Source organism: Streptomyces sp. NPDC091280, from assembly GCF_044768565.1.
In the GTDB taxonomy this organism is placed as follows: domain Bacteria; phylum Actinomycetota; class Actinomycetes; order Streptomycetales; family Streptomycetaceae; genus Streptomyces.
Genome location: NZ_JBIVUZ010000002.1, coordinates 342,252 through 399,922 on the forward strand (window position 1 = coordinate 342,252; position 57,671 = coordinate 399,922).

46 protein-coding genes and 1 tRNA gene (2 of these 47 cut by a window edge) are annotated in these 57,671 nt (G+C 72.2%); 36 read left to right on the forward strand and 11 right to left on the reverse strand.

The genetic code is table 11. The features are described from left to right. Window positions 1–128: the beginning of a hypothetical protein gene (locus ACIQPR_RS08125; protein WP_403643740.1), read on the reverse strand. Its footprint begins 259 nt before the window's first position; the window shows 128 of its 387 coding nt (coding positions 1–128); the start codon lies at window positions 126–128; the stop codon falls past the left edge of the window. 549 nt (window positions 129–677) lie between these two features. On the opposite strand from ACIQPR_RS08125, the gene ACIQPR_RS08130 reads away from it, so the two are divergent. The 6 genes from ACIQPR_RS08130 (at window position 678) to ACIQPR_RS08155 (ending at window position 5,456) form a co-directional block, all read left to right on the forward strand. After that, a complete protein-coding gene (locus tag ACIQPR_RS08130) occupies window positions 678–2,774 on the forward strand; it encodes a sensor histidine kinase (protein WP_403643743.1) in 2,097 nt (698 codons plus the stop codon). Window positions 2,775–2,839: 65 nt separating this feature from the next. Continuing rightward, window positions 2,840–3,274 (forward strand): roadblock/LC7 domain-containing protein, encoded by a 435-nt coding sequence (locus ACIQPR_RS08135; RefSeq protein ID WP_356059620.1) that lies wholly within the window; start codon window positions 2,840–2,842, stop codon window positions 3,272–3,274. Between the two features lie 2 nt (window positions 3,275–3,276). Beyond that, complete coding sequence (locus ACIQPR_RS08140) at window positions 3,277–3,648, forward strand: DUF742 domain-containing protein (RefSeq protein WP_200708959.1); 372 nt, start codon at window positions 3,277–3,279, stop codon at window positions 3,646–3,648. After that, window positions 3,626–4,243 (forward strand): GTP-binding protein, encoded by a 618-nt coding sequence (locus ACIQPR_RS08145; protein ID WP_403643746.1) that lies wholly within the window; start codon window positions 3,626–3,628, stop codon window positions 4,241–4,243. The genes ACIQPR_RS08140 and ACIQPR_RS08145 overlap by 23 nt, the downstream gene beginning before the upstream one ends. Next, window positions 4,240–4,815: a GAF domain-containing protein gene (locus ACIQPR_RS08150; protein ID WP_403643749.1), complete on the forward strand. Its 576-nt coding sequence runs from the start codon at window positions 4,240–4,242 to the stop codon at window positions 4,813–4,815. The genes ACIQPR_RS08145 and ACIQPR_RS08150 overlap by 4 nt, the downstream gene beginning before the upstream one ends. Window positions 4,816–4,838: 23 nt before the next feature. Next, on the forward strand, window positions 4,839–5,456 hold the full coding sequence (locus tag ACIQPR_RS08155) for a TetR/AcrR family transcriptional regulator (RefSeq protein ID WP_403643752.1): 618 nt from the start codon (window positions 4,839–4,841) through the stop codon (window positions 5,454–5,456). Here the strand turns inward: ACIQPR_RS08155 and ACIQPR_RS08160 are convergent, their stop codons facing one another. After that, a complete protein-coding gene (locus ACIQPR_RS08160; protein WP_403643755.1) occupies window positions 5,457–6,707 on the reverse strand; it encodes a YbfB/YjiJ family MFS transporter in 1,251 nt (416 codons plus the stop codon). 30 nt (window positions 6,708–6,737) lie between these two features. Further along, window positions 6,738–7,040: a muconolactone Delta-isomerase family protein gene (locus tag ACIQPR_RS08165; protein ID WP_403643758.1), complete on the reverse strand. Its 303-nt coding sequence runs from the start codon at window positions 7,038–7,040 to the stop codon at window positions 6,738–6,740. A gap of 137 nt (window positions 7,041–7,177) precedes the next feature. On the opposite strand from ACIQPR_RS08165, the gene ACIQPR_RS08170 reads away from it, so the two are divergent. The 9 genes from ACIQPR_RS08170 to ACIQPR_RS08210 all read left to right on the forward strand — a co-directional run bounded on the left by ACIQPR_RS08170 (window position 7,178) and on the right by ACIQPR_RS08210 (window position 14,332). After that, window positions 7,178–8,098: a LysR family transcriptional regulator gene (locus ACIQPR_RS08170; protein ID WP_403643761.1), complete on the forward strand. Its 921-nt coding sequence runs from the start codon at window positions 7,178–7,180 to the stop codon at window positions 8,096–8,098. 176 nt (window positions 8,099–8,274) lie between these two features. After that, the gene (locus tag ACIQPR_RS08175) at window positions 8,275–8,988 is read left to right on the forward strand and encodes an SDR family NAD(P)-dependent oxidoreductase (RefSeq protein ID WP_403643764.1); all 714 of its coding nucleotides are present in this window, start codon (window positions 8,275–8,277) and stop codon (window positions 8,986–8,988) included. A 15-nt stretch (window positions 8,989–9,003) separates the two neighbouring features. Further along, window positions 9,004–9,381, forward strand: coding sequence for an SgcJ/EcaC family oxidoreductase (locus tag ACIQPR_RS08180; RefSeq protein WP_403643767.1), 378 nt, complete (start codon window positions 9,004–9,006; stop codon window positions 9,379–9,381). Between the two features lie 152 nt (window positions 9,382–9,533). Further along, on the forward strand, window positions 9,534–10,562 hold the full coding sequence (gene tdh, locus ACIQPR_RS08185; RefSeq protein WP_403643770.1) for an L-threonine 3-dehydrogenase: 1,029 nt from the start codon (window positions 9,534–9,536) through the stop codon (window positions 10,560–10,562). A 66-nt stretch (window positions 10,563–10,628) separates the two neighbouring features. Continuing rightward, window positions 10,629–11,831, forward strand: coding sequence for a glycine C-acetyltransferase (locus ACIQPR_RS08190; protein WP_403643772.1), 1,203 nt, complete (start codon window positions 10,629–10,631; stop codon window positions 11,829–11,831). Between the two features lie 58 nt (window positions 11,832–11,889). Further along, window positions 11,890–12,792: a LysR substrate-binding domain-containing protein gene (locus tag ACIQPR_RS08195; protein ID WP_403643775.1), complete on the forward strand. Its 903-nt coding sequence runs from the start codon at window positions 11,890–11,892 to the stop codon at window positions 12,790–12,792. 35 nt (window positions 12,793–12,827) lie between these two features. Then, window positions 12,828–13,406 (forward strand): helix-turn-helix domain-containing protein, encoded by a 579-nt coding sequence (locus ACIQPR_RS08200; protein WP_403643778.1) that lies wholly within the window; start codon window positions 12,828–12,830, stop codon window positions 13,404–13,406. Beyond that, window positions 13,403–13,942, forward strand: a complete 540-nt coding sequence (locus ACIQPR_RS08205; protein ID WP_403643781.1) for a GNAT family N-acetyltransferase — start codon at window positions 13,403–13,405, stop codon at window positions 13,940–13,942. The genes ACIQPR_RS08200 and ACIQPR_RS08205 overlap by 4 nt, the downstream gene beginning before the upstream one ends. Before the next feature lie 30 nt (window positions 13,943–13,972). Beyond that, a complete protein-coding gene (locus tag ACIQPR_RS08210; RefSeq protein ID WP_403643783.1) occupies window positions 13,973–14,332 on the forward strand; it encodes an MmcQ/YjbR family DNA-binding protein in 360 nt (119 codons plus the stop codon). Between the two features lie 24 nt (window positions 14,333–14,356). Here ACIQPR_RS08210 and ACIQPR_RS08215 read toward each other — a convergent pair whose 3' ends face one another. Both ACIQPR_RS08215 and ACIQPR_RS08220 read right to left on the reverse strand, forming a co-directional pair. Next, window positions 14,357–15,277, reverse strand: coding sequence for a transketolase family protein (locus ACIQPR_RS08215; RefSeq protein ID WP_403643785.1), 921 nt, complete (start codon window positions 15,275–15,277; stop codon window positions 14,357–14,359). A gap of 81 nt (window positions 15,278–15,358) precedes the next feature. Further along, window positions 15,359–16,066: a transketolase gene (locus tag ACIQPR_RS08220; protein WP_403643788.1), complete on the reverse strand. Its 708-nt coding sequence runs from the start codon at window positions 16,064–16,066 to the stop codon at window positions 15,359–15,361. A gap of 160 nt (window positions 16,067–16,226) precedes the next feature. Here ACIQPR_RS08220 and ACIQPR_RS08225 point away from each other — a divergent pair. Beyond that, window positions 16,227–16,300: transfer RNA gene (locus ACIQPR_RS08225), tRNA-Pro, on the forward strand. 259 nt (window positions 16,301–16,559) lie between these two features. On the opposite strand, the gene ACIQPR_RS08230 is transcribed toward ACIQPR_RS08225, so the two are convergent. Then, window positions 16,560–18,092 carry a hypothetical protein gene (locus ACIQPR_RS08230; protein ID WP_403643790.1) on the reverse strand — a complete coding sequence of 511 codons (1,533 nt, stop codon included), beginning with the start codon at window positions 18,090–18,092 and terminating at the stop codon, window positions 16,560–16,562. Between the two features lie 158 nt (window positions 18,093–18,250). Between ACIQPR_RS08230 and ACIQPR_RS08235 the strand changes: the two genes are divergently transcribed. The 3 genes from ACIQPR_RS08235 (at window position 18,251) to ACIQPR_RS08245 (ending at window position 28,489) form a co-directional block, all read left to right on the forward strand. After that, on the forward strand, window positions 18,251–23,629 hold the full coding sequence (locus ACIQPR_RS08235) for a beta strand repeat-containing protein (protein WP_403643793.1): 5,379 nt from the start codon (window positions 18,251–18,253) through the stop codon (window positions 23,627–23,629). 80 nt (window positions 23,630–23,709) lie between these two features. Beyond that, window positions 23,710–24,006 (forward strand): WXG100 family type VII secretion target, encoded by a 297-nt coding sequence (locus tag ACIQPR_RS08240; protein WP_393661911.1) that lies wholly within the window; start codon window positions 23,710–23,712, stop codon window positions 24,004–24,006. 106 nt (window positions 24,007–24,112) lie between these two features. Next, window positions 24,113–28,489, forward strand: a complete 4,377-nt coding sequence (locus ACIQPR_RS08245; protein WP_403643796.1) for an FtsK/SpoIIIE domain-containing protein — start codon at window positions 24,113–24,115, stop codon at window positions 28,487–28,489. A gap of 144 nt (window positions 28,490–28,633) precedes the next feature. On the opposite strand, the gene ACIQPR_RS08250 is transcribed toward ACIQPR_RS08245, so the two are convergent. The 3 genes from ACIQPR_RS08250 to ACIQPR_RS08260 all read right to left on the reverse strand — a co-directional run bounded on the left by ACIQPR_RS08250 (window position 28,634) and on the right by ACIQPR_RS08260 (window position 30,225). Continuing rightward, window positions 28,634–29,251, reverse strand: a complete 618-nt coding sequence (locus ACIQPR_RS08250) for a hypothetical protein (RefSeq protein WP_403643799.1) — start codon at window positions 29,249–29,251, stop codon at window positions 28,634–28,636. A gap of 37 nt (window positions 29,252–29,288) precedes the next feature. After that, window positions 29,289–29,579, reverse strand: a complete 291-nt coding sequence (locus ACIQPR_RS08255; RefSeq protein ID WP_403643802.1) for a hypothetical protein — start codon at window positions 29,577–29,579, stop codon at window positions 29,289–29,291. Window positions 29,580–29,766: 187 nt separating this feature from the next. Next, entirely contained in the window at window positions 29,767–30,225 is a 459-nt protein-coding gene (locus ACIQPR_RS08260; protein ID WP_403643805.1) for a hypothetical protein, read from the reverse strand. Window positions 30,226–30,395: 170 nt separating this feature from the next. Here ACIQPR_RS08260 and ACIQPR_RS08265 point away from each other — a divergent pair, with 170 nt between their 5' ends. The 8 genes from ACIQPR_RS08265 (at window position 30,396) to ACIQPR_RS08300 (ending at window position 38,633) form a co-directional block, all read left to right on the forward strand. Then, the gene (locus ACIQPR_RS08265) at window positions 30,396–31,325 is read left to right on the forward strand and encodes a CHRD domain-containing protein (RefSeq protein ID WP_403643808.1); all 930 of its coding nucleotides are present in this window, start codon (window positions 30,396–30,398) and stop codon (window positions 31,323–31,325) included. 105 nt (window positions 31,326–31,430) lie between these two features. Next, complete coding sequence (locus ACIQPR_RS08270; RefSeq protein WP_403643811.1) at window positions 31,431–32,432, forward strand: DUF1996 domain-containing protein; 1,002 nt, start codon at window positions 31,431–31,433, stop codon at window positions 32,430–32,432. A 127-nt stretch (window positions 32,433–32,559) separates the two neighbouring features. Continuing rightward, the gene (locus ACIQPR_RS08275) at window positions 32,560–33,132 is read left to right on the forward strand and encodes a sigma-70 family RNA polymerase sigma factor (protein ID WP_403643814.1); all 573 of its coding nucleotides are present in this window, start codon (window positions 32,560–32,562) and stop codon (window positions 33,130–33,132) included. Then, window positions 33,129–33,845, forward strand: a complete 717-nt coding sequence (locus ACIQPR_RS08280; protein WP_403643817.1) for a zf-HC2 domain-containing protein — start codon at window positions 33,129–33,131, stop codon at window positions 33,843–33,845. The genes ACIQPR_RS08275 and ACIQPR_RS08280 overlap by 4 nt, the downstream gene beginning before the upstream one ends. A 119-nt stretch (window positions 33,846–33,964) precedes the next feature. Continuing rightward, a complete protein-coding gene (locus ACIQPR_RS08285) occupies window positions 33,965–35,101 on the forward strand; it encodes a Gfo/Idh/MocA family protein (RefSeq protein WP_403643820.1) in 1,137 nt (378 codons plus the stop codon). 8 nt (window positions 35,102–35,109) lie between these two features. Beyond that, on the forward strand, window positions 35,110–36,117 hold the full coding sequence (locus ACIQPR_RS08290) for an ATP-binding cassette domain-containing protein (RefSeq protein ID WP_403643823.1): 1,008 nt from the start codon (window positions 35,110–35,112) through the stop codon (window positions 36,115–36,117). Further along, window positions 36,114–36,887: an ABC transporter permease gene (locus tag ACIQPR_RS08295; RefSeq protein ID WP_403643826.1), complete on the forward strand. Its 774-nt coding sequence runs from the start codon at window positions 36,114–36,116 to the stop codon at window positions 36,885–36,887. Before ACIQPR_RS08290 ends, ACIQPR_RS08295 begins: the two co-directional genes overlap by 4 nt. A gap of 42 nt (window positions 36,888–36,929) precedes the next feature. Beyond that, the gene (locus ACIQPR_RS08300) at window positions 36,930–38,633 is read left to right on the forward strand and encodes a glycosyltransferase (RefSeq protein WP_403643828.1); all 1,704 of its coding nucleotides are present in this window, start codon (window positions 36,930–36,932) and stop codon (window positions 38,631–38,633) included. Between the two features lie 35 nt (window positions 38,634–38,668). Here the strand turns inward: ACIQPR_RS08300 and ACIQPR_RS08305 are convergent, their stop codons facing one another. After that, the gene (locus tag ACIQPR_RS08305; RefSeq protein ID WP_403643830.1) at window positions 38,669–39,997 is read right to left on the reverse strand and encodes a glycosyltransferase; all 1,329 of its coding nucleotides are present in this window, start codon (window positions 39,995–39,997) and stop codon (window positions 38,669–38,671) included. Window positions 39,998–40,509: 512 nt separating this feature from the next. Between ACIQPR_RS08305 and ACIQPR_RS08310 the strand changes: the two genes are divergently transcribed. From ACIQPR_RS08310 to ACIQPR_RS08320, 3 genes are read left to right on the forward strand one after another with little or no spacing between them, the layout of a single operon-like run. Then, on the forward strand, window positions 40,510–42,375 hold the full coding sequence (locus ACIQPR_RS08310) for a fatty acyl-AMP ligase (protein WP_403643833.1): 1,866 nt from the start codon (window positions 40,510–40,512) through the stop codon (window positions 42,373–42,375). Further along, on the forward strand, window positions 42,372–45,869 hold the full coding sequence (locus tag ACIQPR_RS08315) for an alpha/beta fold hydrolase (RefSeq protein WP_403643835.1): 3,498 nt from the start codon (window positions 42,372–42,374) through the stop codon (window positions 45,867–45,869). The genes ACIQPR_RS08310 and ACIQPR_RS08315 overlap by 4 nt, the downstream gene beginning before the upstream one ends. Further along, a complete protein-coding gene (locus tag ACIQPR_RS08320; RefSeq protein WP_403643838.1) occupies window positions 45,866–47,113 on the forward strand; it encodes a cytochrome P450 in 1,248 nt (415 codons plus the stop codon). Before ACIQPR_RS08315 ends, ACIQPR_RS08320 begins: the two co-directional genes overlap by 4 nt. A 39-nt stretch (window positions 47,114–47,152) precedes the next feature. Here the strand turns inward: ACIQPR_RS08320 and ACIQPR_RS08325 are convergent, their stop codons facing one another. After that, window positions 47,153–47,950, reverse strand: a complete 798-nt coding sequence (locus ACIQPR_RS08325; RefSeq protein WP_403643841.1) for a terpene synthase family protein — start codon at window positions 47,948–47,950, stop codon at window positions 47,153–47,155. A gap of 1,300 nt (window positions 47,951–49,250) precedes the next feature. Between ACIQPR_RS08325 and ACIQPR_RS08330 the strand changes: the two genes are divergently transcribed. From ACIQPR_RS08330 to asnB, 6 genes are all read left to right on the forward strand, one after another. Continuing rightward, window positions 49,251–50,750 (forward strand): sugar transferase, encoded by a 1,500-nt coding sequence (locus ACIQPR_RS08330; RefSeq protein ID WP_403643844.1) that lies wholly within the window; start codon window positions 49,251–49,253, stop codon window positions 50,748–50,750. A gap of 70 nt (window positions 50,751–50,820) precedes the next feature. Further along, the gene (locus tag ACIQPR_RS08335) at window positions 50,821–52,137 is read left to right on the forward strand and encodes a nucleotide sugar dehydrogenase (protein WP_403643847.1); all 1,317 of its coding nucleotides are present in this window, start codon (window positions 50,821–50,823) and stop codon (window positions 52,135–52,137) included. Then, on the forward strand, window positions 52,127–53,392 hold the full coding sequence (locus tag ACIQPR_RS08340) for a glycosyltransferase family 4 protein (RefSeq protein ID WP_403643850.1): 1,266 nt from the start codon (window positions 52,127–52,129) through the stop codon (window positions 53,390–53,392). The genes ACIQPR_RS08335 and ACIQPR_RS08340 overlap by 11 nt, the downstream gene beginning before the upstream one ends. After that, a complete protein-coding gene (locus tag ACIQPR_RS08345) occupies window positions 53,389–54,759 on the forward strand; it encodes a Wzz/FepE/Etk N-terminal domain-containing protein (protein ID WP_403643852.1) in 1,371 nt (456 codons plus the stop codon). The genes ACIQPR_RS08340 and ACIQPR_RS08345 overlap by 4 nt, the downstream gene beginning before the upstream one ends. Beyond that, on the forward strand, window positions 54,756–56,309 hold the full coding sequence (locus ACIQPR_RS08350) for a Wzz/FepE/Etk N-terminal domain-containing protein (protein ID WP_403643855.1): 1,554 nt from the start codon (window positions 54,756–54,758) through the stop codon (window positions 56,307–56,309). The genes ACIQPR_RS08345 and ACIQPR_RS08350 overlap by 4 nt, the downstream gene beginning before the upstream one ends. Window positions 56,310–56,312: 3 nt before the next feature. Further along, on the forward strand, window positions 56,313–57,671 hold the 5' portion of the coding sequence (gene asnB / locus ACIQPR_RS08355) for an asparagine synthase (glutamine-hydrolyzing) (protein ID WP_403643858.1). It continues 576 nt past the right edge of the window; the window shows 1,359 of its 1,935 coding nt (coding positions 1–1,359); the start codon lies at window positions 56,313–56,315; its stop codon lies beyond the right edge, outside the window.

Sequence of the window (57,671 nt, forward strand, 5' to 3'; positions counted from 1 at the left end):
GCGCCGAGCACGGCCGAGCCGGTCAGCGCCGCCACCAGCCCGCAGGTCCCGGGGCTCGGCAGCCGCCACCATCCGTCGACCGGCCGCCGGTGCCAGGCCCGCCAGGCGAGCGCCACGGCGGTGGCCACGCACGCGAACGGTGTCACGAACGGCGAGAGCACCAATATCAGAAACAGAAGAGACGCCACTCCTGTCCGGACAGCACCCGGACAGGATCGGTTCCGCACGCTCGGCGCAGACCCTCCGGCGGACACTGCCCGTGACGTACCGGCAGCGTGACGGAGGAGGGAGCGGATCGGTCGAAATCGCCCGGTCGGACCGAGTCCCGGGTCCCGAGGCGGGCGGGCGGCGGAGCCGGGCGGCAGTGAACTCCCCGCGCCCCGACGCCCGTTCGTGACCGCTTCCGATCAGGGGCGATCGATTCTTTGTCCTTCTTCGGCATCCGGTCGCGCGGGTTATCGGTCTGCCGTGCGAGGCCTCATACCAGAGCGGGACGCTCCCCGTGGGACTTTGTCAACTGCCCACCGCACCTGACGCGTTGACGACTACTGTGAGTGTCCGCCGGGCGACGCGGGGCCGATTTTTTCGGCTCTCCCGACCGGCACCGCGATGGCGTATGCCCGAATCGCGCACCCCGCGCGAGCCAACAGGTCCGACGCACCAGTACGAGGACGCCGATGTCTCAACTCCGTGCACCGGCCGCACGCGCAGACCGCCGTGAGGGCGGCCGGCACGGGCGACCGGCCGCCCGCCCCGTGCCCGCGCTGCCCGAGACGCACATACGATCCCACCTCCTGCGCCTCGCCGTGCTGCCGGCCGTCGCGGTCGCGCTGAGCGCCAGCGCGGCCGTCCTGTTCACCGTCCGCTCCACCGGAGCGCACACCAGCCTCACCTTCTGGGGCGTCCTCGCCGGAGCCACCACGGTCACCTGCGCCGGCATCCTGATCGCCGCCGTGGCCGCCGGCCGCGCGGCCGGTTCCATCAGCGACCGCATCGGCACGCTGCGCCGCGACAGCGCGCGCGGGGAGGCCGAGCTGCGCGACCTGGTCGAGGCGCTGCGCCGCGGTGAGGGCCCGCCCCAGCGCAAGCCGCGCCGCCGGCCGCCGGGCGACGCCGACGACTTCGACCTGCTCGCCGCCGACCTGGCACGCGCCCACGACGGCGCCGTCACCGCCGTCGTGTCCGCCTCCCAGCTCTCCAGCCAGGCCGGCAGCGAACAGAAGGTCGAGGTCTTCGTCAACCTCGCCCGGCGCCTCCAGTCCCTGGTGCACCGGGAGATCTCCATCCTCGACGAGCTGGAGAACGAGATCGAGGACCCCGACCTGCTCAAGGGCCTCTTCCACGTCGACCACCTCGCCACCCGCATCCGCCGGCACGCCGAGAACCTCGCCGTCCTCGGCGGCGCCGTCTCCCGCAGACAGTGGAGCAACCCGGTCTCCATGACCGAGGTGCTGCGCTCCGCCATCGCCGAGGTCGAGCAGTACTCGCGCGTCAAACTCGTGCCGCCCATCGACGGCACCCTGCGCGGCCACGCCGTCGCCGACGTGATCCACCTGCTGGCCGAACTCGTCGAGAACGCCACGGTGTTCTCCGCCCCGCACACCCAAGTCCTGCTCCGCGCCAACCTCGTGACCTCGGGACTCGCCATCGAGGTCGAGGACCGCGGCCTCGGCATGCCCGTCGGCGAACAGAGCCGGATGAACACCCTGCTCACCGACCCCGACCAGGTCAACGTCGCCAGCCTGCTGGCCGACGGCCGCATCGGCCTGTTCGTGGTCTCCCAACTCGCCCGCCGCCACGGCATCCACGTCCGCCTCCAGACCAACATCTACGGCGGCGTACAGGCCGTACTCGTCGTGCCGCAGGCCTTGTTGGGCACGGCACCGGGCGCCGCCGGAGTCATGGGACAGGCGGAGGACACGATGGGCGGGGGCCGCCCGCTCGCGCCTCCGCAGCAGCCCCCACTGGACGGGACGCAGGCCGGGACCGGTATCGCGCGTGAGGCCGAGAGCGGTCGGCCGACGGCCGGTCGCCGGGGCGCGCCCGAGACGACGCCCGCCGGGCCGGGGCGGCACCAGCGCGAGTCCGGGACACCGGGACGGCACCAACGACGGGCCCCCGCGCAGCCCGCCGCGCCGGTACCGAACGGCAGCGGACCGGTGCCGTTGCCGATGCGCGGCGCCCACACCGAGCGAGCCAATCCGGCGGAGGCCGTCCCCGGCATCCGGCCCGACGACCGGCACACCGTGGCGACCAACACCGCCACACCGCCGGTCCCGCGAGGCGGCGCGGTGCGCGGCACCATGGGCAAGCCGCCCCAACTGCCCCGCCGCCGCGCCCAGGAACACATCGCCCCGCAACTGCGCGACGGCCCGGCCCCCCGCCCGGACTCCGAACACCCCGCCGGCCACGACCCGGACCTGATGGCCGCCTTCCAACGCGGCATCGGCCTCGCGGAGGCCCAACAGCACATGGAGGCGGGGGAGTCGACGGAAGGGGGCGACGTGGCTTCGCCGAACACGGGTGTCCCGCATGCCGAGGTGCCACATCACATGGACCGGGCGCCCATGGAGTCGACCCGCACGGAGTTCCCGCACACGAACGGCGTGCACACAGGCACCGGCACCGACCACTTCCTCCTCGCCGAGCACCCCCAGATGCCGCCCCTCACCCTCGCGCCCCACCTGGACGCGGCACCCATAGCCGAGGCGCACGCGCACGCGCCCGGTCACGATCTCACCGCCCGGCACGACGGGAGCGCATCAGCCGGATGACCTCGTACGCCCCCACCCCCACCCGCGCTCCCGCAGAACTTCGTAACCCAAGGAGTCGATCCACCATGGCGAGCGACGCGCCGACCGGCCATGTATCCGATCTCGACTGGCTGATGAGCGGCCTCGTGCAGCGCGTACCGCACACCACCAGCGCGGTCCTGCTCTCCTGCGACGGCCTCGTGAAGTCGGTCCACGGCCTCGACCCCGACAGCGCCGACCACATGGCGGCCCTGGCCTCCGGCCTGTACTCCCTCGGCCGCAGCGCCGGTGTGCGCTTCGGCGAGGGCGGGGACGTCCGGCAGGTCGTCGTCGAACTCGACTCGACCCTGCTGTTCGTGACCACCGCGGGCTCCGGCACCTGTCTCGCCGTGCTGGCCGGCCGCGAGGCCGACGCGGCCGTCCTCGGCTACGAGATGGCGATGCTGGTCAAGAGCGTCCGCCCCTACCTCGTGACCGCGCCCCGCCAACACGCCGTCGAATCCCCTGCGATGAGGCCTTGAGCGTGGCGACGGCCGGCGACGGGCCCTGGTTGGACGACGCGGCCGGACGTCTTGTGCGCCCCTTCACGGTCAGCAACGGCCGTACCCGGCCGTCCATCGCGCTCGACCTCCTGTCGCAGGTGATGGCCACCGGATCCACCCCCCTCGGCTACCTCGGCCCCGAGCACGCGCAGGCGCTCGACCTGTGCCGCGCGCCCGTCTCGGTCGCCGAGGTCGCCGCCCACCTGAAGCTGCCGGCGGTGGTCACCAAGGTGCTGCTGTCGGACCTGGTCGACTGCGGGGCGCTGACCACCAAGCCGCCCGAGTTCCACCACAACCCCACTGACCGGTCTCTTCTGGAGGCAGTGCTCGATGGACTACGACGACAGCTCTGACTACGAGAGCGGCCACGATCCCTTCCCCACCGCGCTGAAGATCCTGGTGGCGGGTGGTTTCGGCGTCGGCAAGACGACCTTCGTCGGCGCGGTGAGCGAGATCGCGCCGCTCAGCACGGAGGAGCTGCTCACCACGGTCAGTGCCGCGACCGACGATCTCGAAGGCATCGAGAACAAGGTCGAGACGACCGTGGCGATGGACTTCGGCCGGATCACCCTCGACCCGCAGCACACGCTCTATCTGTTCGGCACCCCCGGGCAGGAGCGGTTCTGGTTCATGTGGGACGAGCTGTCCGAGGGCGCGCTCGGCGCGGTCATCCTCGCCGACACCCGCCGCCTTGAGGAGTGCTTCGCCGCCGTCGACTTCTTCGAGCAGCGCGGCCTCGGATTCATCGTCGCCATCAACGAGTTCGACGGTTCCTACCGCTACGACCCCGAGGAGGTGCGGGCCGCCATAGACCTCGACCCCGGGATCCCGGTCGTGCGCTGCGACGCGCGGATCTCCAGCTCCGGCGTGCAGACCCTGCTGACCCTCGTACGCCACCTCATCGAACACACCCCGGCGCACGCGCCGAGTCACGGTGCCCACACATGAGCTACGACCCACCGCGTCCGGCCGGTCGGCTGCTGCTCACGCCCGAGGACAAGGAGGCACCCCAACGGACGCGGCGGCTAAGGGGGTTGGGCCTGGGCAAGCACCCGGACCCGGCGCTCGACGCCTTCGCGGACCGGCTCGCCGAGCTCACCGGGGCGCCGTACGCCATGGTCAACTTCATGGACGAGAACCGGCAGTTCTTCGCCGGTCTGCACACGCCGGGCGGTACGGAGCCGCCCCGGGCCGCGAAGGGACGGGAGCACGCCAAGCCCGAGGTGGGCCGGCAGTTGGCGCGCGACTACGGGTTCTGCCCCCATGTGGTGGTCCGGCGCAAGGCGTTGGTGCTGGAGGACGTCTGCGACTATCCGCGGTTCGCGGGCAATCCGGTCGTCGACGAGTTCGGCATCCGCTCCTATCTGGGGGCGCCGCTCATCGACTCCACGGGGATGGTGCTGGGCACCGTGTGCGTCGTGGACACGGAGCCCCGGCCCTGGGGGAGGCCGGGGCTGGAGACGATCAAGTCGACGGCGGCGGAGCTGGTGGCCCGGCTGGAGCGGCTCGGCGGCTTCTAGCCGACCGGTCGTACAGTTGCCGTATGGGTAGGACGAGTGACGCCGGGGAGAAGATCCTCGCCGCCGGACGGTCGCTCTTCGAGGCGCGCGGGTACTCGGCGCTCGGGGTGGCCGAGATCTGTAGGACGGCGGGAGTGCCGAAGGGCAGCTTCTACTACTTCTACGAGTCGAAGGAGGCCCTCGCGCTGGCCGTCGTGGACGAGCACTGGGCCGAGCAGCGGCGGGAGTGGACGCGCGTCCTGAGCGCGGCGGGCGGGGACACCGAACCGCTGGAGCGGCTGCGGCGGCTGTGCGAGGAGACCGAGGCGGGGCTGCGCGTCGGGCAGCAGGGCCGCGGGTCCGTGCTGGGCTGTCTGTTCGGCAATCTCAGCCTGGAGATGAGCCACCGGACCGACGCCGTGCGCGCCCGGCTCCAGGAGATCTTCGACGCCCAGGTCGAGATGGTCGAAGCGGTCGTGGTCGAGGCGCGTGAGCGCGGGGACGTCACCGTCACCGACACCCGGGAGGCGGCACGGTCCGTGGTCGCGCAGCTGGAGGGCCAGGTGATGTTCGCCAAGCTCTACAACAACACCGGTCGGCTGAGCCCGCTGTGGGCCAACTGCCTCGCCCTGCTCGGCGCCCGCCCCGCCCACCTGGCCTGATCAGCCGCCCGCGTCCGTGGGCGCGGCCCGCCGTCCCCGCTCCGGCACGGAGCGTCGTACCGCCACCGCGTGGTGCGGGAGAGCCGCGCGCAGGACGGCGGCGGCGACGGCCGCGGCGAGGACCACCAGGGCGGCGAGCAGCAGGGCCGGGCGGTAGCCGTGGCGCAGCAGCGGGGCGACGGCGAGCGGGCCGAGGATCTGGCCCACGGAGTATCCGGCGGTCAGCAGCGCCACCGAGCGCGGGAAGCGCAGGTCGGTCCCGGTGGCCAGGGCGAGGGTGCTGACGCCGATGAAGGTCGCGCCGAACAGCAGGGCCGAGACCAGGGCCGCGGCCACCCCGCCGGCCAGCGCGGGCAGTGCGATGCCGACCGCCTGGATCACCAGCGCCACCAGCAGCAGTCCGGGCCGTGACCAGCGGCGGCCGAGCCGGGCCCAGAGCGCGGACGACGGTACGGCGGCCAGTCCGACGAGCACCCACGCACCGCCCCCGATCCAGCCGGGCGAACCCTGCGCGATGGCGGCGACCAGGAAGGTCCCGGCGACGATGTAGCCGACGCCCTCCAGGCTGTAGCTGACGAACAGGGCGACGAAACGGCGGTCGAGCGTCGGTCGCGGGGCGCGGGCCGCCGGCGCCGAGGACACCGGGACGGTCGGCACCTCGGGCCGTAGATTCCAGGAGGCCGCCGCCAGCACCGTGGCGAGCGCCGCCGATGCCCACCACGCGGTCCGCCAGTCGGCGACCGGGCGTACGGCGAGGACCAGGAGTCCGGAGAGCGCGATGCCGGCGCCGACGCCGCCGAAGCCCCAGCCGGGCAGATGCGGCGGGTGCTCGCGCAGGTGGCCGAGGAGCGAGCCGACCGCGACGACGAAGATCAGCGCGCTGGCCGCGCCCGCCGACAGCCGCAGCACCAGCCACAGTGCGGTGCTGTGCGTGGCGGGCATCGCGGCGAGCGTGCCGATGAGCAGGACGAGCGCTCCGCGCAGGGTCGCGCGGGAGCGGACCAGTGCGGGGGAGAGGGTGCCGGCGAGCGCGCCGAAGAGGTAGCCGACGTAGTTGGCGGTGGCGAGATGGGCGCCGGCGCCGGTCGACAGGCCCGCCTGGGTGTGCATCAGCGGGAGGATCGGGGTGTAGACGAAGCGGCCGACCCCCATGCCCGCCGCGAGCGCGGCGGCCACCCGGGCGACATGCGCCCAGGGCGAGGGGAGGGGCCCCTCGGCCCTGGGCGAGGGTATCGGGCCGCTGCGGCTCATGGCAGTGAACTCCCTTGTGGGCGCCGGGAGTCAATGGGTCCGCTCTGCATGGCCGGGGTCGTTCGGGTGCGGCTCCAGCGGGGTGACGGCGAAGGTCATCCACGGGGCGAGGGGCAGTGTGCCGAGCACCTTCTCGTGGAGCTGGTCCTCGTCGTCGGCGAGCCAGACACCGATGCTGCGCCGTTCGCCGACCGGGCGCCACAGCCGTCCCAGGTGGCCGGTCGCGGCCAGCTCACGGGAGCGGACGGCCTCGGCGGCGCGCCGCCGGTCGACCTCCTCCGGCGCCGTGCCCTCGGGGACGGTGGTGGTGATCTCGACCAGGAACTCTCGCATGACCTCGCTCCGTTCGGGCCCGCCCGGCCGGTGACAGGGTGCCGGGTCTCCTTGCCCTCATCGTGGCCCGGGACCGGCGCGGGCGCCACGACGGGCTCGCTCCCTGCTGGGAGATACGGCCTATCAGCCCGCGTAGCATGACAGGCGTGGAGCTGCGCCAACTGAGGTACTTCGTCGCCGTGGCCGAGGAGCTGAACTTCGGCCGGGCCGCCGACCGCCTCCTGATCGCGGGCCCCTCCCTCTCCCAGCAGATCAAGGCCCTCGAACGCGATCTGGGCGTACGGCTCTTCGACCGCGACCGCCGCTCGGTCTCCCTCACCCCGGCCGGTGCCGCGCTGCTCCCGCACACCCGCGCCCTGCTGGAGCGCGCCGACGACCTGCGGCGCCGGGCCGGCCGGCTCGCGGGCTCGGAGGCGGTCCGGCTCGGCTACGTCAACTGGCTCCCCGCCGACCTGAGCGCCCGCACCGCCGGCGCGGCCCAGGTGCATGTGGACGCCTGGATCGCGCCCTCGCACACACAGGCCGCCCGGGTCGCGGACGGCAGCCTGGACCTCGCGGTGTGCTGGGTACGGGACGAGGACCTCGAGCGGCACGGGCTGCGGGCCCGGCTGCTCGGCGCGGACCGGCTGTACGCGGTGGCCACGGGCACCGACACCGGTGACGTACGGGCCCGCGACACAGCCGTCCTCGTCGACGACGACACCCGGTCCTGGTCGTCCTGGAACGTCTACGCCGAGCGGCTGGCCCACGACACCGGGGCGCACGTGGTGCCCGTCTCGGACGGCGGGATCACCGGCCCCGCGTTCTTCGACCACGTCCGCCGCAGCCGCCGCCCGGTCGTCAACTCGCCCAAGGGGCAGACCACTTCGCTGCCGCCCGACCTCGTACGCCGTGAGATCGCCGGGCCCTCGGTGCACTGGACCTGGTCGCTGGTGTGGCGCGAGGGCGAGACGCGTGCGGCCGTGTCGGCCGCCGTGGACGCGCTGTGCGCCGGCGTCGGAGACCTCGGGCTGCGCGCCCCGGACGCCTGGCTGCCCGAGGGCGACCCGCACCGCTGACGTGCACTGGGAGGCCGGACCTCCCAGCAGTGAGGATTCCGGTCCTGGGAAAAGCCCCTTCGACCTTTGCCTTCTCCCGTCCGGGAGGTCTACGTTCGCGGATAGGCGACCGGTCGTCTAGTAACAACGGCCGATCGGGAGCACCGCACCGCACCCACCACTCGAAGAAGGTCGTCATGAGCACTCGGAACCAGAAGGTCGCGATCGTCACCGGCGCCTCGCAGGGCATCGGAGCGGGCGTCGTCGACGCCTACCGCAAGCTCGGCCACGCCGTCGTCGCCACCTCGCGCACCATCGCCCCCGCCGACGACGCGGACGTCCTGACCGTCCAGGGCGACATCGCCGACCCGACCACCGCCGAGCGGGTCGTGGCCGCCGCGCTCGATCGCTTCGGCCGGATCGACACCGTGGTCAACAACGCGGGCGTCTTCGTCGCCAAGCCCTTCACCGAGTACACGGCCGACGACTACGCGACCGTGCTCGGCGTCAACCTCGCCGGGTTCTTCCGGCTCACCCAGCTGGCCGTCCCGCATCTGCTCGACCAGGGCGGCGGCCACATCGTCAGCGTCACCACCAGCCTGGTCGACAACGCGGACGCCCGCGTCCCCTCCGTCCTGGCCTCGCTGACCAAGGGCGGCATCCAGTCCGCCACCAAGTCCCTCGCCGTCGAGTACGCCACCCGGGGCATCCGCGTCAACGCCGTGTCGCCGGGCACCATCAAGACCCCGATGCACCCGGCGGAGACCCACCCGGGCCTCGCCGCCCTGCACCCGGTGGGCCGGATGGGCGAGGTGAGCGACATCGTCGACGCCGTGGTCTTCTTGGAGAACGCCCCCTTCGTCACCGGCGAGATCCTGCATGTCGACGGCGGCATGAGCGCCGGTCACTGAGAAAGGTCGACCGAGATGAACAGCGGGAACGACGACGAACTCGTCCTGCGCGGGGTCCTGGACCCCTGGAAAGCGGCCGTGGACGCCCATGAACCGGAAGAGGTGGCCCGGCTCTTCACCGAGGACGCGATCTTCCAGGGGTTGCACCCCTTCAGCGTCGGCCGCCCCGGGGTCGCCGCGTACTACGCCTCCCAGCCTCTCGGCATGAAGGCGGCCTACCGGGTCCTGGAGACCCGCCGGTACGCCGACGACCTCGTACTCGGTTATCTGGACGCGGAGTTCACGTTCACCGACCGGCCGCCGGTCGACGTCAAGCTCGCCGTGCTGGTGCGGCGGCTGGAGGACGGCGGCTGGTACATCGCCCACTACCAGGTGTCGCGGCCGGCCGGGTGACAGGTGTGAAGGAAAGCTGCGACACCGCTTAAGAAAACCTCGATGGACCCGGGCGTTCCGGTAGGGCAGATTGCTAGCACATCCACCCCTCGCCCCGGACGGGCCCGCTCGCCGTGCCCGCGCCCGGGACCTCACCCACAGGAGCCGTAGCGTTGAAGGCGCTGGTCAAGGAGAAGGCGGAGCCCGGGCTGTGGCTCGTGGACGTCCCCGAGCCCGCCGTCGGACCCGGCGACGTACTGATCAAGGTGCTGCGCACCGGGATCTGCGGCACCGACCTGCACATCCGGGCCTGGGACGGGTGGGCGCGTCAGGCGATCCGCACCCCGCTCGTGCTCGGGCACGAGTTCGTCGGCGAGGTGGTCGGCACCGGCCGGGACGTCACCGACATCGCGGTCGGTGAACTGGTCAGCGGCGAGGGCCACTTGGTGTGCGGCAAGTGCCGCAACTGCCTCGCCGGGCGCCGCCACCTGTGCCGTGCCACGGTCGGGCTCGGCGTCGGCCGGGACGGCGCCTTCGCGGAGTACGTGGCGCTGCCCGCCGCCAATGTGTGGGTGCACCGCGTTCCCGTCGACCTCGATGTGGCCGCGATCTTCGACCCGTTCGGCAACGCCGTGCACACCGCGCTGTCGTTCCCGCTGGTCGGCGAGGACGTGCTGATCACCGGCGCGGGCCCGATCGGCCTGATGGCGGCGGCGGTCGCCCGGCACGCGGGCGCGCGGAACATCATGGTGACCGACGTCAGCGAGGAACGCCTCGCCCTGGCCCGCAAGATCGGCGTGAGTCTCGCCCTGAACGTGACGGACGCCCGGATCGCGGACGGGCAGCGGGAGTTGGGCCTGCGTGAGGGCTTCGACATCGGCCTGGAGATGTCCGGCCGCCCCGAGGCGATGCGCGACATGATCGCCAACATGACCCACGGCGGCCGGATCGCCATGCTGGGACTGCCCGCCGAGGAGTTCCCCGTCGACTGGTCCCGCGTCGTCACCTCGATGCTCACCATCAAGGGCATCTACGGCCGGGAGATGTTCGAGACCTGGTACGCGATGTCGGTCCTGCTGGAGGGCGGCCTCGACCTCGCGCCCGTGATCACCGGCCGCTACGGACACCGCGACTTCGAGGCGGCGTTCGCGGACGCGGCGAGCGGACGCGGCGGCAAGGTCATCCTGGACTGGACTCTCTGACAGTTCTCTTCAGTGGATCCTTCCAACAGGTCTCTCCAACAGGACTCTCCAGCAAGGGAATTGATGATGTTCGACTCCGTGCGCGACGACCTCAGCGCCACCCTCGACGAGATCCGCGCCGCCGGACTGCACAAGCCCGAGCGGGTGATCGGCTCCCCGCAGTCCGCGACCGTGAACGTCACCTCGGGCGGCCGGCCCGGCGAGGTCCTCAACTTCTGCGCCAACAACTACCTCGGCCTCGCCGACCACCCCGAGGTCGTCGCCGCCGCCCACGCGGCCCTCGACCGGTGGGGCTACGGCATGGCCTCCGTGCGCTTCATCTGCGGTACGCAGGAGGTCCACAAGGAACTGGAGGCACGCCTGTCCTCCTTCCTCGGCCAGGAGGACACGATCCTCTACTCCTCCTGCTTCGACGCCAACGGCGGTGTCTTCGAAACCCTGTTGGGCCCCGAGGACGCGGTGATCTCCGACGCCCTCAACCACGCCTCGATCATCGACGGCATCCGCCTCTCCAAGGCCCGCCGCTTCCGGTACGCGAACCGTGACATGGCCGACCTGGAACAGCGGTTGAAGGAAGCGTCGGGCGCCCGGCGCAAGCTGATCGTCACCGACGGCGTCTTCTCCATGGACGGCTATGTCGCCCCGCTGCGCGAGATCTGCGACCTCGCCGAGCGCTACGACGCGATGGTCATGGTCGACGACTCCCACGCCGTCGGCTTCGTCGGCCCCGGCGGCCGGGGCACCCCCGAACTGCACGGCGTCATGGACCGCGTCGACATCATCACGGGCACCCTCGGCAAGGCGCTCGGCGGCGCCTCCGGCGGGTACGTCGCCGCGCGCGCCGAGATCGTCGCCCTGCTCCGCCAGCGATCACGGCCCTACCTCTTCTCGAACACCCTGGCCCCGGTGATCGCCGCGGCCTCCCTCAAGGTGCTCGACCTGCTGGAGTCCGCGGACGACCTGCGTGTCCGGCTCGCCGAGAACACGGCCCTGTTCCGCCGCCGGATGACCGAGGAGGGCTTCGACGTCCTCCCCGGTGACCACGCCATCGCGCCCGTGATGATCGGCGACGCGGCGGTGGCCGGCCGGATGGCGGAACTGCTGCTGGAGCGGGGCGTGTACGTGATCGGCTTCTCGTACCCGGTCGTCCCGCAGGACAAGGCCCGTATCCGGGTCCAGTTGTCCGCCGCGCACTCGACGCGGGACGTCCACACGGCGGTGGACGCGTTCGTCGCGGCGCGGGCCGAGCTGGCGGAACCGACGGTCTGAGCGGTCCGTGGATGGTCCGTGGCGGTCACCGCCCGGACATATTGCGATAATCGGTCCCATGATCGAAGCGCGGCGGCTCCACATCCTCCGTGCGGTGGCCGACCACCGCACCGTGACGGCGGCAGCCGCCGCGCTGTACCTCACCCCCTCGGCGGTCTCCCAGCAACTCGCCGCCCTGGAGCAGGAGACCGGCCACCGCCTGGTCGAGCGCGGCGCCAAGGGGGTACGGCTGACCCCGGCGGGCGAGATCCTGCTCGGCCACACCAATGTCGTGCTGGCCCAGCTGGAGCGGGCCGAGGCGGAACTCGCCGCCTACGGCTCCGGCGAGGCCGGCACGGTCACCGTCGCCGCGTTCGCGACCGGCATCGCCCAGGTCGTGGCACCGGCCGTGACCCGCCTCGCGCAGCGCGCGCCCGGCATCCGGCTCCGCGTCCAGGACGCCGAGGGCGACGCCAGCCTGCCGATGGTGCTGGACCGGCAGGTGGATGTCGCGGTCGCCGTCGAGTACCGGGGCGCCCCGCCCGCCGACGACCCGCGCCTGATCCACGTCCCGCTCTACGCCGAGCCCTTCGACGCGGTCGTCCCGGTCACCCACCGCCTCGCCGGCGCCGAGGAGGTCCCCCTCGCGGAACTGGCCAAGGACCCGTGGATCGGCCCCTACCCAGGCAACCCCTGCCACGAGGTCGTCGTCCTGGCCTGCGAGAACGCCGGATTCCAGCCCCGCCTGGAACACTCCTCGGACGACTTCCGTGCGGTGGTCGCCCTCGCCTCGGCCGACGCGGGCGTCGCCCTCGTCCCCCGCTCGGCCCTGCGCGGCACGGACCTGACCGGAGTCGTCGTCCGGCCCGTCGACGGGGTGGCGCCGACCCGCCGGGTCTTCGCAGCCGTACGACGCGGCACCGAGGAGCATCCGCTGATCCGCCCGGTCCTGGACGCGCTGGCGGAAGCGGCCCGCACGTAACCTGGCTGTCTCATATCCGGGATACCTTCCCGGATATGAAACGTGACGACGAGGCCTCGGACCCCATGGGCGCCCGCCTCGGTGCCCGCCTGACCGAACTGAGGGCCCAACACGGCTGGTCCCTGGGCGAGTTGGCGGAGCGCAGCGGGATCAGCCGCTCGACCCTCTCCCGCGCCGAACGCGCCGAGACCAGCCCCACCGCGGCCCTCCTCAACCGCCTGTGCGGGGTCTACGGCCGCACCATGTCCCAGCTCCTCAGCGAGGTGGAGGCCGAGCCCGCCCCGCTGCTGCGCTCCGCCGACCAGCCCGTGTGGGAGGACCGCGCCTCCGGCTTCCGGCGCCGCTCCGTGTCGCCCCCGCACACCGGCCTGCGCGCCGAACTCGTCGAGGGCCGCCTCACGGCCGGCGCCGACATCTCCTACGACCGCCCGCCCGTCCCCGGCCTCGAACAGCACATCTGGGTCCTGGACGGCACCCTCGACGTGACGGCCCGGGACATCGAGCACCGTCTCGACACCGGCGACTGCCTACGACTGCGGGTGTGGGGGCCGACACGGTTCCGCTGCCCGGGGCCGGACGCGGTCCGCTACGTCCTGGCGGTGGTGCTCCCATGAGGACCGAGCGCCTGGACGCACCTCAAGTGCTCGCCCTGGCCGAGGAGTTGGCGGAGCTGCTGACCGACACCGTGCACGACGGGGCGTCGATCGGATTCCTCGCGCCCCTCGACCGGGCGGCGGCCGTCGCCTGGTGGCGGGAGCGCGCCGACGGGGTGGGCGCCGGGCGGCTCGCCGTATGGGCGGCACGCGACGGCGGACGGATCGTCGGCACCGTGACGCTGGCCTTCGCCGACAAGCCCAACAGCCGGCACCGCGCCGAACTGGTCAAGCTGATGGTGCACCGGGACGCCCGCGGCCAGGGCCTCGGCCGCGCACTCCTGACCGTCGCGGAGGACGCGGCGGTGGCGGCCGGCATCACCCTCCTCCACCTCGACACCGAGACCGACAGCACCGCCGAGCGCCTCTACGACTCGGCCGGCTGGACCCGGGCCGGCGTGATCCCCGACTACGCGGCGAGCCCGGCCGGGGTGCTGCGGCCGACCACGCTCTACTACAAGAAGGTGGGGGCCAGCGTACACGCTCCCACCAGGTGATTGTCAGTGCGGGCCGCTATCTTGCGTGTCATGCCGGATGCCGAAGACGTACGCCGTATCGCCCTCTCCCTCCCGGACACGACGGAGAAGATCGCCTGGAACATGCCCACGTTCCGGGTCGCCGGGAAGATGTTCGTCACCGTGCCCGAGGAGGAGACCTCCATCGCCGTGCGCTGCCCGAAGGAGGAGCGCGACGAACTCGTCCTGGCCGAACCCGACAAGTTCTGGGTCGCCGACCACGAGGCGGGCTTCGCCTGGGTCCGGGCCCGGCTCGCCGCGCTGGACGGCGAGGAGGAACTGCGCGACATCCTCGCCGACTCCTGGCGCCAGGCGGCCCCGCCCCGACTCCTCGACTCCTACCCGGAGTTGGGCCTGCCCTCCGCCGACTGAGCCGCCGGAGGCGGTGGGCCGGTCTCAGTCCCGCGCGCCGCCGGGCCCGCGCCCGACGAAGCCGTCGACGCGTGCGCGCAGGGTCCGGGCGTCGAGGCCGTGGGCGGCCAGGTGCTCCTCCACGGTGCCGTAGCGCCGCAGTTCGGGACGGGCCACGCCCAGGCCCAGCACCCGGTGGGGCACGTCGGCGAGCGCGTCGTTCGCGGCGGCCGTCGAGGTGCCGGCGAGGTACGGCTCGACGAGGACCACGTCCGTCCCGGCCGTCCGCGCGGCCCGGCGCAGCGCCGCCGCGTCGAAGGGCCGTACGGTCGTGGCGTACAGGACGGTGACGTCGAGGCCCTCGGTCGCGTCGAGAACGGCGTCGAGCATCGGCCCGACCGCGACGACGACACCGGCGCGGCCCTCACGGACGGTGAGGAAGCCCGCGCCGTCGACCGGGAGGGCGTCGGCGTTCGACTGCGTGGAGAGCCGTACGTACACCTTGTCGTCGCCCGCGGCGACCGCGTGGCGCAGCAGGGTCTCGGCCTCGTCGGGGTGGCCCGGTACGTGCACGGTCCAGCCGTCGAGCGTGTCGAGGAGGGCCACATCGCCCGGAGCCATGTGCGTCAGCCCGCCCGCGGGCCAGTCGAACGAGGCCGCCGCGCTCACCAGCACCGCGCCGACGCCCTGGTGCCCGAGGTCCAGCTTGACCTGCTCGAAGGGCCGCTCGACGAGGAAACTGGCGAAGGTGTGCAGGACCGGCCGCATGCCGGTCAGCGCGAGTCCCGCGCCCGCCCCGACGAGCAGCTGCTCGCGGATGCCGACGTTGATCACCCGGTCCGGGTGGCGCTGCTGGGCCTCGGTGAGAGTGGCCACGCCGATCTCGGCGAGGACGACCGCGACGCGCGGATCCTCGTCGAGCAACCGGGAGACGACCGGGGCGAAGCGGTCACGCATGGTGTCCATGGAGAGAAGCCCTTCCTGAACTCTTGGAATCCTGAACTCTTGAACTCTCGGATTTTTGAACCGCGTTGAGGGGGCGGGCGACTAGGCGGACTTCGGTTCCACCCGGGCCACGACCGCGTGAGGCCGGCCCGGATGCGGCGCGGTGAAGGCGGCGTACAGCGCGTCGTGGTCGCGGCCGTCGACGCTCACCGTCGACCAGCCCGCGGCCTCGAAGCGGGCGGCGATGCCACCGGGCCGGGCGTGCGTGGCGGAGGAGTTGTCGACGACGACGGTGTGCAGCCGGTCCAGTGCGGCGGGCCCGGCGAAGGCGATGGCCTCGTGGTTGCTGCCCTCGTCCAGCTCGGCGTCCCCGACCAGCACCCAGACGCGGGGTTCCGTGCGCCCCTGGGCGCGCAGTCCCAGCGCCGTCCCCACGGCGATCGGCAGTCCGTGCCCCAGCGACCCGCTGCCGATCTCGGCGCCCGGCACCAGCATCCGGTCGGGATGGTGCCCGAGCGGGGAGTCGTACGAGCCGAAGTCCGCGAGCCAGTCCACCGGGACGAATCCCTTGGCGGCCAGGACGGCGTAGTACGCCATCGGCCCGTGCCCCTTGGAGAGCAGGAACCGGTCCCGCTCCGGGTCGCCCATGCGGTCCGGGCCGACCCGTAGCACCCGGTCGTAGAGCACCCACAGCACGTCCAGCGTCGAGGTCGCCGCCGGGCCGTGCTTCTCGTCGCCGGTCATCAGGCCCATCAGCCGGGGCAGGTCGCCGTGGGTGTACGGGCGGTGGTGTTCCGTGGTCGTGGTCATGCGGACGATCGTGCAACCTCAACCAAACTTCAGGTCAAGCGCCGCGGGGAGGGACCCGCCGCACGGCGGCCCCCGACAAAGGCGTGCGCGATCACCGACGTGAGTGCGGTATTGTTTCCATGCGCGTTCGACCAGGGGAAACCCCAGGTCAGACGGGCAACGGGACGTGGCGCAGCTTGGTAGCGCACTTGACTGGGGGTCAAGGGGTCGCAGGTTCAAATCCTGTCGTCCCGACTGGATGCAGTCGTGGATCAGGGCCGGTTTCGGAGAAATCCGAAACCGGCCCTCGATCATTTTCGGGGACCAGACGGGGACCAGACGAGGGCCGGGTGACGACCGGCTGAGGTGTGCGGGAGGAGGGTCCGCCCCGGCCGCCGGGGAGGAGGCCGGCCGGCTGCCGGGGCGGAGTTGAGGGGCCCGGACTTCGCCGGGGCGGGTCGATGGTGACCCCGCCGGGCGGTCGGTGTCCGGGCCGGTGGGCCTGCCGCGGTCGTCAGATGCGGCCGGCGCCCGCCAGGGTCTGGGTGGGAACGACCACCTTCAGGCCCAGTACGCCCAGGTCGACGCTGCCGTCGGACTCGGCGTACCAGCGCCAGTGCGCCCCGGGGACGTCGCCGACCGTGAGCACGATCCAGCCGCCGCCGTCGGCCGAGGTCAGGTCCACGAGCGTGCGGGCCTCCTCGGCGGTCGGCGGGTCCAGGAGGACGACGAACCCGGTGACCTCGCCCGTCCGGGCCGCACCCCGTACCAGACCGACCCCCAACTCCTCGGCGGTGTTGAGGACTTCGTCGGGAGCCCGGCCCTTCACATCGGTCACCGCGCGGACCCGCACCAGACCGTTGAGGCCCGGCAGGGCGCCCGCGCTCGGGTCCACCGACACCACCACCGTGCGCTGCTGCGGAAGTTCCAGCAGGCCCCGGGCGAGTGCCGCGACGGTGTCCTGGGCGACCACCAGGTCACCGCAGACGCTCAGCGCGCCGTTGATCTGCCCGAGGTCGACCATGACCTGCGCGTCCCGCTCGCCCACGCCGACCCGGGCCAGATGCGGCATGGCCAGCCCAGGGTCGGCCGACAACTCGCCCTCGACCACGGACGGCAGGCCCGTGCGCTCCCAGCGGGTCGGGGCGAGCGCGGTCCACGGCGCCGGGGCGTGGCCCGCGCCGGAGACCGAGGCGAGCAGCTTGGTGGGCTCCGCCAGGACGCTGTACACCCGTACCGGGCGGGCCGTCTCCGACACGGTCACCGGCACGATCTCCCGCAGCGCCTGACGGACCATCACCGGAGTGCGGGTGTCCGCCGCCAGGCGGCGGGCCAGCGCACCCCGCCGGCGCCGTCGCAGGGCCAGTGCCATGCCCCTCGGCAGCCGGGGGCGCAGGACCCGGCCCGCCCGGGCCGCACCGGAGCCGGTGGCGCGCGCGGCCCGGCCCAGCGGGCGCCGCGCGACGATCATCACGGTCAGCGCGGTGACCCCGGCGATGCCGCCGACCAGCAGCGGCATCGAGATCCCGCCGGTCACCGACGCGAGCGGTCCGCTCGCCTTCGCGGCCTTCGCGGGCGCCGTACTCGGAGCGGTCGACGACGTGCCCTGTCCAGAACCCGTGGACTTCGACTGCGGCAGGACGCCGACCTGGACGCCGGAACCGGCCGCGTCCTCGGGGAGGATCAGCGCGAAGCCGGGCTGGAGCTGGTCGGGGCTGACGAACACGGAGTTGTCCGGCAGCAGGCGCCCGCTGTTGAGCACCAGGATCTCCTCGAAGCGGTTGCCGTCGCCGAGGGTGCGCTGGGCGATGTCGAACAGCGTGTCCGGCTTGCCGCCGTTCTGCTTCGGCGACCGGACGACGTAGAACTTCGTCACCTCGTCGGCCAGCAGCACGTGTCCGGGCGGTTGCGGGACCGCCGCCTGGGCGGGCGCGGGCAGTGCCATCCAGGTGACGAGCGCGAGCGAGCACACCGCCACCGCCTGTGCCGTCCTGCGCTGCATGTCCGTCCGCCGGACCCGATTCGTCGCCGCGGGTGCGTCTCGCATCTTTCTCGTCCTCCTCCGTCAGGGGCGTCGACGCGCGGCTGGGAGCGCGTCGGCCGTCACACGCGTGGAGTGGCCGGTCGGTTCAAACTCTCTGAACCGTTCCGTGAGTTGGGCCGTGCTCAGGGCGCCGAACGAACGAGAAGCGGGGAGGCGTGGAGATGGCACGACGGCACACCACTGGCTGGGAGGTCCTGGGGTTCGCGAACGACCCCACCCCCGGTGATCCGGACGCGATCCGGACGCTGGCCAGGACGTATCAGGATCTTGGTGACGGCGCGGGCGAGGCCGTCGACCTGTTGGCGGGTGACGGCGCGATCCGGCAGGGCAAGGGCAAGGCGATGGACGGCCTCCGGGAGAAGATCAACAAGGATCTGCCGGGGATGCTGGCGAAGACCCGGGACTCCTTCCGGCACGCGGCCGAGGCCTACACCACGTACGCCGACACCCTGACGAACGCCCAGGACATGCTGGACCGGGCGATCGACGAGGGCCAGGAGGTGGAGGCGACCGCCAAGTCGGACGTACCGACGCTGGCCGCCGACGCCACCCCGGACCAGGTGCAGGCGCACGACACCCAGCAGGGCCAGGTCGACGAGGCGAAGAGCCGGCTGTCGGCCGCCGAGGCGCTGGGCCGGGACGCGGAACGGCTGCGCGAGGACGGCTCGCGCCGGGCCTCCGTCATCCTGGACGAGGCGGCGGCCGAGGCGATCCCGGAACGCAACATCCTGAAGAAGTTCGGCGACTTCCTGGCGGACAACCCGTTCGTCGAGATCATCGCGGGCATCATCGTCGGGATCGTCGCCGTCTTCTTCCCGTTCGTGGGCGTGCTGCTGGGCGCGGCCCTGCTGGGCGCCTCGCTGATCCGGATGGCCTCGCAGGGCAAGTTCGACGCGGGCGACATCATCATCGGCATCCTGACGCTGGTGCCCGGCGGTGTGCTGCTCGGCGCGCTCGGCAAGGTCGGCGGGGTGGTCACCAAGCTGGCCAAGCTCGCGCCGGTGCTGGCCAAGCTGGGCAAGGGCGCCGGGACGATCTCGGGCGCCCTGGCGAAGATCATCGAGAGCTCGACGCTGTTCCGGAAGGTCATCAGCCCGCTGGGCAAGGGCCTGGTGGGGCTCGGCGCCAACCCGGCGCTCGCGGCCCTCGGCAAGGCCGGGATCGACGTGGGCACCGAGTTCACGCTCGGGTTCGCGGCGGCCGGGATCACGGCGGCGGCCGACGGCAAGAAGTTCGACCTCGGGCCCGCCGCCATCGGCTCGCTCATCGGCGCCGCCTCGGGCGGTGTGCTCTCGCTGTTCGGCGGGACCAGGTTCGCCAACCGGTTCAAGGACGCCTTCACCACCAAGGGCAAGTTCAAGAGCAACATCGACAAGGCGTTCTCGACGGAGAGCCTCGGCTTCACCAACGGCAAGTTCAAGGCCACCGACATCTTCCACGTCAACGGCAAGGAGCTGCCGCAGAAGTCCGGCTTCCACGGCATCAACGGCTCGACCACCTCGGAGCCCGCCACCGGCATCCTGAAGACCAAGGCGACCACCCCGGACGGCACCAAGACCGAGGGGAAGATCACACCGGCCGGCGGCACCTCGGTCCCGGGCGACGGGGGACGCGTCGACGACCTGCCCTTCTCGCCGGCGAAGTCCTCCACCGGGGTCAAGACCACCACCCCGGACGGCTTCACCTCGGAGACCAAGAACGGCGCGAACACCATCAAGTCGCCGGCCGGGGACGCGATCTCCTCCAACGGCACGACGACGAAGATCGACACCCCGGTGCCCGGCAAGGGCGCGAGCCCGGTCAACACCGAGCTGAAGCCGAACGGCGACTTCACGACCTCCGGTTCCTTCGGCAGCGTCGACCACTCGAACGGCGTGACGACGATCAGCTCGCCGGGCGCCGACGGCCAGGGCACGACACCGCAGTTCACCCTCAACGGCCACGAGATCTCCACGTCGGGCGGTGTCGGTGTCACCGACCGCCCCGACTTCGGCGGGGTGCACGCGCCCGGCATCTCGGTGGACAACCAGAACGGCGTCCACTCGGTCTTCAACACCTCGCACCCGGACGGCACCGCCGTCCCGGTCATCACCCACAATCCGGCCGACGGTTCCGTCAACGTCAACCTCGGCACTACGACGTTCTCCGCGGACTCCGGGAACCTCGGCCACGGGGTGTCCTTCCCGGACGGCTCGCACGCCTCCGTCGACAACGGCGGCACCGTGCACTTCGACAACGGCGGCCCGGGCGGGCAGGGCGTCACGGTGCCGCCCCCGCACACCAACCAGCCGGTCACCGTCACGGACGGCGGCACCACGACCCACCTGAACCCGGGCGGCGGCGCGACCGTCAACGCCCCCGGGCACACCACCACCCTGGACAACAACGGCTTCACCGTGAACACGGGGGGCGCCAACCCCGACACCGTGCAGTTCCACGGGAACACCGGCACCCTCGACGTCACCCCGGGCGGCGGCGGGCACGCACCGGTCACCGTGCACCCGGGCGGCGACATCGCGGTCGGCGGGATCACGACCGACCACACCACCGGGGGCGGCAGCGCGACCAACGGCACGCACACGGTCGACTTCGACCCGGCCGGCTTCACCGTCAAGGGCGCCGACGGCAACGGGTTCGGGGTCGGCCGGGGCGGCGACTTCAGCGTGGACGGCATCCACCACACCCCCGGCGAGGGCGTCACCGCGGGCGGCACCACGGTGCGGCCGGACGGCAGCGCGGTCATCCAGCACGACGGGCAGCGCTTCGACGTCGGCGCCAACGGCCAGATCACCGCCCACCCGACCGGCGGCACCCCGGGCGTCGAGGGCGCCCCGCAGCCCACCGCCGCCCAACCGGGCGTCGAAGGAGCCCCGCAGCCCACCCCCGGCAACCCCGTCAGCATCGGCAACACCACCGTCAGCGTGGACGGCGACGGCGGACACACGGTGACCGTCCACGGCCAGAACGGTGCCACGGTCTCGGTCAACAACGGCACCACGACCCTCGACCACGGCCCCGTCCAGATCAGCCACGGCCCGAACGGCACCACCGGCACCACCGGCGGGGCCACCCCCGTCCAGATCACCCACGGCCCCGACGGCATCGCCACGGTCACCCACGGCGGCACCACGGTCAGCACCGGCGCAGACGTCCCGACCACCGTCGACCACGGCCCGCACGGCACCGGCCAGCCGCCCGCGGTCACCGTCACCCCGGGCGCCGACGGCCACCCGACCACGGTGACCACCGCGGACGGCAGCAACTCCACGCTGACCAAGACGGGCGCCCACACCGATGTCGACGGCGGCAACGCGGCGAACGGCAGCGTCGGCCCGGACGGCACGATCAGCACCTCGGCCCCCGCCGGCGCCAACACCACCGTCGACCACGGGCCCCACGGCACCGTCGCCACCGACAACGGCAGCCCCTTCGCCGTCGACGACGCGGGCACCGTCACCAACGGCAACGTCACCGTCCACCCGGACGGCGAGGGCGCCGCCACCATCGCCGACATCGGGGACAACGGCGCGGACGCGACACTCACCCCGAACGGCATCGACACCCAGGGCGTCACGACCTCGGTCGACGGCGACGGCGGCATCGTCTTCACCCACCAGCCGGACGGCGGCGGCCCGGTGCTCAGCACTGTCACCGTCGACACCGACGGCGGCCTCACCGCCCACGGCCCGGACGGCTCGGCGGCCACCCTGCCGCCGACCACCGTCCAGCACCCGGGCGGCGGCGTCGGGGCGAACCCGGAGAAGCCGACCGTCATCAGCGAGGGCGGCAACGTCGTCACCTCGGACGGCACGACCATCACGCACTCCGACGGCGGCTTCACCACCACCGTCACCGACAGCCCGAACGGCCCGGTCACCACCACCGTCCAAGACACCTCCGGCGTCGGCCACACCATCGACGGCAACGGCCAGGCCACCGTCCACAACTCGCCCTCCGGCGCCGAGATCACCGGCACCAACACCCAGGTCACGGTCAACACACCGCCGGAGGAGGGCCCCGGCCTGTTCGGCCACCACGCGGACGTCACGGGCGGCGAGAACACCCTGTCCAACGGACCGAACGGCCCCACCATCACCACCAAGGGCGCCGACCCGATCGCCGAGCCCGGCAGCGTCGTCACCCACGACACCGCCCCCGGTCACGAGGGCGAGTTCACCACCACCTACGGACCGGCCCAGGGCACCTTCGGCCCCGGCGGCGTCCAGCACCTCGGCCCCTCCGGGACCCACCTCGACCCGAACACCCACGTGCCCATCGACACCGCGGGCCGCCCGATCGGCAACGGCCCCGGCCAGACCCCGATCAGCACCATCCACGGCGACGGCGCCAGCGGCGTCACCCTCACCACGCCCGGGGGTGGCCCCAGCGTGTCCCACGAGGGCTTCGTCGGCGGCAAGACCACCGTGGACACCGGGCACGTCACCGTCACCAAGACCCCCAACGGCCGGGAGAACGCGGGCACCGCGGGCCAGAAGTCCGGTGTCGTCGACGGCCCGCTCAACCCCACCACCGACACCCCGCCGCACGGCCCGGAGACGTTCACCGTGGGCGGCAAGAACGGCGGCCCCAGCGTGGACGTCCCGGTCGGCGGCAGTGGCAAGTCCACCGTGCACGGCGGCGACTTCGACGTGAAGGCCAAGGGCGACGGCTCCTTCGAGGTCTCCGTGCCCGGCGGCGGAGGCGGCCCGGACGACTCGGTCGTCGTCGGCAAGGACGGCTCGCTGTCCGGCGCCGACGTCAACGTGCAGGGCCTGGACCCCGGCGTGCAGGGACCCGTACCGCCCCCGCACGCCACGCTCAGCAACGGCACGACGGTCTTCGCGCCGACCGAGCCCGGCACGGCCCCGAGCGCCCATGGCCCGAGCGGCTCGACCACCACCTTCGACAACAACGGCACCGCGACCACCCACCACCCCGACAGCGGTACGACCATCACCCAGCACCCCGGCGGCCACGCCACCTTCTCCAGCACCGCCGGCGGCGACACGACCACCGTGAACGTCAAGGGCGACGGAGTGAGCGGCAGCGTCACCAAACCCGACGGCAGCACCTTCGGCGTCGACGTCGGCAGCAATGGCGCCGCCAAGGTCAAGGACGCGGGCGGCGACGTCGTCACGCATGTCGACCCGGTCGGCTCGGTCAACGAACAGCACTCACCCGTCCACGAGTACTACTCGTACACCAGCAGCCCCGTGCCCCCGACCGAGACCCGCGAGTACCTCTACGAGGGCTTCACCAGCATCCTCAAGGGCGTCTTCAACCAGACCGTCAGCGGCGCCTACCAGATCGGCGTCAACCACACGAACCCGCTCACCGTGCTGGAGAACGCCGGCATCCGTATCGGCAACGGCATCGGCAGCTCGCTCGGCAACAAACAGCTGGAGAACACCTACATCTTCAAGACGAAGGGCCCGGAAACGGCTGTCTCCACCATTCCCACCAAGGTGCTCGGACAGCTGAACAACAACGCCGACATCGACTTCGCGCATTCCCACGACGAAAAGCCCGTCACCCTCTGAACCACTCCGGCGCCCCGGACGTGTGTAAGGCGCCGGACCAAGAGACGACGAAATTCCGAAACAGAAACGGGAGAATTCCGATGGCCGACTACATCGTCAATGACGAGAAGACCTCCGCCGCCTCCGCCAACACCATGAACGAGTACCAGACGGCCGTGGCCCAGCTGCAGAAGATCGCGGCGGACCTCCAGGCGCTGACCGAGGACGGCTACAACACTCCCGCCGCCAAGAAGTACTTCCTGCCCTTCGTGGACGAGTTCCGCCAGCACTACCTCCAGGTCATCGACGGCCTGACGGGCATCTCCAAGTTCCTCGACGGCGTCGGCCAGGGCTTCAACCAGCTCGACGAGGACATGGGCAGCAGCCTCAACAAGTAGGCCAGGCACACCGGCCGGGCCGGGTCCGTCCGAGCGGGCCCGGCCCGGCCGCCCGCATCCGCCCCGCATACCCCGCATCCCCCGTGTGCACCGAGGAGCACCGACCATGCGTCTGACCGTCACCGCCGTCGACCCGCAGCAGGGCCAGACCGCGGACATCATGATCGAGACCGACCCGTCGGTTCCGGTCGGCGAGCTCGCCGAGGAACTCGGCCGGCGGCTGCGCGGCGGTGCCCCCGACGCGCCGCCCGCCCTCTTCCACAGCGGCACCGAGCTGCCGTACGACCAGCCGGTGGGCGGCAGCGGCCTGCGGGCGGGCAGTCTGCTCTCGCTGGACAGGCCGGTGGCCGTGCCCGGCAGGGAACCGGACGGCGTCGTCGAGGTGCGGGCCGTCGGCGGTGTCGACGCCGGTGCCGTGTTCCGGCTGCCGCCCGGCGACTACGAGATCGGCGCCGGCCACGCCTGCCGCCTCAGGCTGACCGCCGAGGGCCTGGCCGCTACGGCCGCCCACCTCAAGGTCGTCGCCGACGGCACCGTGACCGTCCGCTCCGCGCCGGGCGAGCGGATGCTCCTCGACGACACCGCCGTACCCGACTGGACGAACTGGCCGGCCGGCGGTGTCCTCAAGGCCGGTCCGACCCTGCTCGAACTGACCGCCCCCACCTTCCCCGACGCCGCCCTCGTCCCCTCCGAGGACGGCGTCGGCCTCGACTACAACCGGCCGCCGCGGCTGCTGCCGCCGCCCGTGCGCAACCGGTTCAAGCTGCCGGTGCCGCCCGGCAAGCCGCCCCGTAGGAAGATCCAACTGCCGCTGATCTTCGCGCCGTTGGCGATGTCCCTGGTCTCCGTGGCGGTGTCGCACAACACCCGCTTCCTGGTCTTCGGCCTGCTCTCCCCGGTCCTCGCCCTGGTCAACCAGCTCTACGGCAAGAAGCGCGGCAAGGAGAGCCACGAGCAGCTGGTCGCCGAGTACGAGCGGAAGAAGACCGAGCTGGAGACCGAGGTCGACGAGGCGGTGCTCGCCGAGCAGCGCGCCCGGCGGGCCGCCAGCCCCGACCCCGCGAGCACCCTGCTCATCGCCGCCGGACCCCGGCTGCGGCTGTGGGAACGCCGCTGGCGCGACGAGGACTTCCTGCTGCTGCGGCTCGGCGTCGCCGACCGCCCGGCCTATGTGGAGCTGGAGGACCCGGCCGAGGCCGAGCACCGGCGCCGTATCACCCGGACCACCCGGGCCGTGCCCGTCACCGTGCCGCTGCGCGCGGCCGGCGTGCTCGGCGTGGCCGGCCAGGCCGCCGCCGAACCGCTGGTGCGCTGGCTCGCCGCCCAGGCCGCCACCCTGCACAGCCCCACCGACCTGCGGATCTGCTTCCTCGCGGGCAGCGGCGGCGAGGACCGCTGGTCCTGGGTGCACTGGCTGCCGCACACCGCCCCGCTCGGCGAGGACACCCGCAGCATGGTCGGCGCCACCGCCGAGTCCACCGGCCGCCGGATCGCCGAGATCTGCGCCGTCATCGCCGCCCGGCAGTCCGCCGGGGAGCGGGCGGCACGCGGCGGTGCCGCCGGTGAACCCGATCTGCTGGTCGTCCTCGACGGCGCCCGCCGACTGCGCGCCCTGCCCGGTGTCATCCAGATCCTGCGCGAGGGTCCGGCCGTCGGCGTGTACGCGATCTGCGTGGACGCCGAGGCCCGCTTCCTGCCCGAGGAGTGCCAGGCCGTCGCCGTGGTCGGCGCCGACGGCCGGCTGCGCGTCGAGCAGACCGGCTCCGACCCCGTCGAGGACGTGCTCATGGACGCGCCCGGCCGCGCCTGGTCCGTCGGCGTCGCCCGCGCCCTCGCCCCGCTGCGGGACATCGGCGACGAGGCCGAGGAGAGCCTGCTGCCCGGATCCGTACGACTGCTCGACGTCCTCGGCCTGGAGCCGCCGATGCCGGACGGCGTCGCCGCCCGCTGGCTGCTCGGCGGACGCAGCACCCGGGCGGTGCTGGGCGCGGGTGTCGACGGGGCGTTCGCCGTCGACCTCGCCGCCGACGGACCGCACGGACTGATCGCCGGCACCACCGGCTCCGGCAAGTCCGAGCTGTTGCAGACCCTGGTGGCCAGTCTCGCCGTCGCCAACCGGCCCGACGAGCTGAACTTCGTGCTCATCGACTACAAGGGCGGCAGCGCCTTCGCCGAGTGCGAGGACCTGCCGCACACCGTCGGCATGGTCACCGACCTCGACACCCACCTCGTGGAACGCGCCCTGGTCTCCCTCGGCGCCGAACTCAGGCGCCGGGAACACATCCTGGCCCAGGCCGCCGCCAAGGACATCGACGACTACACCGACAAGCGCACCCGGCAGCCCGACCTCGCGCCGCTGCCCCGACTGGTCCTCGTCATCGACGAGTTCGCCTCGATGGTCCGCGAACTGCCCGACTTCGTCTCCGGGTTGGTCAACATCGCCCAGCGGGGCCGCTCCCTCGGCATCCACCTGATGCTCGCCACCCAGCGGCCCTCCGGCGCGGTCACCGCCGACATCCGCGCCAACACCAACCTGCGGATCGCCCTGCGCACCACCGACACCTCCGAGAGCCGGGACATCATCGACGCCCCCGACTCCGGCCAGCTCTCGCCCCGCACCCCCGGCCGCGCCTACGCCCGGCTCGGGCACGCGGCACTGCTGCCGTTCCAGACCGGCCGGATCGGCGGCCGTCGCCTCGACGCGGCGGCGGCCGACGAGGAGGCCCCCGCCCCCGTGCTCACCGAACTCCACTGGGAGGAACTCGGCGACCCGCTGCCCCGCACCGCCGTCACCGAACGCGCCGTACAACCGGTCACCGACCTGTCCGTGCTGGTCGAGGCCGTGCGCGGCGCCGCCCTCCAGCTCGCCGTACCGGCCCCGCGCCGCCCCTGGCTGCCGCCGCTGCCGGACATCCTCGCCCTCACCGACCTGACCGGCGCCCCCGCCGCCCCGGGACAGCTGCCCGCGGTGCCGTACGGACTGGTCGACGTGCCCGCCGAGCAGACCCAGCGGGAACTGGTCTTCGACCTCGACCGGATGGGCCATCTGCACATCATCGGCTCCTCGCGCAGCGGCCGTTCGCAGACCCTGCGCACCCTGGCCGCCTCGCTGGCCCGCACCCACTCCACCGCCGACCTCCACCTCTACGGACTCGACTGCGGCAACGGCGCCCTCCAGGCCCTCACCGGGCTGCCGCACTGCGGCGCGGTCGTCGACCGGGGCGAGGCCGAGCGGGTCGTACGCCTGCTGAACCGGCTCACCGCCGAGATCGCCCGGCGGCGCGCGCTGCTCGGCCGGCAGGGCGTCGCCGACCTCACCGAACTGCGCCGCAACCTGCCCGAGGAGGAGCGGCCCCCGCACATCGTGGTGATGCTCGACCGCTTCGAGGCCTTCGACCGGGAGTACGCCTCCTTCGACCAGGGCAGCGTGCTGGACGCCATGGTCCTGCTGATGCGCGAGGGCGCCAGCGTCGGCGTGCACCTGGTGCTGGCCGGTGACCGGGTGCTCAGCCAGAACCGGTTCTCCTCCACCACCGAGGACAAGCTGGTGCTCCGCCTGAACGAACGCAGCGACTACTCGATGGTGGGCCTCCAGGTGCGGTCCGTCCCGGAGGACCTGCCGGCCGGCCGCGCGCTCCAGCCCAAGGACGCGACCACCGCCCAGATCGCGCTGGTCGACGGCGCCGACCCGAGCGGCGCCGGCCAGGCCCGCGCACTGGTCGCGCTGGGCGAGCGGACCACCGAACGGGACGCCGGCGTGCCGGACGCGCGACGCCCGTTCCGGGTCGACGTGCTGCCCGACGAACTCGGCTTCGAGGAGGCCCTGGCGCGCAGGCCGCGGGGCGTCTCCCCGCTGTGGGCGATGGTCGGCGTCGGCGGCGACGAACTCTCCGCCCAGGGCACCGACCTCACCCAGATCCCGTCCTTCATCATCGGCGGACCGCCGCGCTCCGGCCGGAGCACGGTCCTGCTCACCATGGCCCGTTCGCTGCTCGAACTCGGCACCAAGATCGTGGTGATCACGCCCCGCAGCTCGCCGCTCCGCAAGCTCGCCGGCCACCCCGGCGTGGTCGACGTCTTCACGGACGCCGATGTCGAGGTCGCCGACTTCCGCACCGCGCTCGGCAAGGTGGACAGCCCGGCCGGGGCGATCCTGGTGGACGACGCCGAGCTGATGATCAACTCGGAGCTGGACAACGACCTCGCCTCCCTGGCCCGGGGCAGCGCCGGGGACGGCTGGGGCCTGATCGTGGCCGGCAACAACGAGGTCCTGCTCGGCGGCCTGTCCGGCTGGCAGACCATCGTCCGCCGCAACCGCTGCGGAGCCCTGCTCGCGCCCCGCTCGATCAGCGACGGCGAACTCGTCGGCGCGCGCCTGCCCCGCGGCCTCATCGGCCAGGACAGCGAACCGGGCCGCGCCCACCTCCAGACCGGCGACGGCCGCTTCCTGACGGTCCGGGTACCGAGGACGAGCGCCCCGTAGGGGCGCGGGGAACTGCGCGACCAGCCACGACCAAGCCGGGGACGACAACCGGCAGGTCGTGGCTTCTCGCTCATGAACCGGCACAAGAATCCGCCCCCTGGCCGATCTGGCCAGGGGGCGAACTCGTCTAATACCGCCGCCGGTTCAACGCCCCGCAGCCACCACGGCCCCCTCGCCGAAGGCAAACGTGCCCGTGATCGCGTCGAACAGGTCGTACAGCTGGTCGGCCACCGGCAGGTTGGGGCTGAAGCAGGTGATGATCAGCACGTTCCGGCTGCCGGGCACCGGCACCACGGTGTGCATCACCACCACCTTGTACGACACCCCGCCGCCGATCTCGCTCTCCTCGACCCCGACGATCCGGCCGACCGGCCCGATCTGCGGCAGCGTCTCCGTGGTGAAGGTACGGGCCGTGCCCTCGCCCTTGCGCTCCCCGGACGCGGAGAACTGCTTGGCCAGGCCCTGCGCCGAGAAGTCCTCGCCGGGCGGCGGGGTCAGGCTGAACACCATCAGGCCGGCCATCAGCAGGCCGTCCTCGTACATGGTGGTGGTGCCCGCGGCGTAGACGGCACCGCGCCGGCGAGCGCCCTCCATGATCCGGCGCGCGTTGCGGAAGGCCTGGTTGACGGCGTCCCGCGTCGGCTTGTCCGGCGTCTGCCGCAGCATCTCCGCGCGGCGCTCGGACAGCGTGTCACCGCCGAGGTCGTACTCCGTCCAGTTCTCCGGGATGGAGATCCCGAAGGTCTGCGAACCGTTGGTCATGGGACCGTGCTCCTTGGGTCGTCCGGCCGCAGCCGTCTCAGGACTTACTTCCGTCGGTGTTGGTGAGCTGCGAGCCCATCTTTTCGTCGGCGTCCGCGAACGCCTTGACGATCGCCTCGCAGGCGTCCTTGAGGTCCTTGCTGTTCCGCTTGAGCTGGAACCGCCCGTCGCCCCACTTCTTGTCGAAGTTGGAGCCGGCGTCCACCAGGGGCGCGCCCACGTCGTTGGCGTTGAAGCCGGTCGACCTGGTCTCGATGAGGTCCATCACCCGCCCCAGCAACTGGCCGAGGCGCTCCACCTCGTCTCCGGGCATGTCGATCTCGGCCATGGGGCTCCTCCCTGGACGCTTCGGGTCGGCGGGTCTGTCCCGCCCCGCCCCAGGAACGCCTCCCGGGGCGGGTCGGTTCAACGGGCCGTGGGAGAAGAACAGTTGGGGTTCAGGGGGGAGAACACGGACGGCACGCGGGCCGCCCACCGGGGCTCGCGTGCCGTCCACCGCTCGGGCGGGTGCGCGTTCAGGTGCCGTTCCGCACGAGCTTGCCGTCCGCCCCGACCACGAACCACTCCCCGTCCAGGCCCTGCCCGTTGACGTCACCGGGCGCCGCGTCGCCGACGTAGTAGTAGAGCGGCCAGCCGCCGTACGTCGTCTGCACGGCACCGCCGGACTTGTGGGCCGCCCGGATCAGCGCGGACCGGGCGCCCTTGCCGGCGGTCGCCTTGCCGCTGCCGGTCAACGCGGGCCACACGGCGATGCACTTGGCGTCGCAGTTGCTCGCGCCGCCCTTGTCCTTGGTGAAGGCGTACAGCGTCCGGCCCTCGCCGTCGACCAGGATCGAGCCCAGACCGGATTCCTTGACGGCGACGGCCTCGGTCGTGCCGGACCCCTTCGCCTTTCCGTCGGTGTCCTTTCCACCGCCGCAGGCGGCCAGTGCCAGAGCCAGCGGTATCGCGATCAGAGCCGTCCGTGCACGCATTGTGGTGACCTCTCTCAGCCGTGAATTCGAGGGGGCGTGTCCCCGCGTCCCACACGTGCCGGGCGCCTTTCGGGTTCAGTTCTCCGATCCGGTCCGGGAATTGAACCGCCGGCCGGGTCCGCGCGTGATTCGGGCAGCACATCGGACCGAATCCCGGACGGAGAAAAGAAATGCGCAAGGTGTCTCTCTCGGCGGCGGCGGCCGTGCTCGTCGCCGGTCTGTGCGCCGCGACCCCGGCCCTGGCCCACGACGGCCACGGCTCCGGCGCGCGGGCGTCGGCCGCCGCCGTGTCGGCGACCGAGCCCGCCGTCTCCCTCATCGCCCAGCTCTCCGGCGACCAGGAGGTCCCCGTCAAGGGCGGACCCGCGGTCGGCGACCCGGACGGCAGGGCGGTGGCACTGGTCAAGGTGAAGGGCGACCGCATCACCTTCGCGCTGTCCTGGAACGGCATCGACCGGCCCACCCTCGGCCACATCCACCAGGGCGCCGCCGGTCACAACGGCGACGTGAAGGTCGGCCTGTTCACCACACAGATGCCGTCCACCGTGCAGTCCGCCGCCGGCCAGACCTCGGTGACCGACGCCGCACTCGCCCGCCAACTGCGCACGGACCCGGCCGACTTCTACGTCAACCTGCACACCGCGCAGTTCCCGGGCGGCGCCGTGCGCGGCCAACTGCGCCCGCTGGCCAAGCCGGTCAACCCGCTCAGCATCATCCGCGGCGGCAAGCTGCGCGCGCTCGCCGACGGCGGCCAGGAGGTGCCCACCGCAGACCCCAAGCGGGTCGGCGACCCGGACGGCCACGCCGTCACGTTCCTGTACCCGGAGAACGGCCAGGTCGGCTACTCGCTGGCCTGGGTGAACATCGGCACCCCGCTGGCCGGCCACATCCACCAGGGCACGAAGGGCCACAACGGCGACGTGAAGATCCCGCTCTTCGTCACCCCGGTGCCGCAGAACATCTTCGCCATCTCCGGCACGACCGCCGTCCAGGACCCCTCGGTGCTGGCACAGATCAAGAAGGACCCGACCGGCTTCTACTCCAACCTGCACACCGCCGAGTTCCCCGACGGAGCGGTCCGCGGCCAGCTCTTCAACTGACCCGCCGTTCAACAGCAGTTGGCGGTCGGGCGAACCGAGGTGGAGATTCCGTCATGCTTCAAGACGTAACTTGATTGGTCTGGACAACCCTGCGACGCTGCTTGCGTGTGGACTCGACTCTTCCGTTCAAGAGCCCGTCTCATCCGAATCGTCCTGCCCGCCGTCGTCGGGGTGTCGGCCGTGCTCGGCGCCGGTGTCATCGCCACCGGCAAACCGGCCGCGGCGCAGTCCGGGCCGGCCGCCGACCGCTACGTCGACATCGCCTCGGTACCCCGGAGCGTGCTCCCCGCCATCGAACCGGACGCCTCCACCGGCACCTACACCGAGGACTGCGGCCGCAATCGGAACGGCCATCTCAACGCCGACAACCTCGTGGTCTCGCCCGGAGTCAGGGGCTCGGCACACCACGTCCACGACTATGTGGGCAACGTGTCGACCAACTACCTGTCGAGCAACTCGGAACTGGCCGCGGCCGGTACCACCTGCGTCGGCGGCGACCGCTCCACGTACTACTGGCCCGTGCTGCGCCGGCTGGACCGCATGGGCAGCGACGCCCACGCCATGGGCGGCGGTCTGGACGACAACATGGGGCGGATCCTGACTCCGTCCTCGGTGGTGATCGACTTCCGGGGCAACCCGGTGAGCAAGGTCGTCGCCATGCCCCGGTTCCTGCGCCTGGTCACCGGCGACCCGGTCGCGCTCTACACGGGCGACGCCAACGTCCGTGCCCAGTGGGGGTGTTCGGGCTTCCAGGACCGCTTCACCACCAAGTACACGCTGTGCCCGCAGGGCAGCGGTCCCACCCGCACCCTCGACTTCCCCAGCTGCTGGGACGGACTGTCCACCGACAGTGCCGACCATCGCACCCATGTGGTGTTCCCGGCGGCCGACGGGGTGTGTCCGCACGCCACCTTCGCGATCCCGCAGCTGCGCGTCACCCTCACCTACGCGCTGTCGCCCGGTGTCCCGTACGCCGTGGACTCCTTCCCGGAGGAGAAGCACGACCCGCGCACCGACCACGGCATGTTCATCGACGTCATGACGGACCGTCAAATGTTGGTCCTGGTCGGCTGCTTGAACGACGGACGGCACTGCCGCGCGTCCTGACGCGTGACGTCCTGCGTCCTGACGTGCGACGCCGAAGTCCGCGAGATATTTACGAGTTCCGATCGAACCACCTCCGGCTGCCATCCGTGTTGATCGCGTCAGTCAAGGAGAGGACGGGAGAAAGTGGATGGCGGCGCTGTGGCCCCGCGCGCGGGACAAGCAGAGAACGACCGACGAGGTGCTCATCCGGTCCTTGTACGAGGAACACGGCGGGGCCCTGCTCGCCTACGCGAAGCGGCTCACGAATGACCACGCCGCCGCGGAGGACGTCGTCCAGGAGACCCTGATCCGGGCCTGGAAGAACCAGGAGTCCCTGGTCAACGGCAAGGGCTCGGTGCGTGGTTGGCTGCTGACCGTGGCGCGCAACATCATCATGGACCGGTACCGGGCGAAGGCCGCGCGGCCGACCGAGGTCGCCGAGTCGGTGGGCACCACCCCGGTGGAGAAGGACCACGCGGAAGGCGTGGTGGACTCGATGCTCGTCATCGAGGCCCTCGACCGGCTCTCCCCGGACCACCGGGACGTGCTCAACGAGATCTACTTCCAGGGCCGTAGTGTCGCCGAGGCGGCCGAAGCTCTCGGAATACCTCCCGGAACCGTCAAATCGCGATCACACTATGCCTTGAAGCAACTGCGGGACCTGTACAGAGACGAACCCGGACCGGCGAAGCTCGTCGCGCTGAAGGAGGTGGCGGCATGAGCATCAAGGAACACGACAGCGCGCTGCTCGGCGCCTATGTCCTCGGCACACTGGACGAGCGCGAGACGCGGGCCGTCGACGACCACGTGGCGTCGTGCGACCGGTGCCGCGAAGAACTGGACGGATTGCGGGAGATGGAAGCGGCCCTCGGCGAGGTGCCGCCGGAGGCGTTCCTCGACGGCCCTCCGGAGGGCGGCGACCTGCTGCTCCAGCGGACGCTCCGGCAGGTACGCAACGAACGGGACGGAGAGGTCCGCCGGCATCGCACGCTGTTCGCCGCGGTGGCCGCGGTCGCGGCGGCGGCGGTGCTGGGCGGCGGGGTGCTGGTCGGCAGGAGCATGGGCGTCACCGGCCACGATGTCGCCGACCTGCCGCAGTCCTCGATCTCCGCGCCCGCGTCCCCGCCGCCCGTCGGTACCCGGGTGGCCTCCGGCACCAGCGCGTCGACCGGCAGCCGGATGACGGTACGGGTCACCCCGGCCGCCTCCTGGGTCCGGGTGAACGCCTCGGTGGCCGGCATCCCGGTGGGCGAGCACTGCCGTCTCATCGTGGAGTCCAAGGACGGCAGCCGTGAGATCGCGGGCAGTTGGGTCGTCGCGGACCAGGACAAGGGCGCGAACCTCGACGGTTCCGCGGCCGTCCCGATCGACGACGTCTCCAAGATCGTCGTGGAGAACGAGCAGGGCAAGGAATACGTCTCCCTGAAGATCTGACGCGGATCCCGGCACCACCCGACCACATCGGCACCACCCGACCACATCGGCTCCGGCCGCGCGGCATCCGCCGCGCGGCCAGGCCGACGTGCCCTGCGGAAGGACAGGTACAGCCCCCCGTGGACGGCCTCACCCCGGAAGCGACAGGGATCGCTCTCATCGGATGCGGTTATGTCGCCGACTTCTACCTAGCCACCCTCCCCAACCACCCCGAACTGGTCCTGCGCGGGGTCTACGACCGTGACGAGGCGCGCGCCCGCAAGCTCGCGGACCACCACGGCATCCGGTCGTACACCTCCCTGGACGAACTCCTGGCCGACGACACCGTCGCCGTCGCCGTCAATCTGACCAACCCCCACAGCCACTACGAGATCTCCCGCCGCTGTCTGGAGGCGGGCAAGCACGTCTACTCGGAGAAACCCTTCGCCGAGGAGCTGTGGCAGGCCACGGAACTCGTCGAGTACGCCGAGCGGCACGGCCTGGTCCTGTCCTCGGCCCCCTGCTCCCTGCTCGGCGAGACCGCCGAGACCGTGCGCTCGGCCCTCGCCGGGGGCCTCGTCGGCCGGCCCCGCCTGGTCTACGCGGAACTGGACGACGGCGCCGTGCACCAGATGAACTTCCGCGACTGGACGAGCCCCTCCGGAGCGCCCTGGCCCTACGCCGACGAGTTCCGCGTCGGCCCCGCCCTGGAGCACGCCGCCTACTACCTCACCTGGCTCACCGCGTTCTTCGGACCGGCCTGCGAGGTGATGTCGTACGCCGCGCTGCTCGCGCCCGACAAGGCCCCCGGCCTGGACCCGGCGGAACTCGCCCCCGACTTCGGCTGCGCCCTGATCCGCTTCCGCTCCGGTGTCGTCGCCCGGCTGACCTGCGGCACCGTCGCCCCCGAGGACCACTCGCTGCGGATCGTCGGCGACGACGGAGTGCTCTGCGTCCCGGACTGCTGGGACTACGGCGCCCCCGTCACCGTCCGCGAGCGGACCGAGATGTCACCGGAGACACCCCACTACCTGACCGCACCCCACGAGGTGCCGCTCGTCCGCCCGGCGGACCACCCCCACCGCTACGACCGCCACCACGGGCACGTCATGGACTTCGCCCGGGGCATCGCCGACCTGGCGCAGGCGGTACGGACCGGCACCGCCCCCCGGCTCACCGCCCGGCACGCCCTGCACGTGCTGGAGATCACCCTCGCTGTCTCGGGTCCCACCGGCGTGGCCCACACCGTCCTCCAGACCACGTTCGACCCGACGTAAGGCGGCTCATGTCCGTCCCTCCCCCCACTGCCACGGTTCTCGCCATCGAGGCGGAGAACGTCGTCAAGACCTACCCCGGAGGCGTCCGCGCGCTCGACGGACTCTCCTTCACCGTCGCACCCGGCGGCGTCTTCGGGCTGCTCGGCCCCAACGGCGCCGGCAAGTCCACCACCATGAAGATCCTCACCACCCTGGCCCGCCCGGACTCCGGCGCCGTACGGGTCGCCGGACACGACGCCCTGCGCCACCCCGACCGGGTGCGCCGCGCCATCGGCGTCGTCGCCCAGCGCTCCGGCGCCGACCCGATGACCACCGGGCGCGCCAACCTCACCCTCCAAGGCCGCCTCTACGGCCTGCGCGGCAGCCAACTGCACCGCAGGGTGGGGGAGTTGCTCGACCGGTTCGACCTCGCCCACGCGGCCGGCCGGGACGTGCGCACCTACTCGGGAGGCATGCGCCGCCGACTCGACGTCGCCCTCGGCCTGGTGCACACCCCCCGGGTGCTGTTCCTGGACGAGCCGACGACCGGCCTCGACCCCGAGTCCCGTACGGCGATGTGGGACGAGATCGAACAGCTGGTCGCCGACCACGCGCTGAGCGTCCTGCTGACCACGCACCACCTGGAGGAGGCCGACCGGCTCGCCCGGCAGCTGGCCCTCGTCGACCACGGGCGGATCGTCGTCACGGGCACGCCCGAGGAACTGAAGGGCGAACTGCGCGGCGACGCCGTCCATGTCGACCTGCGCACCGGACCCGACACCGGGGACGCGGAGATCGCCCGCCTGGTCCTGGCCGGCCTGCCGGACCTCCGGGAGGTCACCCTCGCCGGACGGCGGCTGAGCGCCCGCGCCGACGACGGCGCCGCCGCCGTGCCCCGCGCCCTCGCGGCCCTCGACCGGGCGGGCCTGTCCGTCGCCGCCGTCACCGTCGCCCGGCCCTCCCTGGACGACGTGTACCTGCGCCACGTGGGCCGCCGCTCCCCGGCGCCCGCCGAGCCCGCAGGGGTGCCCGGGTGAACGGCGTGCGGGACGTCCTGTGGCTGACCCACCGGCGGCTCGGCGTGGTCGTACGGCAGCCCGGCTACCTGGTCATCACCCTGGTCCAGCCGGTCGTCTGGCTCTTCCTGTTCGGCAGCCTGTTCCGGCGCGTCGTCGAACTGCCCGGCTTCGGCGCGGACTCCTACCTGGACTACCTCGTCCCCGGCATCGTCGTGATGAACGCCCTGTCCTTCAACTCCTGGGCGGGCATGGGCACTTTGGACGAGATCGAACGCGGCACCCTCGACCGCTTCCTGATCACCCCGGTGCGCCGTGGCGCCCTGGTGAGCTGTGTCGTGGTGGAACACGCCCTCAGTACGGTCGTGCAGTCCCTGGTCATCGTGCTGCTCGGTCTCGTCGGCGGCGCGCACTACGCGGGCGGCGCCCCGGGCGTCGCCGTGCTGATCACGGCCGCCGTGCTGCTCGGCATGGCCCTCAGCGCCCTCTCGCACACCTTCGGCCTGCTGGTGCGGCGGCGCGAGACCGTCATCGCGCTCAACACCTTCCTGCTGCTGCCCCTCACCTTCCTGTCGACGGCCTTCATGTCGGCCCGTCTGATGCCGGACTGGATGCGCCGGGTCGCCGCCCTCAACCCGGTCGACTGGGCGCTGGTGGCCGGACGTTCGGCGCTCGCCGCCGACCCGGGCTGGGCCGCCGTCCTCGTCCGCTGCGGCGGACTCGCGCTGCTCGCGGCGCTGCTGACCGGCGTCAGCCATCTGGCGTTCCGCGCCTACCGGACCTCCGTGTGACCGCACACCCCCACCGTTCCCGCGATGAAGAGGCATGCCCCCATGCACCCTGTCACCGCCCGTACCCCCGCACCTGAGCCCGCCGAGGGGATCGATCCCGCCTGCTCCGCCCACATCCCCGCCGCCGAGATGCTGGCCGGCGACTGGATCCCGCTGCGCCGCACGCCCGCCGGAGTCCTGGTCGCCACCGCCGGGGACCCGCCCGACCTGGGCCACTGGTTCCCCGGCGAGACGCCGGTGTTCCGCGCGACCGGCCGCCGTGAGATCCAGGAACTGGTCGTCGACACCCGCCTCGACGAGGTCGCCGACGACATGGCCAACGCGTTCACCCGCGCCCACCCCGAGCACGCCGCCCGCACCGGGGTCCGGCCCTGGCAGCGGGCGGCGGCCGGGATCCTCCTCCTCGTGGTCGTCGGCACGCTGCTGGCCGGTGGCCTCGGCGTCGTCATGACGGCCCTCGCTGTCCTCTTCAGCCTCGGCCTGCTGTTCAAGCTGGGCCTCGCCGCGGTGTCCGCACAGCCCCCGCCCGCCGCGGGCCCGGAGCTGTCCGACGCCGAACTGCCGAGCTACACCGTGCTGGTGCCCGCCTACCAGGAGGAGGCCGTCATCGGCGAGACGGTGCGCTGGCTCGCCGGACTCGACTACCCCCGGGACAAGCTGGAGATCCTGGTCCTGGTGGAGCGGCACGACGAGGCCACGGCCCATGCCGTACGGGCCGTGGATCCCCCCGGCTTCGTCCGCGTCGTCGCGCTGGCCCCCGGCCCGCCGCAGACCAAACCGCGCTCCTGCAACCTCGGTCTGATGCTGGCCCGCGGCGAGCTGCTGGTGATCTTCGACGCCGAGGACCGGCCGGAACGCGACCAACTGCGCAAGGTGGCCCGGCAGTTCGCCGCCGGTGGCGAGCGACTGGCCTGCGTCCAGGCCAAGTTGAACTACTACAACGAGCGCCGCAACGTCCTGACCCGGCTGTTCGGCCTGGAGTACGCGTTCTGGTTCGACCTGATGCTGCCGGGCCTCGCGCGCCTCGGCCTGCCCGTGCCGCTCGGGGGCACGAGCAACCACCTGCGCACCGACGTGCTGCGCCGGGTCGGCGGCTGGGACGCGTGGAACGTCACCGAGGACGCCGATCTCGGGCTGCGGCTCGCGGCCACCGGCCACCGCGTGGCCATCGCCGACTCCACCACCTGGGAGGAGTGCCCGGCCCGGCCCTGGGCCTGGATCATGCAGCGCACCCGCTGGCTCAAGGGCTATCTGCTCACCGGACTCGTCTACACCCGGCGTCCCGGCGACACGCTCCGCCGGTTCGGCCTCTCCGGGCTGGTGTCCCTCCTCGGGATCGTCCTCGGCACCCCGGTGGTCTTCATGTGCTGGCCGGCCGCCTTCCTGCTGGCCGGGGCCGCCTGGGCGGGACGGCCCGGCTGCGCGTTCGGTGCGCTCGCCATGTGGGGGAGCGCCGCGCTCATGGCCGGGGCGATGCTGATCGCCGCAGCCCGCCGCCGTCTGTCCTGGTGGACGGCCCTGCTGGTCCCGCTCTACTGGCTCCTGCACGCCTTCGCGGGCTGGCGGGGTCTGTGGCAGCTGGTCCGGTCACCGTTCAGCTGGGAGAAGACGGTCCACGGTCCCACCGCCCGACCGGGACACGAGGCCTCGCCGACCGACGACTCCGCCGCGGGGCCCGCACAGGTCCCGCCCGCACAGCTTCCGCCCGACCGGCTCCCGCCCGTCCAGTTCCCGCCGGCCCGATGACCGGTGGACCGGTTCGGCGCCCGATGCCGTCCGCCTCACCCGGAGCAACGGGCCCCCGGCGCCAGCACCCGCGGCTTGCGGGCCCGCCGGGCGAAGGCGAGCGCCAGATCGGCGGCCCTGGCCACCCCGTCCCCCTCCGCGCGTACGGCCTGCCCGAGGTCCCCGGCCGCCTTCACCACCCGGCGTTCCGCCAACCGCTCCAGCGCGCCCCGCAGTCCGGCCGCGTCCAGGCCGTGCAGCGGCAGGTGCAGCCCCACACCGCGCCGCCGGACCAGCTCGCCCCACATCGGCTGGTCGAGCGTCACGGAGGTGACGAGGGCGGGTATGCCCGCGCGGACGACGGCACCGGTGGTCCCGGAGCCGCCGTGGTACACGGCGAGCCGGCAGCGGGGGAGCAGCGCGGTGTGGTCCGCGCTGTCCACCACCCGGACCCGCGCCGGGTCCCGGACCGCGCCCGCGGGCAGCCCGGCCCAGCCGGCGGTCACCACGGCACGCAGCCCCAGCTCCCCGGTGGCCCGCTCGATGGTGGCGAGGACCCCGGCCGGATCGGCCACCGGCATGCTGCCGAAGCCGAAGTACGCGGGTGCGTCGCCCGCGTCCAGCCAGCTCTCCAGGCCGGGGTCCAGACCGTGTTCCGCGGCCAGCGCCCGGTCCTGGCCCGCGAGTTCCAGCCAGCCGGCGAACGGCCGGTACGAGGGCCATTCGATGCCGGGCACCAGGAGCCTGCTGTAGCCCTGGATCTCCAGGGCGCCGAGCATCCGGGCGCGCAGCGGGGTCGACAGGTCCGTCGGCGCCAGCCCGAAGGCCTCGCGCAGCTTGTTGACGCCCTCACGGCGCAGTTTCCACGAGGCGCGCTCGTAGTCCACGTGCGTCCGCCAGTTGCGGTCCGGGACCGCGGACGCCTCGCCGGTCACGAACGGGTTCGGCACGGCGTGGTTGGGCCGCACCGGGAACAGGTGCAGCAGGACCGGCGGGATCCGGCGGGCCTCGGCGATCAGCACCGCCAGGTCCTCGGTGAGCGAGCCGGAGACGATCAGGTCGGCGCCCTCGCAGACCCGGTACAGGGTGCGGGCGATGTCGCCGGTGTGGGCCGCCATCACCGTACGCAGTCCGGCCAGGAACTCCGCGCTGTCGCCGGAGGTCATCCAGCTCCACTCGTGTGCCGGGCGGGACAGGAACTCCCGCCAGTCCACCGGGAGTTCCTCCAGCGGCAGGCCGGCCGCGCGCACCATGTCGGCGGAGTGGGCCGGGGCCGCGAGGACAGGTGAGTGCCCGCGCCGGACGAGCTCCCGACCCAGGGCGACCAGCGGCTGGACGTCGCCGCGGGTGCCGTGGGTCATCAGGACGATGCGCAGAGCCTTCATGTCGTGGTCACCTTTCGTGCGTCGGAACGTGACGCCAACACGAGGGGTGGCCCGCCGGGGTTCGATTCCGGCGTAGTGGGACGAGCCACACCCTGCGACGGGAACCGACGACGCGTGTGCCGCGTCCGGGGTCGGCGCAAACCTCCGCCGCGAATTGTCACCCGCTGTTTACACGCGTCGTGGCAACGACAAAAGAAAAGCCATGAAAATTGACGGCGGGTACGCGGGGAAAGCTGCCCGATGTCCTCGGAGAGGCTGTCTGGATGCGCTCCGGAGAACTCGTCTGCTTTCTTGGGAAACACACAGGGAAAGGCGGGCCGATGGCTTGTATAGAGTGCACCCAATGTCCGGAATGCCGATGAAAAAGCAGCTCAAAGGGGCGGAGCGGGTCGTTCCGGTCCCCGTTGACAATGGACTGGACCACCCGTAGGTTTTTGTTCGTGCAGAAACGCCTGGCTGACTTTTCGCCGGCGTGATCAGTCTTTTGGTTTTCGCCCTCACAGGACGGCCCGATGACGTTTGTCACCGCACAGCGAAATTCCCTGCTCTCCGCCCTGCGGGATCTCTATGAAAAGGATCCGGACAGGCTTCTTTTCACCTTTGTCGACGACGACGGCGAGGACGCCGAGACGCTCCGCGCGGGAGAACTCACCGAGGCGGTCGACGCCGTCGCCGGCTCCCTGACCTCATGGGGCCTGGCCCCCGGTGACCGCGCGGTGCTGGTCTATCCGCCCTCGCTGGACTTCGTGAAGGCCTTCATGGGCTGCCTGGCGGCCGGTGTCCTGCCGGTGCCCGTCTACCCCCCGAACCCGTTCCGGCTCACCCGGGACCTGGCCGGTTTCAACGCCGTCGTCGAGAGCTCCGGCGCCAAGGCCGCCCTCACCAACGGCCTGTTCGACCGCAGCCGCCGGGCCTCCTCGGTCGGCCGGCTGCTGGGCCGCGCCGCACACGACTGGCCGCGCATCCCCTGGTACCGCACCGACCGCCGCCCCGCCCGCCGGGGCCGGACCGACTGCGACCCCGACGCCTGGTACCGGCCCGCCGACCCGGCCGAGACCGCGTTCCTCCAGTACACCTCCGGGTCCACCGGAACACCCAAGGGCGTCATGGTCACCCACGGCAACCTCGTCCACGAGATCGCCGCCAACGTGGTCGACCTGCGCCTGAACGACGACACCAGAGGCGTCTTCTGGCTCCCGCAGTACCACGACATGGGCCTGATCAACGTCATCCTCAGCACCGCCATCGGCAACTCCACGACCCACATCCTGTCGCCGCTCACCTTCCTGCAACGACCCTCGATCTGGCTCGACGTCATGTCCCGGGTCCGGGCCACCATCACCTCGGCACCGAACTTCGCCTACGACCTCGCGGTCCGCAAAACCACCCCCGAGACGCGCGCGGGCTGGGACCTCTCCGCCCTGGAGATGGCCATCACCGCCGCCGAACCGATCCGCACCCGCACCATCCGCGCCTTCCTCGACGCCTTCGCCGTCACCAAGGTCCGCCCCGACGTCTTCTACGGCGCCTACGGCCTCGCCGAGAACACCGCGAGCGTCACCAACCGGGGCCAGGGCGTGCTGCGGCTCGACAAGCAGGCGCTGGCGCAAGGAGACGTCGTACCCGTCGAGGAGGGCGCCCCCGACCTCGGCGGTCACGTCGAGTTCCACGGCTGCGGCTTCTCCAGCAAGCCGGGGGACCGCATCCGTATCGTCGACCCGGAGACCGCGACTCCCGCCCCGTCCGCGCGGGTCGGTGAGATCTGGGTGCGCTCGTCCACCACCGCCGCCGGCTACTGGGACCGCCCCGAGGCGACCCGCGAGCTCTTCCACGCCACCGTCACCGGCGAGGACGACCCGACCGAGTACCTGCGCACCGGCGACCTCGGCTTCCTGCACGAGGGCCAGCTCTTCATGACCGGCCGCATCAAGGACCTGATCATCATCCGGGGCCGCAACGTCTACCCCTCCGACATCGAGGACAGCGTCCGGGAGTGCCACCCGGACATACGGCCCGGCGGCATCGTGGCCTTCGCCCTCGGCCCCGACGAGACCTTCCCCGGGGACGTGCCCGGCGACGACGACACCGAACGCCTGGTCGTCCTCGCCGAGACCGGCCGCAAGCGGATGGACGCCGACCTCGCCGCCGAGATCTGCGCGAGCGTCCGCAAGTTCGTCTACGCCGACCACCACCTCTCCTGCCACACCGTCGCCCTGGGCCGGCCCGGCCTGGTTCGCAAGACCACCAGCGGCAAGGTGCGGCGCCGGATGTGCAAGGCGGCCCTGCTGAGCGGCGAGATCGACCGTGAGCCCGGCACCCTCCTGGTGTCGGTGCAGAGCAACGAGACCTTCAGCCAGTCCACCGAGGGACCCTCATGACCCCCCACAACGGCCTGCTCCTGGCGACCGGCCCCCGCGACCCGCGGATGTACGAGGTCGACGACGACTTCCGGCGCGTCCTGATCGACATGTCCGCGCTCACCGTGGCCTCCGCCGGCCGCCGCGACCGCTTCTTCCACGCCACCTCCACCGCGGCCCGCGGCACCCTCACCCTCCTCGACCCCCCGCACCTGCCCGCCCACGGCTTCCTGCGCCCCGGCCGCCGCTTCCCCGTCCTCGCCCGCTACAGCAACTCCGTGGGCACCGACGACGTCAAGCCGACGGTCCGCGGCCTCACGCTGCGGCTGCTGGAGGGCGGGACCGGACTGCTCGACCTCACCTTCAACACCGGCCCCACCTTCTTCGCCTCCACCGCCGAGACCTTCCGCCGCAGCTTCGGCACCCCCGAGGAACGGGCCGACGTCATCGCCGAGAAGCCCGAGGTCCGGTCCGTCATCTGGAACAACATCAGGACCGCGGGCTCCTACGCCACCTACGACTTCCACTCCCAGGTACCCCAGGGGTTCGTCGCCGCCGACGGCCGCCAGTGGCTCATCCGTTTCCGCGTCCACCCCGCCGAAGAGCCGCTGGTGCGGGGCGACTTCGACCACGGCGACCGGTGGTGGCCGCCGGACGCGCCGAACGAGATCCCCCGCCCGCCCGGCGACACCCGCGAACCCGCCTTCCTGCGCGAGGAGTTGCGCACCCGCCTCCGCACCACCGGAGTCCGCAGCGTCCTCCAGGCCCAGCTCCACCCCCTGGACGGCACCCCGCTCACCACCGCGACCGCCCTCGACCCGGCCCGCGCCTGGCCCGAGGACCGCTGCCCCTGGTTCGACCTCGGCGACCTGCGCCTGGACACCCCCGCCGACGACGAAACCGTCGACCGGATCGCCTTCGACCCCGGCCTCGCCCCGCCCGACCTCGGCATCGCCCTCGCCCGCTCGCCGTACACCACCGCCTCCCTGGGCCACCTGCGGGCGCTGATCTACCAGGCCGCCTCCCACGCCCGCCGCGGCGAACGCCAACCACCCGAGCTGACACGGCTGTTGACGCCGATCCGCAAGCGCGGCGGGCCGCGCCTGGCCAAGCGCCGGACCGTCGTCGTCGGCGCCGGGCCGAGCGGCCTGACGATCGCCCGCGAACTGGAGCGGGCCGGGCACCGGGTCACCGTCCTGGAGGCCGCGGAGTCGGTGGCCGGCAAGTGCGAGAGCGTCGAGATCGACGGCCACGCCTACGACCTCGGCGGCCACATCTGCACCACCGAGTACGAGCGGGTCGCCGAACTGGCCACCGAACTGGGCGTGTCGACCGAGCCGACCACGCCGTACCGGATCCTCGACACCGAGCGCGGCACCACGGCCCCGCAGGACACCTCCTTCTTCCGCACCGACGCCTTCCGCCGCTACCAGGCCCTGCGCGAACGGGAGTTCCCGCGCATCGGCGAGCCGGGGCTCGCGCACTCCGCGAAGGCGCTCGCCGCCCCCGTACGGGAGTGGCTGGCCCAACACGGCCTGGAGTCCATGGCCGCGTCCTTCGGCACCGGCTTCACGGCGGCCGGCTACGGCTACCTCGACGACGGCGTGCCCGCCCTGTACTTCGTCAAGTACGCGGAGATGACGGGCCTGTTGGGCAACAAGCCCGAACTCCTGGGCCATCCGGGCGCGTTCACCGTCAAGGGCGGCTTCGCCACCCTGTGGCGCCGGGTCGCCGAGGAGCTGCGGGACCTGCGGCTCGGGGTGCGTATCGAGGCGGTCGAGCGGCACGCGGACGGTGTACGGGTGCGTACGGACAGGGAGTTGATCGAGGCCGACGACCTGGTGCTCACCGTCGCCCTGGACCGGATGCTGCCGGTCCTGGACGCCACCGAGGACGAACGCGCCCTCGCCTCCCGCATCAGGAACAACGCCTACCGCACGACCGTCGCCACCGCCGCGGGCCTGCCGGACTCCGCCTTCCACTTCCTCAAGCAGCACAACGACAGCAGCACCGCCACCGGCCACTGCGTCGCCTACCACCACCGCTACCCGGACAGCGACGTCCACACCTTCTACTCCTACGGCGCCCCCGAGGACACCTGCGACGACGCCTCCGACGACGTCTCCGAGCGGCTGCGGGACGACATCGCGGCCCTCGGCGGCCGGCTCAAGGAGACACACCTGCACCGGACATGGTCGTTCATGCCGCACTTCGGCAGCGCCGACCTGAGCGCCGGCGCCCTGGACCGCCTGGAGGCGATGCAGGGCCGCCACCGCACCTACTACGCGGGCGGTCTGCCCTCCTTCGAACTGGTCGAGTGCGTGGTCGCCCAGGCCCAGGAGCTGGCCCGCCGGCACTTCGCGACCCCGCACCGCACCACAGCCGCCGCCCCGCCCCGGCGGACGCCCGCGCCCGCCGAAGGCCCGACCGCAGCCGTCGTACGCGACTGGCTGGTCACCCATATCGCGGCCGAACTGCGGCTGCCGGAAGCCGAGTTGGACACCTCCCGGCCGCTGGAGGACTACGCCCTGGAGTCGCTGTCCGTCGCGGCGCTCCAGGCGCGGCTCTCCGACTGGCTCGGATACCGCATCCCGCACACCCTGTTCCTGGAGGTACCCACCATCGACGCGGCAGCCCGCCACCTCGCGGAACCCGAGACCCCCGTCGCCGAGCACCCCGCTCCGCCGCCCGGCCACCTGCTCCCGCTGAACTCGCCCCGCCCCTTCTTCTGCGCGGGCGGCATCGGCGGCTCCGCGCTCTATCTGACCTCACTGGCCCGCGCGCTGGGCGACGCCCGCCCCTGCTACGCCTTCGAGGCCCCGGGCCTGAACGGCAAGGAGGAACCCCTCGACGACCTGGAGGAGCTGGCGACCCTCTTCGCCGACGAGATCCAACGCGTCCAGCCGCACGGCCCGTACCTCCTCGGCGGTCACTCCCTCGGCGGGATGATCGCCTACGAGGCGGCACGGCAGCTGCGGGAGCGCGGCGAGCCGGTCCACCGGGTCGTCCTGTACGACACCTACGTACCGCTGCCCGGCCGGGGCGCGCCCGCCGACGACGACCTGCGTGCCGTGGAGGAACTGCTGGCGCTGCGGCACATGGTCTGCCTGGCCCTGGACGCCTGCGGCTGCGGTGTCGACCGGTCCCGGCCCCTCGACGAACAGGGCGCGGAGATCGCCCGCGCGCTCGGGGCCCGCGACCCGGAGTCGTACGAGACCCACCTCGTCGACCTGGTGGCCACCTACCAGGCGGGCCTGCGCGCCTTCGCGCTCTACGAGCCGCTGCCCTCGGACCTGTCCGTGGTCCTGGTCAAGCCGGAGGCCGGATTCGCACCGCTGACCCCGCAGGACCACCGCGTCCAGATGCACTTCGAGGCGCCGAACGGCTGGGACGCCGTCGACCTGGGCGACCTGTCCGTCATCCCCGTCACCGGCAACCACTTCACGCTCTTCATGCGACCCCATCTGAAGGCCGTCGCCGAGGCCACCCGCATCGGCCTGGAGCGTGCCGGATGACCGGAGCGCCGTCACCCACCGTCCCGCACTACGACCCGACCGACCCCGCCGTCCAGGCCGACCCCTACCCCCTCTACCGCACCCTGCGCGAGACCGACCCCGTGCACTGGAACCCGCCCGGCTTCTGGTTCCTCACCCGCCACGCGGACGTGCACACGCTGCTGCGCGACCCCCGGCTCGGCGCCGACAACGGGGGCGGCAACGGAGGCGGCAACGGGGGCGCCAACCGGGGTGGCACCGCCTCCGACGGCGGCGGCGAGGCGCACACCGAGCGGATGGCGGGCGGCGACACCCCGTCCATGATCCTCATGGACCCGCCCGGCCACACCCGGCTGCGCGCCCTCGTCAACAAGGTGTTCACCCCCCGGTCCATCGCCTACCTGCACGAGCGGATCGAGCGGATCACCGACCGGCTGCTGGACGACTGGGGGACGGGCGAGGGCGACTTCGTCGCGGACTTCGCCTATCCGCTGCCCCTGGCGGTCATCTGCGAGATGCTCGGCGTGCCCGAGGCCGACCGCGACGACGTACGCGACTGGTCCGAGGACATGGCCCACCTCGTCGACCCCGTCGTCACCCCCGAGACGGTCGCCCGCGGACTGCGCGGCCGGCGCCGGATCGTGGCGTACTTCCGGGACCTGGTCGCCGAACGCCGGCGGGCGCCGGGCGAGGACATCCTCAGCGGACTGATCCGCGCCGAGACCGAGGGCGACCGGCTCAGCTCCGACGAACTCCTCTCCACCGCCGCCCTGTTGGTCGTCGCCGGGCACGAGACCACCGCCAACATGATCGCCAACGGCATGCTCGCGCTGCTGCGCCACCCCGACCAACTGGAGCTGCTGCGCTCGTCCGGCCCGGACCTGGTGCCCCCGGCGGTCGAGGAGATGCTCCGCTACGACGGCCCCGCCCAGGCCGTGGGACGGCGCGCCCTGACCGACCTCGACCTGCACGGGGTGCGCGTGCCGCGCGGCGCCCGGCTGGTGCTCAGCCTCGGCGCGGCCAACCGGGACCCGGAGCGCTTCCCGGACCCGGACCGCTTCGACATCGCCCGCCGGGACAACCGGCACCTGGCGCTGAGCGGCGGCGCGCACTTCTGCGTCGGCGCACCGCTCGCCCGCATGGAGGCGACCGTCGCCTTCACCGCACTGCTCCGCCGCCACCCGCACCTCCGACTCGCGGCGGAACCGCGCTGGCGGGAGCGGACGGGCCTGCGCGGCCTGCGCGAACTCCGCGTCCGACTCTGAGCGCGCCCACGACACGGACCCTGTCTTTCGGCACCCGGCCTAGCGGTCCCGATACCTCGGGGCCGCCAGGTGATAGTCGAAGTTGCCGCGGATGATCGCGCGATATGCCCGCGCGCAGTGGGCCGCGTCGACGCGCGTGTCCGGGGGCAGGCCGGTGCCGGCGAGGAGTTGTGTTTCCGCGTCGAGGAATTCCCGCATGTATCCGGTGGCCATCGCGTTGGCTCGGTGAGCGGCCGACCGGATGTCGCAGTTCTGGTCTGCTCGGATCAGCGCGACCATGTTGTGGCCGTATCCGGCGTCGCTTTCCTTCCTGGCGGAATAGATGTCGTTGCAGAGGCCGACATGGTCGGCGGCGAAGGCCCGAAGAGCCTGCCACTGGGGCAGTTGGCGGACCGTTTCCGGCAGATCGATCTCGATCATCGCCTCCACGAGGTCCATGTAGAGGAGACCGGCGACCGAGTCGCGCCGGTGGAGCCGGTATTCGGCGACGCCGGGAAGCCTGTCGGCGACCCGGTCCGCGGTCTCCGCGGAGTACGTGGACAGCCAGGCACCGGCATTCATCCGGGCCGAGCGGATCCAGCCGAGCGAACGCCCGGGGACGATCCGGTGCCACAGGTCGTCCATCGCCCGCCGGAGTGCCCCGCCGTCAGCCGGCTGGTTGTCCGGCCGTCCGTCCAGCACGCTCGTCAGGTCTCCGATCAGACTCTGGCATCGGGCCAGGTCGCGTCCGAGCGGCCCGTCATCGAGCTCGTCGTCGACGAGGAATCCGAATGCGGTCCAGCAGGCCAGCCAGGTCAGCCGCTCGGCGTCGCAGGTGGGGCTGACGAGCGCCGCCATGAGGCCGGCCCGCGCATGGCGGAGCCGCTGCCGTCGGGCGGTGTCCTCGGCGAGTCCGAGTCGGTCGATCCAGTTCCACATCCCGTCTTCCGCTGCCGGGAGAAAGGGATTCGAGCCGTACGGCGTGAACGGCATGAACATGTCTACGGCCCCGTCGTGACAGGGTCCGGTGGGTTTTGAGGATGTGGGGTTCGTCAACGTCTTCACCTCGAAACGATTCCGTGCGTGCGGTGCGTGCGATGCGCGGGAAACGGGTGGGCGTGGCTCGGCTGGGACGGTGGAATCGAGGAGGCGGTGGGGGGATCCGCTCGTGCTTCTGAAGTTGTCATTTCCGGTTGCCGTGCCGAGAACACGAGCGTGCGGGGGCACGTGATCCGGACGGCGTGCCGCCCACGTGCTTCCGGAGCGCCGTATGCGCCTGTGTCCGTCGGCGACTGGGCCCACCGCTGCGCGCGTTCACGGTCGAGGTCCGCCGCCTGACCGACGACGAGTCCACCCGGCCCGGCCCCTGCCCCCTGCTCCCGGACCTCCGTACCGCCGACCTCGCTCGGGACGGTGGCCTTTTGCGTTCTTGAACTGCCGGAGCCCCGAGCCCGTGGCCCGGAGCCCGGCCGGCACCCGGGGTGGGCCGCTCGTCGCCCGCGCACCTCGTGCGGGCGTCCGCGACCGTGTCGTATCCGGAGCGTTGACGTCCTCTTTCTTGCGGTGGCGGTCACTTCCGGACAACTTCGGTTGCCAGTGCCAACGGTCCGGAGAACGCCCGCAGACACTGGGCGCACGGCGGGTTTTCCGTCGCTGAGGCACCTGTGGGCAGTCACGGATCTATCGACTCGGTGTCAAATGTTGTGCACGAATTCCACACAGACCTCTCTCCAGGCGGGCACACATGGTCTAGATTGACCTTGCTTCGCACGGTGTGACACCGGGCGACAAAAGATGATCTATGTGTCCGGTGATGCGGATGGCCAGCGGTTGTGCCTCTCTCGTCGGACCTGGGGGTGATCAATCCTGTTGGCCCGAGGGGGGCTTGGGGCATGGAGGACATTCGACGTCGCGACGGGTTCCCGTGCGCTTCAGGGGTCTGGTGGGGCCTGCGGGTCCGGTGTCGCCAGGGTGAGGCGCTCGCGAAGTCCTGACACGGCCGGGGGGCCACGCGCCGGGGGCGTGTGCTTCCCGAGGGGGAACAGCGGAGCGAGAGCTTCCGCGGGGGGAGTTGCAGTGCGGGCGGCGGGGGCCGACCGCAGGCGAGTGACAGTGTGCGGCGACCACGTCAACACCACTGGGGACCTTGGGGGGTTCTGTGCGGCAGGGGGGAATAGTCGGCCCTTTTCCGTCGGCGCGCGGGCGTCTGGCGGACGGGGCGATCGGACAGCCCGCGATCGAATGGGAGCAGCGGTACAGACGTACCGTGATCTTCAGCGACACCGTGGCCACCGCCTGTGTGGTGGCGTCGATCGGTGACTTCTTCGGGGCCCGGGACGCGGCCAACTGGCATGAGAAATGGGGCATTCTCGCCTTCGGCACCCAGGTGCTGGTGCTCGGCGCCCTCGCCGTGAGCCGCTCGTGGTCGCCCGCCGTGCTCGGCCAGGGAGCCGAGGAGTTCCGCCGGTTGGGACGCTCGCTGTTCACCGCGACCGTCGTCCTGGCACTCGGCGGGATCGCGCTGACCTCGCGCAACATCAAGCTCTGGATCTTCGTCGCGATCCCCGCGATAGCGATCGTCACCATGACGGAGCGCTATGTGCTCCGCCTCTGGCTGCACCGGCAGCGCAACGAAGGACGCTGCCTGAGACCGGTGCTCGCGGCCGGGAGCCCGGCGACCGTGCGCGACCTGATCAGCCGCACCCGCAAGTTCCCGCACCTCGGCTGGCGCGTGGAGGCCGTGTGCACGACGGACGGCCGCGGTGTCGACGGCGACCAAGGCGGCCTGGACGGCGACCAGTTGGACGGAGTGCCGGTCATCGGCATGCTGGAGGACGTCGCCAAGCACGTCCGCCACGACGGCTACCGGGTCGTCGCGGTCACACCGGACCCGCACTGGTCACCGGACCGCTTGCAGCGGCTGGCCTGGAACCTCGAAGGCAGCGACGCCGAGATGATCGTGGCCCCCGTGCTGATGGAGGTGGCCGGCCCGCGGCTGCACGTCGACGCGGTGCTCGGGATACCGCTGCTGCGGGTCAGCATGCCGACCTTCACCGGCGGTCGCCGGGCCATCAAGGGGGTCGTCGACCGGATGGGCTCCGCAATCCTGCTGATCGCGTTCGCGCCGCTGATGATCCTGGTCGCGCTGTTCGTGCTGATGGACAGCCGGGGCGGGGTGTTCTACCGCCAGCGCCGGGTCGGCAAGGACGGCCGCGAGTTCACGATGCTGAAGTTCCGCAGCATGGTCGCCGACGCCCACAGCGCGCGCGCCGCGCTCGCCGACCGCAACGAGGGCGCGGGCCTGCTGTTCAAGGTCCGCCGGGACCCGCGGGTGACCCGGGTCGGTACCGTGCTGCGCCGGTACTCGATCGACGAACTCCCGCAGCTCTTCAACGTGTTGACCGGATCGATGTCGCTCGTCGGCCCCCGGCCCCCGCTGCCGGAGGAGTCCGCCGCCTACGACCCGGACATCCGAAGACGGCTGCTGGTCAAGCCCGGCCTCACCGGTCTGTGGCAGATCAGCGGACGCAGCGACCTGCCGTGGGACGAGGCCGTCCGGCTCGACCTGCGCTACGTGGAGGACTGGTCGCTCGCCCTGGACACGGTGATCTTGTGGAAGACCTTGCGTGCCGTGATCCACGGCCAGGGGGCGTACTGATGCGCGCGGGTCGTCCGACCGGCGCGCGGACCGCAGGCCGCAGGGGCCTGCGTGGGGGGAGAGAGCGGTCATGAGAGTCAGCGTCTTCGGGCTCGGCTACGTGGGCTGTGTGTCGGCCGCGTGCCTGGCCGGCATGGGCCACGAGGTCATCGGGGTGGACGTCAACCGGGTCAAGGTCGACCTGGTCAACGACGGCAAGGCGCCCGTGGTGGAGGAACGTATCGGCGACCTGATCGCCGAGGTCGTGCGGACCGGAGCGCTGCGCGCCACCGACGACGTCCGCGAGGCCATCGCGCACAGCGAGATATCACTGATCTGCGTGGGCACCCCGTCGGAGCCCAACGGCAGCCTGTGCACGACCTACTTGGAGCGGGTCACCGAGGAGATCGGCGCCGCGCTCGCCGAACGCGGCGGACGCCAGACCGTCGTCTTCCGCAGCACCATGCTCCCCGGCACCTGCCTCGACCTGCTGGTGCCGATCCTGGAGAAGCACGTCGGCGGCACCGCCGGGGTCGACTTCGGAGTCGCGGTCAACCCGGAGTTCCTGCGCGAGGGCACCAGCGTCAAGGACTTCTTCGACCCGCCGAAGACCGTCATCGGCCAACTCGACCAGACCAGCGGCGACGAGGTCGCCGCGCTCTACGAGGGCCTGCCCGGCGAGGTGTTCCGGGTGCCGATCCCGACCGCCGAGGCCATCAAGTACGCCGACAACGCCTTCCACGGCCTCAAGATCGGCTTCGCCAACGAACTGGGCGCCGTGTGCCAGGCCCTCGGCGTGGACTCGCACCAGGTGATGGACGTCTTCCTCGCCGACCGCAAGCTGAACATCAGCCCCGCCTATCTGCGGCCCGGCTTCGCCTTCGGCGGCTCCTGCCTGCCCAAGGACCTGCGCAGCCTGGTCCACGCGGCACAGCGGGCCGACGTCTCGGTGCCCATCCTCTCCCACGTACTGGCCTCCAACTCCGACCACCTCCAGCGCGCGGTGGACCTCGTCGAACGCGCCGGCAAGCGCAAGGTGGGCCTGTTCGGGCTCTCCTTCAAGCCCGGCACCGACGACCTCCGCGAGAGCCCGCTCGTCGAACTCGCCGAACGGCTCTTCGGCAAGGGCTACGACCTCAAGATCTACGACGCGAACGTGAGCCTCTCCCGGCTGCTCGGCGCCAACCGCGAGTACATCGAGAGCCGCCTGCCGCACCTCGCGCAACTCCTCGCCGACTCCGTCGACGAGGTGCTGGAGCACGCCGAGGTGTGCCTGGTGGGCACCAAGGACCCCTCCGTACTGTCGGCGCTGCCCCACACGGGCGACCCGGCGATCATCGACCTCATCCGCCTTCCCGACGCCGACGCGCGCCGGACCGAACCGGGATACATGGGCCTTGCTTGGTAACGAGACCGGCGGCGACGGCACGAACCGTCGCGCGCTGATCCTGGTGGAGAACCTGTCGGTCCCCTTCGACCGACGGGTGTGGCAGGAGTGCACCACGCTGCGCGACGCGGGCTGGGAGGTCCACGTCATCTGCCCCCGGGGGGAGAAGCGGGACACCGAGGCCGAGGCGGTGATCGACGGGGTGCGCATCCACCGCTACCCGCTCCGCGCCGCCACCGGAGGACCGGCCGGCTATCTGCGCGAGTACTCGACGGCGCTGTGGCACACGCTCCGGCTGGCCCGCAAGGTCGGCCCGGTCGACGTGGTCCACGCCTGCAACCCGCCCGACCTGCTGTTCCTGCCCGCCCTGTGGATGAAGCGGCGCGGCGCGCGGTTCGTCTTCGACCAGCACGACCTGGTGCCCGAGCTGTACCTCTCCCGCTTCGACCGCGGCGAGGACCTGCTCTACCGCGCCGTGTGCGCGCTGGAACGGCGCACCTACCGGGCCGCGGACATCGTGCTCGCCACCAACGAGAGCTACAAGGACGTCGCGGTGCGCCGCGGCGGCCGGCGCCCCGAGGACGTCTTCGTGGTGCGCAGCGCGCCCGCCACCGACCGCTTCCAACCGGTGCCCCCGGAGCCGGAGTTGAAGCGCGGCAAGCCCCATCTGCTGTGCTACCTCGGCGTCATGGGCCCCCAGGACGGCGTCGACTACGCCCTGCGGGCCCTGGCGAAACTGCGCGACGAGGTCGGCCGCAGCGACTGGCACGCGGTCTTCGTCGGCGCCGGTGACGCCTTCGACGCGATGGTGGAACTGTCCGGACAGCTCGGTCTCTCCGACCAGGTGCAGTTCACCGGACGCATCCCGGACGCCGACCTGGTGCGCTACCTGTGCACCGCCGACGTGTGCCTCTCGCCCGACCCGCACAATCCGCTCAACGACGTGTCGACCATGAACAAGGTCCTGGAGTACATGGCGATGGGACGCCCCATCGTCTCCTTCGACCTCCGGGAAGCACGCGTCTCCGCCGCCGACGCCGCCCTCTACGCGCCCGCCAACGACGAGGCCCAGTTCGCCAAGCTCGTCGCGCTGCTCCTCGACGACCCCGAGAAGCGGGCCCGGATGGGGAAGACCGGCCAGGAGCGGATCGGTGGACCGCTGTCCTGGGAGAACTCGCAAGCGTCACTGCTCGCCGCCTACACCGCCGCCTGCCGGGGCCGAGCCCCGGTGTCCGCGGGTGGGCCGGTCCGTAAGGGGAAGAGGCCGCACCATTGAATGAGGACACGATCCGCCTGGTCACGATCGGACGGATTCTCCGTCGGCGATGGCGGCTGCTGGCCGTCCTCGCCGTAGTGGGCGCGCTCTTCGGCTACGGCACCTCGGTGCTGCTGCTCCCGCCGCGCTACACGGCAGAGGCGTCGGTGCTGCTGCCGGGCCAGTGGGAGGACCGCGAACTCCTGACCCAGGTGGACATCGCCACCAGTTCGGCGGTGGTCGACCGGGTCGCCGCCGCGCTCGACTGGAAGGGCGTGAACGGCCCCGCGTTGCAGAAGGACGTGAGCGCCAAGGCGGACGACGGGAACATCATCAAGGTGTCCGGTACGGCCGACACCCCGGCGCGCGCGCAGCGGCTCTCCGACCAGCTGGCGCAGCAGTTCGTCACCTTCGCCACCCGTATCGCGGGCGGCAGCACCGACCCCGCGGCGGACACGGCGACGGAGGCGCTGCGCAAGCAGGTGGCCGAGACCAACCGCCGTATCACCGATCTGGCCGACGCGGCGAATCCGGGGCAGACCGTGGAGGGCGTGCAGGCCCGCACCGAACTGGAAGGCCTGCGCACCAGTCTTCAGGACGCCATGAAGAAGCTGGAGGAGGCCAACCCGGCCGCCGCCAAGGCCAGCATGGTCGTCATGGGACCGGCCCCCGCGCCCACCGGTGCCGCGGCGCCGACCAGGACGCAGCTCATCGCCGGCGGAGCCCTGCTGTTCTTCCTGCTCGCGGTCGTCGGCCATCTCGCCGCCGCCCGGGTGAGCCGGCGGCTGCGCGGCGAACCGGAGATCGCCGCCGCGCTCGGCTCGCCGATCCTCGGCAGCGTCGACGTGCCCGGCGAACGGCCCGGGCGCCGGACCGAGAGCCACGGCGCCCGCGCCCGGCTCAGCCGGCTGCTCGGCACCGACGTCCCGTGGGACGCACCGGCCCCCCTGCACTCCGGCGACGAGGCCGAGCGGCGGATCCGCTACCGCCGCGTCTGCACCCGTCTGCGCGAGCAACTCCCCGCCCCTCGCAGGCTGTTGGTCGTCGTACCGGAAGGCGACGAGGTCGCCCGGCTGGCCGCCGGACAGCTCGTCGCCGAGGCCACCGGCGACCCCCGCCTGCGGATCGTGGAGGTCTCGGTGGACCGGCCGATCGTGCCCGACCGCGAGACCGAGTCCGGTGCCCTCGTCGTCCTCAGCGCGGGCGACTGGACCGCCGCCGAACTCGGCGGCATCGCCGGGGCGTGCGCGGACGGCGGGCACGAGCTCGTCGGCGTCGTCGTCGCCGGCACCGTCCGCACCCGGCCGACGGAGACCGCCGACCGACTTTCCGACGACGCCACTTTGACGTTCGCGGTCCATGGCCGCGCGACAGGAGATCCAGCGTGACGACGAGCACGACTTCGGAGTCGTCGGCCGCCGGCCCGCTCCTCGACCTCCAGGCGCTGGTGGTCGCGGTGCGCAGACGCCGCCGCCTGTGGGGCGCCATGGCGCTCCTGGGGATGCTGGCCGGCGCCGCCGTGGCGGTCCTGATGCCGCCGGCCCCGGCCGCGGTGACCAAGGTGCTGGTCGCGCACCAGGAGGACCAGCCCAACGACACCGGAACGCTGATCCGCACCGACGCCCAGCTGCTGGCGACCTCGCGGATCGCCGGCCAGGCCCTGAAGATCCTCAAGTCCCCGGAGAAACCCGCGGACTTCATGAAGGACTACCGGGGCACCGGACTGACCAACAACATCCTTGAGATCGAGGTGACCGGCAAGACCGACGCGGAGGCGGTGGCCCGCGCCCAGGCACTGGCCAAGGCGTTCGTCGCCGACCACGCCAAGCGCATCCAGGACATCGCGAACGCCAACGCGCAGGGCCTGCTCGACCAGCGCGCCCGGATGCAGTCGGAACTCGCCGACGTCAACAAGACGATCGGCGGCCGGTCGCCCGACACCGACCCGACGGACGCGGCGAACCTGGAGTCGCTCTTCGCCCGGCGGGCCGAACTCACCTCGCAGATCTCCGACTTCGGCCAGCGCGCCGAGGAGGCCCGGGTCGGCGCACCCCAGCTCGTGGCGGGCACGCAGATCGTGGACGCCCCGCGCGCGGTGGCGCACTCCCTGCCCAAGGCCCTGGTCACCGACGCCGTGGTCGGACTCGTCCTCGGGCTCTTCCTCGGGCTCGCGCTGGCCGCCGTGGGCGTGGTCGTCGCGGACCGGCCCGTGCTGCGCCGGGACATCGCGGCGAACCTCGGCGCCTCGGTCATCGCCGAACTGCCCCGCCGCTCCGGCAGGTTGTGGCAGCGCAAGCGGACCCGGGTGGCCCGCGAACGCCTCACCACCACCCTGGCCCGCACCGCGCGCGGCGCGCCCGAACCGCTGTCGCTGCTGGAACTGGGCTGCGCGCGCAGCACCGCCGTGCTCGCCCTCGGTCTCGCCCGGACCCTGGGCGAGGACGGGCCGGTGACCGTCCTCGACGGCCTCCCCGGCACCCAGCTCTCGGGCCACCGGCCGAAGCCGGGCGACCCCACCGTGGTCGGCGGCGAACACGCCACGGCCGTGTCCCCGCAGGACCTGCGGATCGGCGTCGGCTCGGTGGCACCCGGCACCGCGTGGACCGACCTCCACTACCTCGGCACCCGCACCGTCCTCGTCGTACGGGCCGGGCACGGCAGCGCCTCCTGGCTGCACACCGTGGCCCGGCAGCTCGCGGACCAGGGCATCCCGGTCGTCGGCGTGGTGCTGATCGACCCCGATCCGCGCGACCGCACCGACGGCACGCTGTGGGACGGGCTGGCCAACGCGCTGCGCGGCCGGACCGAGCGCCCGGCCCGCCAGCACGGCGCGGGCGGCGCCCACGCCGCTCAGGCGGTGGGGGAGGCCCGGCGGCTCACCGAACGGCAGCCGATACGGACCGCACGGGTCCCCGACAACGACCAGGAGGTGAGGTAGGACGTGTGTGGCATCGCGGGCACATACCGCTGGCCCGACGGCAAGGCCGTCACCGACCGGCTCACCGACACCCTCGCCCACCGCGGCCCGGACGGCTCGGGCCGCTACGGTCACCCGCTGGGCGACGGCGAGGTGCAGCTCGGGCACCGCAGGCTGGCCATCGTCGACCTGTCCGAGACCGGCGCCCAGCCGATGGTCTCGGACGGCCTCGCCCTGACCTACAACGGCGAGCTGTACAACGCGCCCGAACTCCGGGCCGAACTGGAGGCCACCGGCGTGCGCTTCCGCGGCACCTCCGACACCGAGGTGCTGCTGGAGGCGTGGCGGCGCTGGGGCACCGACTGCCTGCCCCGGCTGCGCGGCATGTTCGCGTTCGGCGTCTTCGACGAGCGCACCGGCGAACTGGTCCTCGTCCGCGACCAGTTGGGCATCAAGCCGCTGTTCCTGATCCGGCGCGGCGAGGGCCTGATGTTCGCCTCCGAGCTCAAGGCGCTCGCCGCCGCGACCGGCAAGTCCCTCGAGGTGGACAACGCGGCACTGGTCGCCTCCCTCCTCTACTACTGGGTGCCGGACTCCCGCTGCGCGTTCCGGGAGGCGGAGAAGCTGCCGCCGGGCAGCTGGCTGCGCGTCCGGCCCGACGGCCGGGTGGAGCGCGGCAGCTTCTGGAACCTGAAGGACGTCGCCGCCGAGGGCCGGGAACGGGCCCTGGCCGGCGAACAGCCCGACCTCGCCGCCGTCGTCGAGGAGTCGACCCGCCGCCACCTCATCTCCGACGTGCCGGTGGCGACGTTCCTCTCCGGCGGCCTCGACTCCAGCTACCTCACCGCGCTGGCCGCCCGCCACCAGCCCGGGATCTCCGCCTACACGATCGGATTCCGCGCCGAGGACGCCAAGTTCGAGGCGATGCCCGACGACCTGCGCTACGCCCGCCAGGTCGCCGAGCGGTACGGCGTCGACCTGCACGAGATCGAGATCGCCCCGAACGTCCTCGACCTGCTGCCGCAGATGACGTACAGCCTGGACGAGCCGATCGGCGACCCCGCCGCGATCAACACCTACCTGATCTGCACGGCCGCCCGGGAGGCCGGGGTCAAGGTGATGCTCTCGGGGATGGGCGCCGACGAGCTGTTCGCCGGGTACCGCAAGCACTTCGCCAATCTGCTCGCGCTGCGCTACCAGCGGGTCCCGCGACCGCTGCGGCGCGGGGTGTCCGGGGTGGTGGACCGGCTGCCGGTCGCCTCGGCCAGCCGCGGCTACCGCTCGGTGCGCTTCGCGAAGCGGTTCCTGTCCTTCGCCGATCTGCCGGAGGAGACCGCGTTCCGGCGCAGCTACACCATGTACGACCAGGCCGAGCTGCTGGCG

What these genes read in the sequence shown, in the direction of transcription:
- ACIQPR_RS08130 (WP_403643743.1), top strand. Translation starts at nt 678, where the DNA reads ATGTCTCAACTCCGTGCACCGGCCGCACGCGCAGACCGCCGTGAGGGC.
- ACIQPR_RS08135 (WP_356059620.1), top strand. Translation starts at nt 2,840, where the DNA reads ATGGCGAGCGACGCGCCGACCGGCCATGTATCCGATCTCGACTGGCTG.
- ACIQPR_RS08145 (WP_403643746.1), top strand. Translation starts at nt 3,626, where the DNA reads ATGGACTACGACGACAGCTCTGACTACGAGAGCGGCCACGATCCCTTC.
- ACIQPR_RS08150 (WP_403643749.1), top strand. Translation starts at nt 4,240, where the DNA reads ATGAGCTACGACCCACCGCGTCCGGCCGGTCGGCTGCTGCTCACGCCC.
- ACIQPR_RS08155 (WP_403643752.1), top strand. Translation starts at nt 4,839, where the DNA reads ATGGGTAGGACGAGTGACGCCGGGGAGAAGATCCTCGCCGCCGGACGG.
- ACIQPR_RS08160 (WP_403643755.1), bottom strand. Translation starts at nt 6,707, where the DNA reads ATGAGCCGCAGCGGCCCGATACCCTCGCCCAGGGCCGAGGGGCCCCTC.
- ACIQPR_RS08165 (WP_403643758.1), bottom strand. Translation starts at nt 7,040, where the DNA reads ATGCGAGAGTTCCTGGTCGAGATCACCACCACCGTCCCCGAGGGCACG.
- ACIQPR_RS08170 (WP_403643761.1), top strand. Translation starts at nt 7,178, where the DNA reads ATGACAGGCGTGGAGCTGCGCCAACTGAGGTACTTCGTCGCCGTGGCC.
- ACIQPR_RS08175 (WP_403643764.1), top strand. Translation starts at nt 8,275, where the DNA reads ATGAGCACTCGGAACCAGAAGGTCGCGATCGTCACCGGCGCCTCGCAG.
- ACIQPR_RS08180 (WP_403643767.1), top strand. Translation starts at nt 9,004, where the DNA reads ATGAACAGCGGGAACGACGACGAACTCGTCCTGCGCGGGGTCCTGGAC.
- ACIQPR_RS08190 (WP_403643772.1), top strand. Translation starts at nt 10,629, where the DNA reads ATGTTCGACTCCGTGCGCGACGACCTCAGCGCCACCCTCGACGAGATC.
- ACIQPR_RS08195 (WP_403643775.1), top strand. Translation starts at nt 11,890, where the DNA reads ATGATCGAAGCGCGGCGGCTCCACATCCTCCGTGCGGTGGCCGACCAC.
- ACIQPR_RS08200 (WP_403643778.1), top strand. Translation starts at nt 12,828, where the DNA reads ATGAAACGTGACGACGAGGCCTCGGACCCCATGGGCGCCCGCCTCGGT.
- ACIQPR_RS08205 (WP_403643781.1), top strand. Translation starts at nt 13,403, where the DNA reads ATGAGGACCGAGCGCCTGGACGCACCTCAAGTGCTCGCCCTGGCCGAG.
- ACIQPR_RS08210 (WP_403643783.1), top strand. Translation starts at nt 13,973, where the DNA reads ATGCCGGATGCCGAAGACGTACGCCGTATCGCCCTCTCCCTCCCGGAC.
- ACIQPR_RS08215 (WP_403643785.1), bottom strand. Translation starts at nt 15,277, where the DNA reads ATGGACACCATGCGTGACCGCTTCGCCCCGGTCGTCTCCCGGTTGCTC.
- ACIQPR_RS08220 (WP_403643788.1), bottom strand. Translation starts at nt 16,066, where the DNA reads ATGACCACGACCACGGAACACCACCGCCCGTACACCCACGGCGACCTG.
- ACIQPR_RS08230 (WP_403643790.1), bottom strand. Translation starts at nt 18,092, where the DNA reads ATGCGAGACGCACCCGCGGCGACGAATCGGGTCCGGCGGACGGACATG.
- ACIQPR_RS08235 (WP_403643793.1), top strand. Translation starts at nt 18,251, where the DNA reads ATGGCACGACGGCACACCACTGGCTGGGAGGTCCTGGGGTTCGCGAAC.
- ACIQPR_RS08240 (WP_393661911.1), top strand. Translation starts at nt 23,710, where the DNA reads ATGGCCGACTACATCGTCAATGACGAGAAGACCTCCGCCGCCTCCGCC.
- ACIQPR_RS08245 (WP_403643796.1), top strand. Translation starts at nt 24,113, where the DNA reads ATGCGTCTGACCGTCACCGCCGTCGACCCGCAGCAGGGCCAGACCGCG.
- ACIQPR_RS08250 (WP_403643799.1), bottom strand. Translation starts at nt 29,251, where the DNA reads ATGACCAACGGTTCGCAGACCTTCGGGATCTCCATCCCGGAGAACTGG.
- ACIQPR_RS08255 (WP_403643802.1), bottom strand. Translation starts at nt 29,579, where the DNA reads ATGGCCGAGATCGACATGCCCGGAGACGAGGTGGAGCGCCTCGGCCAG.
- ACIQPR_RS08260 (WP_403643805.1), bottom strand. Translation starts at nt 30,225, where the DNA reads ATGCGTGCACGGACGGCTCTGATCGCGATACCGCTGGCTCTGGCACTG.
- ACIQPR_RS08265 (WP_403643808.1), top strand. Translation starts at nt 30,396, where the DNA reads ATGCGCAAGGTGTCTCTCTCGGCGGCGGCGGCCGTGCTCGTCGCCGGT.
- ACIQPR_RS08275 (WP_403643814.1), top strand. Translation starts at nt 32,560, where the DNA reads ATGGCGGCGCTGTGGCCCCGCGCGCGGGACAAGCAGAGAACGACCGAC.
- ACIQPR_RS08280 (WP_403643817.1), top strand. Translation starts at nt 33,129, where the DNA reads ATGAGCATCAAGGAACACGACAGCGCGCTGCTCGGCGCCTATGTCCTC.
- ACIQPR_RS08290 (WP_403643823.1), top strand. Translation starts at nt 35,110, where the DNA reads ATGTCCGTCCCTCCCCCCACTGCCACGGTTCTCGCCATCGAGGCGGAG.
- ACIQPR_RS08300 (WP_403643828.1), top strand. Translation starts at nt 36,930, where the DNA reads ATGCACCCTGTCACCGCCCGTACCCCCGCACCTGAGCCCGCCGAGGGG.
- ACIQPR_RS08305 (WP_403643830.1), bottom strand. Translation starts at nt 39,997, where the DNA reads ATGAAGGCTCTGCGCATCGTCCTGATGACCCACGGCACCCGCGGCGAC.
- ACIQPR_RS08310 (WP_403643833.1), top strand. Translation starts at nt 40,510, where the DNA reads ATGACGTTTGTCACCGCACAGCGAAATTCCCTGCTCTCCGCCCTGCGG.
- ACIQPR_RS08315 (WP_403643835.1), top strand. Translation starts at nt 42,372, where the DNA reads ATGACCCCCCACAACGGCCTGCTCCTGGCGACCGGCCCCCGCGACCCG.
- ACIQPR_RS08320 (WP_403643838.1), top strand. Translation starts at nt 45,866, where the DNA reads ATGACCGGAGCGCCGTCACCCACCGTCCCGCACTACGACCCGACCGAC.
- ACIQPR_RS08325 (WP_403643841.1), bottom strand. Translation starts at nt 47,950, where the DNA reads ATGGCGGCGCTCGTCAGCCCCACCTGCGACGCCGAGCGGCTGACCTGG.
- ACIQPR_RS08335 (WP_403643847.1), top strand. Translation starts at nt 50,821, where the DNA reads ATGAGAGTCAGCGTCTTCGGGCTCGGCTACGTGGGCTGTGTGTCGGCC.